Here is a 57,671-nt window from a genome sequence, read left to right as displayed (position 1 = left end):
CTCACCTGGCCGGATGTGATGAGTTCGCTGGCCTTGGACCGTGACTCGCCGGTCATCTTGGCGACGGCCACGTCGAAGCGGCGGCCGATGAGCGCATCCGGTGCGGGAACGATCGTGGACATCAGCGAACCTCCGTGGCGTGTGTCGTGGCGGGGGCCGAACCGTCTTCCTTCCTCCGTGGGTCACGCAGCGGAATCGACAGGAAGACGAGTGCCACCAGTCCGATTCCCGCGACCATCAGCCAGATGTCGGCGACGTTGCCCACCGACCAGCCGTAGTCGAGGAAATCCACGACGCTGCCGTTGAGCATGCCGGAGGCATAGATGATGCGGTCGATGAGGTTGCCGACCGCTCCGCCGAATGCCAGACCGAGGCATGTCGACCACCATGGCGAGTCGGTGATGAGCCCGGCCACAAGCATGGCCGCAGACATGACGACGGCCAGCAGGGATATCGCCCATGTGGTCGACGATCCCATGCCGAGCGACGCGCCGGGGTTGTGCAGCAGGCGCAGCGACAGCAGATGGGGCACCACGGTGACGGAGGAATCGGTGCCCAGATGCCCGAGCGCCATGACTTTGGTCAGACGGTCGAGGCCGAGCGCCACTGCGGCGACGCATGCGAAGACGGTCACGCAGAAACCACGTGACCGTCTTGCGGAGAATAGTTCAGTCATACCTGATGATCGGCCGTCAGTGCTTCAGGCCGCTGGTTTCCATGGACTGATAGTTGTTCGTGTCCGAGATCTGGTTGGTCAGCTGGCCGAGGAACTCGGTCAGGCGGCTGCGGTACTCGGCCTCGAACTGCTTGAGGCCCTCGATGTTGCCCTCGATGACCTTGGAGTCGGCGTAGAGCTTGTCCTTGACCTCTTGCGCGTAGTTGTCGGCGGCGTCGCGCGTGCGGCGATCGTACTGATCGGCCACGTCGCGGGTCTTCTTCGCGTTCTCCTCGGCGTTGCGACGGGTCTGGGAAGCGTAGCTGTCGGCGTCCGTGCGGGTCTGCTTGCTGTACTCCTCGGATTCCTCGTGGGTCTTCTTGGAGTACTGGTCGGCCTGGCTGCGGGTCTTCACCGAGTAGTTGTCGGCCTCGGTGCGGGTCTTCTTGCTGTAGGCGTCGGCCTCGGAGTGGACTCGCTGCGAGTAGTTGTCGGCGTCCTGATGGATGCGCTTGCTGTAGGCGTCGGCCTTCTGGATGACATCCTCGTGCTTGGCCTGACCGTCGGAGATGAGCTGGTCGCGCTGGGCCTTGCCCTTGTTCACGTACTGGTCGTGCAGCTGCATGGCGAGGGCGAGCATCGCGGTGGCGCGCTCGGGTTCGGTGCTGGCGCCGTCGCCCGCGCCGGCGATCTTACGCAGGCTGCCGGTTTCGGTGGGCGGCTCGACCTTGGAGAGCTGCTCGCGCAGCTGCTCCTCACGGGCCTTGGAGGCTTCGAGCTCGCGGGTCAGGTTGGCGATCTGCGTGTTCGCCTGGGCGGCCTGGCCGTTGGAGCTGTTCTGGGAGTGCTGCAGGTTGGCAATCTGCTGCTTGGCCGCGTTGAGCTGGTTGTTCAGCTCGGCGGAGCGTCGGCGCTCGGCATCGAGCTGGGCGGCGGCACCGTCGCTCTTGGCGCTCTGGGCGGTGAGCTGGTCGATCTGGGCGTTGAGCTGGTCCACCTGGGACTTGAGCTGGGCGTTCTGGTTCACCAGCGCCTGCACCTGCTCGGCGTCGGCGCCCTGAGCCGGCTCCTTGGTGCTGGACTTGGCCTGGGCGAGCTCGTTGCGCAGCGAGTTGTTCTCATTGGTCAGCTGCGAGATCTTGTCGTTCAGCGCGGCCACATCCGGACCGAGAGACTGGGTGGAACCCGACTGCGCTGCCTGGCTGCCAAGGGCCTCTACCGTCTCGGTGACCTCATCGAGGAAGTCATCGACCTCGTCGATGTCGTAGCCTTCCTTGAAACGAACCGTCTGGAAAATATGGTTACGAATATCATTCGGTGTCAACAGGGCCATTGCAGATCCCAACCTCACTCTCAGCTCAACAAACGAGCTTATGAAATTACGTACTCAAACTCATGCTAGCACGCAGCCTAAGACTGCACGGCATTTTCTACGCGCATTCTCGCGTTTTGGAACGGGTGTGCCCCCGTCGCATCAGATCAGTATCTGGAGTATCACCAATGCAAAATACAGCACGATGAAACTCACGTCAAGATAGACCGCACCGAGCGGGACGGGACGGATGTACCTCCGCAGCCAGCGCAGCGGCGGCTCCGTCAAACCGTATATGACGTCGATGACCGACAGCAGTACGCCGCGCGGACGCCATCGCGGGGCCAGCACATTGGCCCAGTCGAGGATCATACGCACGAACAGCACGAAGATATAGGCGTTGATGAGCCAGTCGAGAACGAGTCGCAACAGATAGATCAGAGTCATACCGCAACAGTATCAGCGTAGGGGACGCCGTTCGCCACGCGTGGAATCACGCGCCGAAGATATCGGCGTTCTTGTCGGCCGAGGTCTCCTCCACCTTGATGTTGACCTGCGCCGGGCTGAGCAGGAACACACGCGGGGTGACGCGTTCGATCGATCCGCGTACGCCGAACACGACCCCGGCGGAGAAATCGACGATGCGATAGGCGATGCTCTCCTCGACGCCGGTGAGATTCAGGACCACGGGCACGCCGTCGCGGATGGCGCGACCGACCAGCTGGGCCTCCTCATATGACTTCGGGTGAATCGTGGTGATCCGGTTCAGCTGTCCCTTGAACGGCGTGGCATGCGACCTGGGCGCGGAGGCGACCGGCGTGGAGGCCGGCGCCGCCGCAGGGGTGACGGTACGGTCGGAATCAAACGACGACGAATCCTCGGTGTACGGGTCGTCCTGCACGATGTCGTCATCCTCGTCGACGACATCGGCCATACCGAGATACGACATTGTCTTCTTCATGAAACCGGCCATAGCTGCCCTCCAGTACCAGTATTATCAGCGCAGGAAATCGGGGATGTCCAGATCGCCGGGATCGGAATCCGGCATCGTAGTGTGCGGCGCGACGACATGCTGCTCGCTCGTGTCGTCATAGGACGGACGGGCCGGGGCGGCCGGCTGTGCCGGAGCCACGGGGGCCGGGGCGGGAGCAGGGGCCGCCGGTTCCTCCTGAGCCGGGGCGGCCTGCTGCTTCGGCTGCTGCGACTTGGCGTTCATGGCATCGAGGCGCAGCTCGGGAATCTGCGGCACGCTCACGTCGGAGCGATCGGCCGGACGGTACGAGTTGACCGTGTTCTTCTTGGAATCGAAGCCGGCCGCGATGACGGTGACGCGCACCTCGTCGCCGTAGGAGTCGTCGAGCGCCAGACCCCAGATGATCTGCGCCTCGGGGTGGATGGCCTCGCGGACCAGTTCGGCGGCCTCGCTGGCCTCCTGCATCGTGAGGTCGGTCGGACCGGCGATGTTGAGCAGCGCGCCGTGGGCGCCCTCGATGCTCGATTCGAGCAGCGGGGAGCTGATGGCGATCTCGGCGGCCTGGCTGGCGCGGTCCTCCCCGCGGGCGGAGCCGATGCCGAACAGCGCCGTGCCCGCGTCCTTGAGGATGGCGGTGACGTCGGCGAAGTCCACGTGGATGTAGGAGTTCATCGTGATCAGGTCGGTGATGCCCTGAACGCCGGCCAGCAGGGCCGAATCGGCGGTCTTGAAGGCGTCTATGACGCTGACGGAGCGATCGGACAGATCGAGCAGCCTGTCGTTCGGAATGACGATGAGCGCGTCGACTTCCTTGCTCAGGTTCTCGATGCCGGAGTCCGCGGAGGCGGAGCGACGCGGACCCTCGAAGCTGAACGGACGGGTGACCACGGCGATGGTGAGTGCGCCGAGCTGGCGGGCGCAACGGGCGACCAGCGGGCTGGCGCCGGTTCCGGTGCCGCCGCCCTCGCCGCAGGTGACGAACACCATATCGGCGCCCTTGAGGGCCTCCTCGATGTCGGACTGGTGGTCCTGGGCCGCCTTGGCGCCCTTCTCCGGGTCGGCGCCGGCGCCCAGACCGCGGTTCGAGGCGTCGGAAAGGGAGATCTTGACATCGGCATCCGAGCGCAGCAAATCCTTGGCATCGGTGTTGACGGCAACGAATTCAACGTTCTGTAGTCCCTCGGCGATCATGCGGTTCACCGCGTTACCGCCGGCTCCGCCCACACCGACGACCTTGATGAGGGTCTTATCGCTGAAGTTCTCAGCCTGGGCAATGTCGCTCACTGTATGCTCCTGTCACTCACGGTTATGCCTAACTTTATCGCAGTATTACCGTTCAATCGTGAATATTCTATAGCGTGTATGGGTTTTTCAATCAGTACGAGGCATCAAGCGGGTCGGCGCTGATCACCGTGCGCCGCTGCTCCTCGGTCAGCTCCTGCGAATCCAGCCACCCGTAGGGCAGGTGGACCTTCCTCGCATAGCGCACACGACCTCTTGGCTTGTTCTCGACGGCCTTCGGATAGGGAATATCCGCATCCAGCATAGCAACCTGACGACGAATATCCGCCAAGTCTTCACATTCCATGAACGCCCGACGGGTGCCCCCGCCCACCGGGAAGCCCTTGAGGTACCACGCCACATGCTTGCGCAGGTCATGCGCGGCCATCATCTCGTCGCCGTCGTAGAACTCGGTGAGCAGCTCCGCGTGGCGCAGGATGATGCCGCCGACCTCGCCCAATGTGGGGTCGATGCGCTCGTCGGAACCGGCGAAGGCGTTCCTGATGTCGCCGAACAGCCACGGACGGCCCTGGCACCCGCGACCGATGGCCACGCCCGCGCAGCCGGTCTCGCGCACCATGGCCATGGCGTCCTCGGCGCTCCAGATGTCGCCGTTGCCGAACACGGGGATGTCGAGACTCTCGACGAGTTCGGCGATGCGGCTCCAGTCGGAATGCCCGCCATAGTATTCGGCGGTCGTCCGCGCGTGCAGCGTCACCGCCGCGCAGCCCTCCTCCTGGGCGATATGGCCGGCCTCGAGGAATGTCTCGTGCTCATGGTCGATGCCGACCCGGATCTTCGCGGTGACGGGTATCCCCGCAGGCTCGCACACGGCGACCACGCGTCGCAGGATCTCGCGGAACAGCCCCGTCTTCCACGGCAGGGCGGATCCGCCGCCGCGCCGCGTGACCTTGGGCACGGGACAGCCGAAGTTCAGGTCGACATGGTCGGCCATATGCTCATCCACGACGATCTTCGCCGCCAGCTCCGTGATGCCGGGGCTCACGCCATACAGCTGCAGGGACCTCGGCGATTCGGTGGGAGCGAACCGGCACAGGCGCAATGCCTTGGGATTGCGGGCGACCAGGGCGCGCGCCGTGATCATCTCGGCGACGTACAGCCCTTCGGGGCCGTATTCCTCGCACAGCACGCGGAACGGCCAGTTGGTCACGCCCGCCATCGGGGACAGCACGACCGGGGTCTTGACCCGGATCGGCCCGAGGTCGACCGGGGGAAGGGAGATGTTCTCGTCCATAATCCTTACATGAGGTAGATGCTTGGCGAATGTCTTGCGAGGCCCCGACCGTTCGGGACCGGGTGCCGATACAGCGCAATCGGGTCCCCCGTCGCATTTCCTGCGGCCGAGGGACCCGATCCGTCGATTGGTCTCAGACTCAGTACAGGCCGCCGGCCTCGTTGATCTTCACGGATTCCGGCCACGGGTCGCCGCCCATCGACACCGGCTTCTGCGGCACGCGCACGCGCTTCTCGCCGATGCGGTCGGCCACGTAGTCGGCCACCTTGTCGAGGGCCACTCGCTCCTGCTTCATGGTGTCGCGTTCGCGGATGGTCACGGCCTGGTCGTCGAGCGTATCGAAGTCGACGGTGATGCACAGCGGGGTGCCGATCTCGTCCTGGCGGCGGTAGCGGCGGCCGATGGCGCCGGACTCGTCGTAGTCGATCATCCACTCGTTCTGACGCAGGTCGGCGGCGAGGTTCTGCGCGACCTCCTGCAGCGCCGGCTTCTTGCTCAGCGGCAGCACCGCAGCCTTGACCGGGGCCAGACGCGGGTCGAGGCGCAGCACGGTGCGCTTGTCGACGCCGCCCTTGGTGTTCGGGGCCTCGTCCACATCGTAGGCGTCGACGAGGAAGCACATGAGGGAGCGGGTCAGGCCGGCGGCCGGCTCGATGACGTACGGCACGTACTTCTCGCCGGTGGCCTGGTTGAAGTAGCTCAGGTCCTCGCCCGAATGCTTGGCATGAGCGGACAGGTCGAAGTCGGTGCGGTTGGCCACGCCCTCGAGCTCTCCCCAGTCGGAGCCCTGGAAGCCGAACTTGTACTCGATGTCGACGGTGCGCTTGGAGTAGTGGGCGAGCTTCTCCTTCGGATGCTCGTAGTGGCGCAGGTTCTCCGGCTTGACGCCGAGGTCCAGATACCACTGGGTGCGGGCGTCGATCCAGTACTGGTGCCAGTCCTCGTCGGTGCCGGGCTCGACGAAGAACTCCATCTCCATCTGCTCGAACTCGCGGGTGCGGAAGATGAAGTTGCCGGGCGTGATCTCGTTGCGGAAGCTCTTGCCGATGTTCGCGATGCCGAACGGCGGCTTGGAGCGCGAGGAGGTCATCACGTTCTTGAAGTCGACGAAGATGCCCTGCGCGGTCTCGGGACGCAGGTAGTGCAGGCTGTTCTCGTCCTCGACCGGGCCGAGGTGGGTGCGCAGCATCATGTTGAAGTCTCGCGGCTCGGTCCACTTGCCGCGGGTGCCGCAGTTGGGGCAGACGATGTCGGCCATGCCGTTCTCCGGCAGCTTGTCGCCGTGCTTCTCCGCATAGCTCTCCTCGAGCTTGTCGGCGCGGTTGCGCTTGTGGCAGCTGAGGCACTCGACGAGCGGGTCGTTGAACACGGAGACGTGGCCTGAGGCGACCCACACCTCGGAGGGCAGGATGATGGAGGTGTCGACGCCCACGACGTCGCCTCGCGTGACGACCATGGAGCGCCACCACTCGCGCTTGATGTTGTCCTTCAGCGCGACGCCGAGCGGGCCGTAATCCCAAGCGGAACGCGTACCGCCATAGATCTCGCCCGCGGGGAACACGAATCCGCGACGCTTCGCCAGGGACACCACCGCATCAAGTTTCGATTCAGCCACAATCCACCTTCTATATATGGTCAACGATGTCGGAATAGTCGGCATTGACTCTACCGCCCAGCACTGACACAAGGCCGCGGCCGCCGAACGGCGGACGACGACCGCGCGGACGGGGTGTCCTCGGTGACGCATACGTTGTGAAACACATCATGTCGGGGGAACCTGCGCGGCCCCGTCCGCACCGCCGCGGCAAAGGCGGCGGACGGCCTCCGCCGCGCGGTTGAGAAGGCCTTGGCCTGACCCTTGGAACCTGTTGGCTAACACCATCGTAGGGAGGCATACCCATGAACACCGCATACGACGACGCCCACGGCACCGACAGCCGAAATCTCGACATCAACGACCCCCTTCGGGCCCGGATCGCCCGGGCGGTGGCGCAGGTGCGGGCCACCACGCCGCTCGCGCAGTCGCTCACCAACTTCGTCACCATCAATCTCGTCGCCAACGCCCAGCTCGCCGTCGGCGGAACCGCCGCCATGCACTACAGCGGCGAGGAGGCTGCAGCGCTGGACCACGGTGCATCCAAGGCCACCTACATCAACATGGGCACGCTGCTCGAACCATTCCGAACCGAATACCCGGCTGCGGCGCGGAACGCCGCCGAACACGGTCTGCCATGGGTGCTCGACCCGGTGGGCGCCGGTGCGGGAGAGCTTCGAGGCGACATCCTGCGCGCATTCGCGGCGACTCCCCCGACCATCATCCGCTGCAACGCCTCCGAGGCCATCGCGCTGGCCGGCATCTGGCACCTCGACGGCGCCGACGCCAGGGCGCGCGCCGGCGTGGAGGCCAGCGACGAGGTCGACGAGGCCATCGACGCGGCGCATGCACTGGCCCGATTCACCGGCGGGGTCGTGTCGGTCTCCGGCGCCGTCGACCTCGTGACCGACGGCGAACGCGACTTCCGCCTGCCCGGCGGCAGCGTATGGATGACGAAGATCACCGGCGCGGGCTGCTCGCTCGGCGGCGTGACCGCCACCTACGCATGCGTCGCAGACCCGCTGACCGCCGCCATGGCGGCCGCGCTGCATTACAACAGGGCCGCGGACAGCGCCGAGCGCGAGTCGAACGGCCCCGGCTCGTTCCAGGTGGCGTTCCTCGATGCACTGTGGAACACCACGGCCGACGAGATCGCCCAGTCTCCCATCTACGTTTCGTGAGACGGCCCCGCGCCGTCATGCCCCCATCCCATATATCTCCATATATCCATACGATTCATTTCCCGCAAGGAGCATCATGACCATCCGCTTCCCATACGCGTCGATGCGCGACGCCTTCGACCTGTCCGCCTATCTGGTGCTTGGTCCGGACGACACCAAGGGCCGTCCGGTGACCGACGTCGTCCGCCAGGCACTGGAGGGAGGCGTGACCATGGTGCAGCTGCGCGCCAAGCACGCCGATGCCGGCGAGATCATCGACATGGCACGGGACCTCGCCCGCACGATCGCCGAAGCCGGCAAGAGCGAGACGGTGCCGCTGCTCATCGACGACCGTCTCGACGCGGTGCTTGCCGCACGCGATCTCGGCATCAAGGTGGACGGCGTCCATGTGGGTCAGACCGACGTGCCGGCCACGTCCTGCCGCAAACTGCTCGGTCCCGACGCCATCGTCGGGCTTTCCGCCAACACCACGGAGCTGTTCGACATCATCGAACGGCTTGACGCGGGGGTCGTGGACTACATCGGCGCCGGAGCCGTGCATCCGACGTCCACCAAACCGGAGGCGACGCTGATCGAGAAGGCCGACACCGACGCCGATTCCATCGCCGCGATCGCGAAGCTGTGCGAGACCAGCGAATATCCCGTCGTGGCGGGCGGCGGCGTCAAGCTCGCCGACATCGCGCCCCTCGCCCGCACGAAGGCGGGCGGCTGGTTCGTGGTCTCGGCGATCGCCGGCGCCGACGACCCGTGCAAGGCGGCCAAAAGCCTGGTGGACGCATGGCGGGCCGTGCGCGGCGACGAACGCCATGGATACGCCGCCCGTCCGCAGGCGGTGCTCACCCGCGAGACGCTGAACGAGGCGAACCGCTATGTCAACACGCTCGCCCAGCTCACCATCTGGCCCACGGGCGTGGGCGAGGAGCTGAGCGAATACGTGGCCGAGGTGATCCGCGTCATCAGGGAGTCCGGTCTCGACAACTCCACGCACGCCATGAGCACCGATATCGAAGGTGACTATGATGATGTGCTGGATCTGGTGAAACGCGCGGCGTTCGTGCTGTACGACCACGGCTATCGCACGCAGGTGAGCCTGCAGCTGGACATGCGCCCCGGATTCAGCGGCCAGATGCGGCACAAGGTCGAACTGGTCGATGAGATTCTGAATGAACGATAGGCATCAGCATCATATAAAAGGAACAACATAATACCCATGACCACGATGAAGGAGATCGCGGAACGTACCGGGGTGTCGATATCGACGGTGTCCTTGGTATTGAACAAGCGTGACGCCGGCCGGGTGAAGCCCCAGGTCGCCGCCAAGGTACGCGAGACCGCAACGCAGCTCGGATATCGACCGAATCCGCTGGCGCGAAGCCTGCGGACGAGCAAGACCAGCATCCTCGGATTCGTCAGCGACGAGATCGCCACGACGCCGTACGCCGGACGGCTGATCCTCGGCGCGCAGGATGCGGCACGGGCTCTGGGCTATATGATCCTGACGGTGAACACGAACGGCGAGGCCGACCTCGAGGAGCATGAGATCAGCACGCTCAAGCAGTACGGCGTCGACGGGTTCATCTATGCGCGCATGTTCAACCAACGCACGACCGTGCCCGAAAGCCTGCTGTCGCTGCCCACGGTGCTGCTGGACGGCACCGACGACACCGGCCGCGTCCCCAGCATCATCCCCGACGAGGAGGCCATCGGCTACGAGGCCACCCGTCATCTGCTGGACGCCGGCTGCCGGAACATCGCCTACGTCGGCGCCTCGGACCGTGCATATGCGGCCGATTCCGGCCGACGCGCGGGATACCGCCGCGCCCTGCGCGAGGCCGGACTGGAGACGGATGCGGGCCTCGAGGTGGGCACGACGTTCAACCAGCCCGCGCTCGACGTCGTCGGGGACCTGTTCGACGCCCGTCATCCCGACGGATTCTTCTGCTTCAACGACGCTCGCGCATGGTACGTATACGAGTCGGCGGCGAGACGCGGCCTGACCGTCGGCCGCGACATCAGCGTCGTCGGCGTGGACAACCATCGCATCTTCGCCGAGACGCTCGCACCGCGGCTGACCACCATGGACCTGCCGCATTACGAGATGGGATACTGGGCCACGCTGAAGCTGGTCTCTCTGATCGAGCGGAGGACTCCCCGGATCGACCTGCCGCATACCACGTCGCCGCTGCCGTCGCTGGACGACCACGACGCGAGGATCCGCTGCACGCTCATCCGCAAGGAATCCGTCGTCTGAGCTCCCGACGGGTCCGGGGACGCGATGACGCGCCGCCGGACCCCTTTCCCCTATAATCGTTTGACGTAGGAAAAGGAAAGGCTTTCAATGACGAACAGCATCAACAACGAGTTCGTTTCCCACGCTTCGGCACTGGACAGGGCGCAGGCCGGCGTCGCCGATCTGGCGAGGTCGCGCAACGACCGCTGGTATCCGCGGTTCCACATCGCCTCCGACGGCGGATGGATCAACAGTCCGAACGGATTCTGCTTCTTCAGGGGACGCTGGCACGTGTTCTACCAGCTCAACCCCTTCGACACCCAATGGGGCACCATGCACTGCGGCCATGTCTCCAGCGAGGACCTGGTCACATGGCGTCGCGAGCCCATCGCGCTCGCCCCGAGCCTCGAGGCCGACAGGGACGGCATCTACTCCGGATCGGCGGTCGTCGGCGACGACGGGCGGCTGTGGCTGTTCTACACCGGCCACCGCTGGGCCAACGGCGTGGACCCCTCCGGCGGCAACTTCGAGGTGCAGTGCGCCGCGGTCTCCGACGACGGCGTCCATTTCGAGAAGATCGGCATGGTGATCGACAACGTGGACGGGTTCAACCACTTCCGCGACCCGAAGGTGTGGAAGCAGGACGGCCTGTGGTACATGGTCTTCGGCATGAGCACGAAGAACCGTCGAGGCCAGGTGCTGCTCTATGTTTCGGAGGATATGCTCATCTGGCATTTCCACAGCATCCTGTACCGCCACCCGAACCCCGGCGTGTTCATGCTCGAGTCGCTGGACTTCTTCCCGCTGAGCGACAAGGAGGGCAACGAGCACTGGGTCCTGAGCTTCTCCGCTCTGGGCGAGCGCCCGAACGGATTCGCCAACCGCAACCCCCACACCGCAAGCTACGTCATCGGCTCGTGGGCGCCCGGCGAGGAGTTCGCGCCGCGCACCGAGTTCCGCATGTGGGATTGGGGCCACAACTTCTACGCTCCGCAGACCGTCCGCGCCGACGACGGTCGCACGCTGCAATACGGTTGGATGAGCCCGTTCACTCCCGCGAGGCCGAATCAGGGGGACGGCTGGTGCGGCCAGCTTTCCATCCCCCGCGAGATCTCGCTGGACTCCTACGGATGCATCCGCATCAATCCGGCTCGGGAACTGACGAGGCTGCGTACGGACACCATCGACTTCGGCGCCGTGCATCTGGACGCGAACGAGACGACGACCGTCATGGCCGACTGCGATGCCGTCGAGATAGAGATGGAGATCGACATCAACGAGTCCACTGCGGAATTCGGCGGCCTCAAGGTGCATTCGACCAAGGACAACGCGCATTCCTCCGTCTTCTACGACGCGCAGACGCATCGCATCCTCATCGACCGGCATGCCAACGCCCGCGGCGACCGCGGCTACCGTGCGGCGCCGTTCACCAGCAACACGCTGAAACTGCGCGTGTTCGTCGACCGCGCCAGCATCGAGGTGTTCATCAACGACGGCGAACAGGCCATGAGCTCCTACAGCTTCCCCTCGGAGGGTCCGCGCGCCATCGAACTGAGTGCGGAGTCGGGAACGCTGGAGATTCCGACGCTGCGCGTGCATCACCTCTCCCCCATCGGATTGTAGGATTCGCATCGTCTATACTGGTAGACGATTCATCCCTGCAGACCCGTGTTCGCGCGACAGCGTCGCCGTGTGAACACGGGTCGGTCCCGAAGCGCCCGCTTCGACGAAAACACCCATGACCGACACCGCTTCCCGACAATCCTCCCTTCGACAAGATTCGTTGGAAAAAGTGACGTCAATCGTTTGACTTAAAACGATTGACGTATTAATATCATTAACAAGACCACGGCAACGAGGCGATTCGGTCGCCGCAGACACAATCTCGCACAACGCACTGGCCTCGATGTCGGGTCACGAGTGATCCACAACCGCAAAGCCGCGGCTTTCGGAAACACTGAGAGAAAAGGAAACGATTATGGCAAGCAAAAAGGTCTGGCAGAACCCCTCGTATCTGCAGAGCTCCTTCGGCATCTTTCTGTTCTTCTGCTCCTGGGGCATCTGGTGGTCGTTCTTCCAGCGCTGGCTCATCTCCGGCGTGGGGCTGACCAACGCCGAGGTCGGCACCATCTACTCCATCAACTCGCTGGCCACGCTGGTCATCATGTTCATCTACGGCACCATCCAGGACCAGCTCGGCATCAAGCGCAAGCTCGTGGTCTTCGTGGCCCTGGTCGCCGCGCTCGTCGGCCCGTTCGTGCAGTTCGTCTACGCGCCGATGATCCTCGCCGGCGGCACCACGCGCTACATCGGCGCGTTCATCGGCGCCGTCGTGCTCTCCGCCGGATTCATGTCGGGCTGCTCGCTGTTCGAGGCGGTCACCGAACGCTACTCGCGTAAGTTCGGCTTCGAATACGGCCAGTCCCGTGCCTGGGGCTCCTTCGGCTACGCCATCGTCGCCCTGTGCGCCGGCTTCCTGTTCAACATCAACCCGCTGCTCAACTTCTGGGTCGGCTCCGCGTTCGGCGTGTGCATGCTGCTCGTCTACGCCTTCTGGGTGCCGAGCGAGCAGAAGGCCGAGCTGAAGAAGGAATCCGATCCGAACGCCGAACCCACCAACCCCTCCTTCAAGGAGATGGTAGGTGTACTCAAGATGCCGACCCTGTGGGTGCTCATCGTCTTCATGCTGCTGACCAACACCTTCTACACCGTGTTCGACCAGCAGATGTTCCCGACCTACTACGCCAACCTGTTCCCCACCGAGGCCATCGGCAACGCCACCTACGGCACGCTCAACGGCTTCCAGGTGTTCCTCGAGTCCGCCATGATGGGCGTCGTGCCGATCATCATGAAGAAGGTCGGCGTGCGCAACGCCCTGCTGCTCGGCGCCACCGTGATGTTCCTGCGCATCGGCCTGTGCGGCGTGTTCCACGACCCGATCACCGTCTCCATCGTCAAGCTGTTCCACTCCATCGAGGTGCCGCTGTTCTGCCTGCCGGCGTTCCGCTACTTCACCCTGCATTTCGACACCAAGCTCTCCGCCACGCTGTACATGGTGGGCTTCCAGATCGCCTCGCAGGTCGGCCAGGTCATCTTCTCCACGCCGCTGGGCGCCTTCCACGACAAGATGGCCCAGATCCTGCCGAACAACGACATGGGCTCCCGCGTGACCTTCTGGGTCATCTCCGCCATCGTGCTGTGCGCGCTGATCTACGGCTTCTTCGTCATCAAGCGCGACGACCAGGAGGTCGGCGGCGACCCGTTCTACACCGACAGGCAGCTGCGCGAGATAGAGGCCGCCAAGGCTTCCGAGGCCAAGGCCTGATCCCGCAAGCCGTATCCTGCTCCCCTCGTCCCGGCGAGGGGAGCCTCGGCATAATCGTCATCCCAAATCCAACCCACAACCCAAGGAAAGGACCATTCAACGATGAGTGATTTCAAGCCCGTCTACTCCCCCATCAAGGACCATGCCGAGGAGCTCGCCAAGGCCGAGGCCGGCGTGGCCAGGATGGCCGACGAACGCAACGACCGCTGGTATCCGAAGTTCCACATCGCCTCCAACGGCGGATGGATCAACGACCCGAACGGACTGTGCTACTACAACGGCCGCTGGCACGTCTACTACCAGCTGCACCCCTACGGCACCCAGTGGGGCCCGATGCACTGGGGCCACGTCTCCTCCGACGACATGATCACATGGCGTCGTGAGCCCATCGCCTTCGCGCCGAGCCTCGAAGAGGAGAAGAACGGCGTGTTCTCCGGTTCCGCCGTGATCGGTGACGACGGCAAGCCGAGGTTCTACTACACCGGTCACCGCTGGGCCAACGGCATCGACGGCTCCGGCGGCGAATGGCAGGTGCAGATGCTCGCCGAACCGACCGACGACACGCTGAACTCCTTCGAAAAGAAGGACATGGTCGTCGACTGCCCGCGAGACAAGGTGCACTGGCACTTCCGCGACCCGAAGGTGTGGAAGACGAACGGCGTGTGGTACATGACGTTCGGCGTCTCCTCCGCCGAGCAGCGCGGCCAGATGTGGCTCTACACCTCCGACGACATGGTCGAGTGGACGTTCAAGACCGTGCTGTTCGAGCATCCCGATCCGGACGTGTTCATGCTCGAATGCCCCGACTTCTTCCCCGTCACCGACAAGGACGGCAACGAGAAGTGGGTCATCGGCTTCTCCGCCATGGGCTCGAAGCCGAGCGGTTTCATGAACCGCAACGTCAACAACGCCGGATACATGATCGGCACATGGGAGCCGGGAGGCGCGTTCATCCCCGAAACCGACTTCCGTCTGTGGGATTGCGGCCACAACTTCTACGCGCCGCAGTCGTTCAACACCACGCCCGGCGACACCGCGAGCAACACCGACGGCCGTCAGATCATGTACGGCTGGCTCAGCCCGTTCGTCGCCCCTGTTCCGATGCAGGAGGACGGCTGGTGCGGTCAGCTGACGCTGCCGCGCGAGGTGTTCCTCGGCGATGACGGTGACGTGCACACGGTTCCGGCCGCCGAGGTCGAGGGCCTGCGCGAGGACACCAAGGAGTTCGGCGCGGTCGAGGTCGCCTCCGGCACCGAGTTCACGGTGGCCGACGACGCCGAGGCGCTGGAGATCGAGCTGACCATCGACCTGAAGAACTCCACGGCCGAACGCACGGGAATCAAGGTTCATGCCACCGAGGACGGCTCCTACACGTACGTGGCCTACGACGACCAGATCGGCGGCGTGGTCGTGGACCGTCAGGCCAACAAGTACGGCGACCGCGGCTACCGCATGGCCCCGCTCGACCCGGCCGAGCTCGAGGCCGGCGAGCTGAAGCTGCGCGTGTTCGTCGACCGCGGATCCGTGGAGGTCTACGTGAACGACGGCCATCAGGCGATGAGCTCCTACAGCTACGCGGCCGAGGGACCGCGCGCCGTGAGGCTCGCCGCCGAATCCGGCGACCTCAAGGTCGCGTCGCTGACCACCCACCATCTCAAGTCCATCGGACTGGAGTAGGCAGGCGCGGGAGAGACCCCGCCCATAAACGAGGAATCGGCCTTCGGATACTGTTTTACGAAGGCCGATTCTATTTCCGCCGTCTATCGGTCGCCGGTCACATCTCCCTGCGTTCGTAAATGCGCACGGACGCGAGATACGAGACCGCAAGCGCGATGACGGCGACGACCACGCCGAGTGCGACCGTAAGCCCCATCGACGAGAACACGTGTCCACCCAGCCATTCGGCCACCGCGCGGACCTGGTCCTCGAACCGCATCGTCACCACGAATCCGAGGATCAGCAGTGCGGATCCGCCGAAGACCACGACGTACATGAGCGTCTGCCCTTTGAACCGGTAGGAGCATACGAGTACCAACGCGGAGCATAGCGCGTAGACGAGCCCTTGGATGGCAATCGTCCTCCATGGCATCGCGCCCATGGTGCCCAACGCTCCCGCGGCGGCGAAGCCGAGGGGATACATCACGGTGTTCTCCACGACGAGCATGATGCCGAACAGCAGCAGATACACGTAGCGTCCGATCACCTGGTTGCGACGTGAGACCGGCATCAGGCCGTTCATGTCGGCGTTGTTGCCGGTGTCCTGGTAGACGGCGGGGAAGGTGACGAAGCTGACGAACATCAGCAGGTTCATGCCGCTGATGTATTGGTACAGCCAGGCGATGGCGCCGGCCGAATCGTCGCCGCCGAACAGGATGCCGAACAGTGCCATCATCGCCGGGCTCATCAGCATGTAGCCGGCGATCATACCCCATCCTCCGCTGGTGATGCGCGCCCAGTCGACGCGCATGGATTTCACTACCGCGTTCATCGTGCGTTTCCTTTCCTCACGTTGGTCAGTCGGATGATGTCGTCGATGCCTGCCGGTTCGACGAGCAGCTGCGGCCGCCGGTCTCCGGCGAGCGCCTTCACGTCCTCCACGCGCAGGAGGGCGTCGAATCCGGTCTCGTACCGGTGGATGCCGACGGCCTTGGCCCGTAGCGTTTCGTCGAGGTCGGCGAGGCCTCCTTTGACCACGCGGAACGCGTCGAGGAACTCGTCCTTGGGGCCGGTGAAGTAGAGCCGGCCGTGGGTGATGTAGGTGATGAAGTCGGCGGCGCTTTCCAGGTCGGAGGTGATGTGCGTGCTGAACAGCACGGTATGTTCGCCGTCCTCGATGTATTCGTGGAGGATGTCCATGAGTTCGTCGCGCGAAAGCACGTCCAGGCCACTGGTGGGTTCGTCGAGGATGAGCAGACGCGCATCATGGCTCAAGGCCACGGCAAGCATGAGCTTCATAAGCATGCCACGCGAGAGTTCCTTGACCTTCTTTCGGCGGTCGAGGCCGAATCGTTTGCAATACTGTTCGAACCGGCGGTGGTTCCATGTGGCGTAGAGGCCGCGCATGGCCTGTTCGACCTTGTTGACGGTCCATACCTCGACGAAGTAGCCGGAGTCGAAGACGACGCCTAGCTGCTCCTTGACCCGCTCCTCGTCGGCGATGTTGTCGAGGCCGAGCACCTCGATGCCGCCGGCGTCGCGCCGGACCATGTTGAGGATGAGTTTGATGAGCGTGGATTTTCCCGCGCCGTTGGGTCCGATGAGTCCCATGATGTATCCGGCCGGCAGGTCGAAGGTGATGTCGTCGAGCCGGAATCCGGAATCGTATTGCTTGGATACGCCGTTCACGCTGAGCGCGAACGGCGTGCTGCCGGAGAGTGCGTCAAGCACCATGGCTTTCTCCTTTACGGTTCATGATGTGGATACGGGCCCGTCGGGGCTACGTACCCAAGGCCATGTGTCCATGTTTTTCGGGCCACCCCATCAGCGGCCGTCACGGTCGCCGGCGGCGTCCTGCGTGGCATAGGTCTCGTCGAGTATGGCGTGCAGTTCGGCGGGCGGGATCCCCGCCGCCTTCGCCGCCGCGACGACGTCGCCGAGACCTTTGCGCACCCGTCGGGCCAATTGCGCCTTCATCACGTCGTTGCCTTTCGGCATGACGAAGGTGCCCTTGCCCTGGATGTTCCTCACCACTCCCTCATCGGCCAGTTCGCTGTACGCCCTGGTGATGGTGAGCACGGAGACGCGTAGCTCCTTGGCGAGCTTGCGCAGCGAGGGCAACGCCTCGCCCGCCTCGAGTTCGCCGGAGAGCACCGCCGAGCGGATCTGCGTCTTGATCTGCTCGTAGATGGGTTCGCCGGACACGGAAGAGATGATCAGCCTCATTCCTTGCCCCTTTCCTTGTTCATGGCAGCACCAGTACTGTTGTGCTGTCATGTAGAACAGTATAACAGTTTTGCCAACTGTGCAACACAGCGACATAACAGTTGTCGGACACTTTCCGGCACGGGCGCTTCCGTACCCGATTCACATACCCTCTATAAGACCCCCTGAAAAGTTGATATGGGGGAACTCTTAATCGGCATAATTACGTAGTTTCCCCTACCTCTTACATCACCCCCATAGTCCCACTAGACTCGAAGGTGTTGTGGGGTTTTGTTTGGTGATGCTGTGACGAATGAGGCCGCATGACGCCCCTCCCCGACAATCACGGAGGGGCCGATTTAGAGACAAGGAAGTTCACCCATGACAATCATGGAGACGAAGAAACGCCGGCTCGGCCGTGCGGCCGCCGGCCTGCTCGCCGCGGCATTGACCATCGGCATGGCCGGATTCACCGGCACCGCCGCCGCATCCGCCGCCGAGAATACGACGACCTACGATTTCAATCTGTCGGGACTGCCGGCGCATAACGACCTCATGAAGACCAGCGCCCTCGGCATCGTCGCCGTCAACAGCGAGAAGGACGTCCCGACCGCCGTGCTGAACAACGGCACGACCACGAAGGACGACCACACCGTCGAAACCAAGTACGTCGGCGTCAAGCCCGGCGAATACAACGTGACATACACGGCCACCGGCGACCAGCAGAAGACCATACAGGTCGGCATGTACTCCGGTTCCGCGACCAGTGACGGCATCTTCCACTCCAGCGGCCAGTACAGTCACTTCTCCCTCTCCATCAAGGGATACAACGCCAACACCGCCGTCGAGTCCGAAAAGGTGGACCTCTCCCCCGCCGGCGCATACCTGACGATTCTCGGCGGCGACAAGGTCGGCACCATCCATCTGACCAGCACCACGCCCTCCCAGCCCGATCCGCAGCCGACCAAGTCGGCGAGCATCGTCGGCAAGGACGGCGAGGCGTTCGCTGACAACAAGACCACGCTGACCGTCGACGACGAGCTCGGACTGAGCGCCAAGCTCAAGAACTCGAACAAAGCCGACTTCGAATGGGGTCTCACGCAGGCCGACAAGTACATCGGATTCGTCGACATGGGCGCCAGCCCGGCCACCGACATCCGCATCAAGGCGCTGAAGGCCGGCACCGCCACAGTCAGCCTGACCGGCAAGAAGAGCACCGCGGCCGAAGGCGTCTCCGCCACGCTGACCATCACCGTCAACCCGAAGAAGGAAGACCCCAAGCCCGTCGATCCGCTGGCCGGGTTCAGCGCCAAGGAACGCGCCTACCTCGAGGCCTCGTACTGGTACTTCAACACCCAAGCCGACAGCAGCAAGGGCTTCGACGGATGGTCCCCGAAGACCACCATATACACGAAACTCGCCGACCTCAACGGCCTGAAGAACTCGGTGCCCGGCTACTCCGCGCAGGACGGCGACGCGCTGTTCCACTACACCGGAGCCAACGGCAAGGACCAGGGAGGCTACCATGCCACCACATACAAGAACGGCAAGAAGGTGACCTTCTCCGATGACTACGACACGAAGGTCGTGATCTACACCGGCCGCGATTCTGGCGCGACCATCAAATACGTGTTCACCACGCTTGACAAGGTCGTACTGCCGAACGGCAACAACAGCGGCACCACGCCGAACAGCGGCAAGGACAACCCCGCCGCGAAGCCGTCCGGCGACACCACCAAGAAGCCCGCAGCGACCACCAACGGCACGAACACCGCAACCAACGGCACCGCCAAGGCCAGCGGTCTCGCCAAGACGGGCGCCGACGTCACCGGCGGCATCGTCGCCATGCTCACCCTGCTGGGTGCGGGCGCCGCTCTGATGCTGCGCAAGCGCGCCTGAGCATTCGAACCGCTTTCGGCATAATTCACCGAAAAAGAGGACCGGTTCCGTAAATCGACGGAGCCGGTCCTCTTTTTCGTTCACATGCCAGCCAGACATCGACATGCACGACCCCCTGAAAGTCAGTGCAGACCAAGAGACTCGCAGGAGGCACGTAGGGCGTCGATGATGCGCGCGATGTCGGCATCGGCAAGCGGACGACGGAAGGTGAGTCGCAAGGCGGACTTGGCCACGGCGGGCTCTAACCCCATGGCCAGCAGCGTGGATGGAATCTCGTGGCGGCCGATGGCACAGGCCGAGCCGGAGGAGCATTCGATGCCACGGGCGTCGAGATCGACGAGCAGCGCCTCGCCGGTGACGCCGGGAAAGATGAACGACGCGTGGCCGGGAAGACGATGCTCCGGGTCGCCGGTCAGTCGCGCCTGAGGTATGGCTTCCAGTACGCCGCGGATGAGCCGATCGCGCGATGCGACGAGTTCGGCATGATGCTCGCGCATGAACGTGATGGATTCATCCAAGGCAATGGCGAGCCCGACCGCTCCGGCCACGTTCTGCGTGCCGGAACGCAGACCACGCTCCTGGCCTCCACCGCTGAGCAGCGGTTCTATGGGCACGCGGCCGCGCACCAGTAGCGCGCCGAGACCCTTGGGCGTGCCGAACTTGTGACCGGAGACGCTGAGCGCGTCCACATCCCAGTCGCGCATATGAATCGGAACCTGGCCGGCGGCCTGTACGGCGTCCACATGCACGGGCACATGATGTCGATGCGCGATGCGTACGACATCCTCGACCGGCTGGATGGCGCCGACCTCGTTGTTGGCGAGCATGACCGACACGAGCACGGGCCGCGAACCCGCACCATCACCGGCGACGAGTGCCCCCTCCAAGGCGTCGAGCCGTATGCGCCCCCGCCCGTCGACGGGAACCGTAAACACGTCGGCATCGAAGAACCGCGCCATCCACCGTGCGGATTCGGCGACGGCTGGGTGCTCCACCGCTGAGACGACGATGCACGGGCGCACGCCCTGCGGCAGTCGTCGCATGGCCGCCAACGCGATGCCCTTGATGGCGAGATTGTCGGATTCGGTGCCGCCGGAGGTGAAGATGACGTCGTCGGCATGGGCGCCGAGGTCGCCGGCGAACGAACGGCGGGCGGCGTCGAGCGCACGGGCGGCGGTCTTGCCGTCCTGATGCACGCTGGCGGGGTTCGCGTAGGCGTCGGTCATGAACGGCAGCATGGCGTCGATGACGTTGCCCGACACCGGTTCGGTGGCGGCGGCGTCGAGATAGAGCGTGGCGTCAGTCATAGTCGAGTCCGAGGTCGATGCTGCGGACGCTGTGGGTGAGCGCGCCGACGGAGATGATGTCCACGCCGGTGGCGGCGACCGCGGCCACGCGGTCGAGCGTCATGTTGCCGCTGGCTTCCACGAGCGCACGGCCGTCGATGAGTTCGACGCCCTGGCGCGTGTCGCCCAGGGTGAAATTGTCGAGCATGATGGTGTCGGCGCCGCCGTCGAGAGCGCCTGGAATCTGGTCGAGACGATCGACCTCCACTTCGATATGCGTGGTGTGGCCGACCTGTTCGCGCACGTGTCGGATGGCGTCGGCCAGGTCGAGGCCTCGGGCGGCGAGCGCGGCGAGGTGGTTGTCCTTGAGCATGACGGCGTCGGAGAGACCGAACCGGTGGTTGTGGCCGCCGCCGCAGGTGACGGCGTATTTTTCGAAGGCGCGCAGCAGCGGCGTGGTCTTGCGGGTGTCGACGATGCGCGTGCGTTCGAATCCGCGAGGGTGTGTGGCGTCGGGCAGTGAGTTGCCGCGCGCCGCCTCCCTGACGAAGTCGGCGGTCATGGTGGCGATGCCGCTCATGCGCTGGGTGAGGTTCAGGGCCACGCGTTCGGCGGTGAGGATGTCTCGGATGGGGCCGCCGACCGTGGCGAGTGTCTGCCTTGCGGAGAACCGTTGTCCGTCGTGGATGGACGGATTGACTTCGATGATGAGGTTTTGTGTGGTGAAGACGGCCTTGAAGACGTCGATGCCGCTTATGACGCCGGGTTCGCGGGCGACGAGCGAGACCTCGCCGGTCTCATCGGCCGGGATGGTGGCCGCACAGGTGATGTCGCCGTAGGGTGCGTCTTCGGCCAGAGCTGCCTCGACGACCGTATGGATGAGATGTTCGGTAAGCAATGCGGTTCCTTTTGGAGGAGGTGGATTCACTGCAGGGGCATGCGGTAGGCGACGGAGTGCGCCCATTCGTCGCGCGGTTCGGAACAGTCGGTCCTGGCGTGGGCGCCGCGGGATTCGGTTCGGGCGAGCGCCGCGTTGGCGGCCACGTAGCCGACGGTGAGCATGTTGCGGTTTTCGAGACGATGCGTCTGTTCGTCATACGACGAATCGACGCCGTGATCCGGGCCGGCGTCGGCATTGGCGAGGGCCAGCCCCTCGCCCAGCCGGCGCACCGCCGTCCGGAGGCCGTCGGCGTCGCGCAGCACGCCGACGCCATGCCACATCGCAGCCTCGATATGGCCGCGATCCCATGCGTCGGATGGATCGGTCCGGTCGTCGGTTGCGGGAACGGCAAGCGTCACCGGCTGTTCGCCGGATGGCTTGCCAGTGGCGGAGTTCGCGAACGGTACGGGATGCCATATGGAGTCCCGCCCGTCGGCGACGGCGGCAAGACCGGCGCGTCTGCCGAACACGAGGCCTTCGAGCAGTGAGTTGGAGGCCAGGCGGTTCGATCCCATGACGCCGGTGCGGGCGCACTCCCCCGCCGCATACAGGCCGGGAATGCTCGCGCGGCCGTTGAGGTCCGTTCGGATGCCGCCCATGTAGTAGTGGGCGGCCGGTGCGACGGGGATGGGTTCGCGGCTCCAGTCGAAGCCCAGGGACCTGGTGTAGGCGTCGATGGTCGGGAAACGGCGAGAGAGGAACGCGGCCAGGTCGGGGTGTTCGCGTGCCATCGGGGATACGTCGAGCATGACGGGACGGCCGTTCTGCCGCTGCATCACACGGAAGTTCTCGCGGGCGACCACGTCGCGCGGGGCGAGTTCGGCCCGTGGGTCGATGCGGGTCATGTACCGTTCGCCGTGTTCGTCGAGCAGGACCGCGCCTTCGCCGCGCACGGCTTCGGAGACGAGGAAGTGCTCGCCGACGGCCATCGCGGTGGGGTGGAACTGGTAGAACTCGAGGTCGGCGGTTTCGGCGCCGGCGCGCAGGGCGGCGGCGAGACCGTCGGCTGTGGCGACCTGCGGGTTGGTGGTGTACGGGTACATGCGGCCGGCGCCGCCGGTGGCGAGGATGACACGGTCGGCGGCAAGCACGTCGCTTCCCGACTTCGTCAGCAGCCGCACTCCGGCGATGACGCCGTCACGGAGAACGAGGTCTTCGAGGAAGGCGTGCTCGATGATATGGATGCGCGGGTTGGTGCGGACCATGGCGGCCACGTCGAGTTCGAGCACCCTGCCGGTGGCGTCTCCCCCGGCATGCACCACGCGGGCACGGCAGTGGGCGGCTTCGAGCCCCCGCAGCATATGGCCTTCGGCGTCCCGGTCGAAACGCACGCCGGCCGCGGCGAATTCACGTACGCGGTCCACACCCTCACGGGTGAGGATCTCCACGGCCTTCGGCTCGCACAGGCCATGGCCGGCGGCCATGGTGTCCTGCGCGTGGAGCTTCGGGTCGTCGTCGGCGAAGATGGCGGCGGCGATACCTCCTTGCGCATGGTAGGTGTTGGATTCCACGAGTTCGGCCTTGGTGACCAGTGTGACGTCATGGCCGGCGGATGCCACGGCGAGCGCCGCGGACAGTCCGGCGACGCCGGCGCCGATGACGACGATGTTGTGTTCAGGATTCACGGTTTTTCTCCCCTCAGTCCACTTACGCGGACGACTCCCCTCATTGGGGGAGCCGGAAACGGCTCACGGGTGAACGCGCAGCATGCGCTCGAGCGCCACCTTGGCCTCGCGGGCGGTGTCGTCGTCCACGGTGATGCGGTTGACGATGTCGCCTCGCTCGATGCTTTCCAGGGCCCATGCGAGATATGCCGGGTGGATGCGGTACATGGTGGAGCAGGGGCAGACGACCGGATCGAGGCAGAAGACGGTCTTGTCGGGGTACTGCGCGGCGAGCCTGTTGACGAGGTTGATCTCGGTGCCCACGGCGATGACGGAGCCGGCGGGCGCGTTGGCGATCTCCTTGACGATATAGGCGGTCGATCCGGTGCCGTCGGCGGCGTCGACGACCTGCATGGAGCATTCGGGGTGTACGATCACCTTCACGCCGGGATATGCGCGGCGGGCGCGTTCGATCTGGTCGACGGTGAAACGCTGGTGCACGGAGCAGAAGCCCTTCCACAGAATCATCTTCGCCTTGGCGTAGTCGGCGGGGTCGCTGGCGCCGCCCTGCGGTTTGTACGGGTCCCACAACGGCATTTGGCTCAGCGGGATGCCCATGGCACGGGCGGTGTTACGGCCGAGGTGCTGGTCGGGGAAGAACAGCACGCGCTTGCCTCGCGCGAACGCCCATTCGAGTACGGCGTGCGCGTTGGAAGACGTGCATACGATGCCGCCGTTGCGTCCGCAGAATGCCTTGAGCGAGGCGGAGGAGTTCATGTAGGTCACGGGGATGATCTGCTGCAGCCCGTCGGCGTCCGGTCTGGTGCCGCAGATCTCGCCGAGCTGCTGCCAGCAGTCCTCGACCTGGTCGATGTCGGCCATGTCGGCCATGGAGCATCCGGCGGAGAGGTTCGGCAGGGTAACGCTCTGTTCGGGAGTGGAGAGGATGTCGGCGGTTTCGGCCATGAAGTGCACGCCGCAGAACACGATGTGCTCGGCGTCGGGGCATTGCGTGGCGTTCTTGGCGAGCTGGAAGGAGTCGCCCACGTAGTCGGCGTGCACGATGATCTCGTCGCGCTGATAGAAGTGGCCGAGGATGAGCAGCTTGGAGCCGAGACGCGCCTTCGCGTCGCGGATGCGCTCCTGCAGCTCGTCGTCGGAGGCGTCGCGGTATTCGACCGGCAGAGACTGCTGGCGCGGGGCGTTCCTCGGAATCATGTCCAGCGCCGACGCGCCGGGGCCGTAGGTCGGCCGGGTGGCGTCGAACGCCCATGGATCCTTGGTCAGGCCCGCGTCGCAGGTGCCGGTGGCGCCGAGCCGTTCGATGATGTCGTTTACTGAAGCCACGCTCATGGCAGTGTCCTTCTCTGATGTCCGTATCCGTCGCACGACGGCGGGAGACATCGGTTCGTCGCCGAGGCTCCCGCCGTGAAATCAGTAAGAGCATACCACATATAGTCAAGTTGACTATAACTGATGCCGTCGTAAACGAACACACCTTCTTCACTGTTCGGTCAGACGTCTGCAATGCCATATGACTAGGCTGTGCCGTAACGATGAACGCAGCAGGCAAGGAGGAAGCCATGGGGATCTGGGACAGGCTGTTCGGCGGCAGGGGCTCAAAGGAAAACCGGGACATCGTCCGCAACACCCCGAATCCCGTGGCCGCCGACATCACCGGCATCCAACGGGACGAAGCCTATTCGGACACACAGCGCATCCCCCAGCTGACCGACTACGTGGCGCAGATGATCGTGTCGATGGTCCGTCACGAAACGCAACGCCCCGCCGTCAACCTCCTCCCCACGGATGATGCGCCGTCCATCACCGACACGAAGGTCGGAGGGGCGTTCTACGTGCCTCCCGCCATGGGCGTCCCCAAGAACCGGGAGACCGGAGAACCGCTGTTCCTCATAGCCCAGCTGAATTTCGCCCAGCTCCCCCATCTGCATGATTTTCCGCAGGACGGTCTGCTGCAGTTCTTCATCGCCGGCGACGACTCGATGTTCGGCAAGGATTTCGACCGGCTGGATTCGCAGCGTTCATGGCGCATACGATACATCCCCGAGCCCGACGACGTCACGCGGGGCCGTATCATCCGCCCCCATTGGAAGGACGACACCGACCTGCCGCTGCACGACCCCGATGTCGAGTTCCGTCTTGAACCGCAGCTGGCCACGCAGGCGATGTCGACGACGGACTTCCGGTTCGAGTCCACGTTGCAGCGCTACCTGGGCGCATTGAACGACCGCGACCGCGACTTCTTCGACACGCACGACGCCGATATCCGAGACACGTTGAACGACATGCTGGGCGGTGACGGCCTTCGTGTCGGCGGCTACCCGGTCTTCACGCAGGATGATCCCCGGGAGGACGACCCGGACCTCGGCCGGGCCACCACACTGCTGCTGCAGCTCGACTCGCTCGACGACAATCGGCTCATGTTCGGCGACACGGGTGTGATGAACTTCTTCATCGAGCCCGATCGCCTGCGTCGTCTGGACTTCTCCCGGGTCCTCTACACGTGGGATTGCTACTGACCGCGCCGAGCCGCACCATATCGACCTCGCCGCTCGATGCAATCGCGGCTCGACAGTCAAGCGCCGTCAGCGCTTGGCCTCCCGCAAGAACAGACGGCCTTGCGGCCGCGCCCTCCAGGCCTCGCCGCTCGAGAGATCGCGGCTCGGCAGTGAAACGCCTTTAGCGTTTCACTCCCCCAAACCGTCGGTCGCGGTGGATGTAGTGGTCGATGGAACGCCACAGGACCTCGCGGCCGCAGTCGGGGAACAGTTCCGGCACGAAGTCGAGTTCCGCGTAGGCCGCCTCCCACGGCAGGAAGTTGCTCGTACGCTGCTCTCCCGACGTGCGGATCACCAGGTCGCAGTCGGGGATGTCGGGATTGTAGAGGTGCTGGGCGATCATCTTCTCGGTCACGCGGTCGCCGGAGATGCGGCCGTCGCGCACCTCCTTCGCGATGGCGGCGCAGGCGTCGGCGATCTCGGCGCGGCCGCCGTAGTTGATGCAGAACACCACGTCGATGGTCCTGTTGTGCTTCGTGCGCTCCATGGCGGTCTCAAGCTCGTCGATGACCGATTTCCACAGCCGGGGGCGGCGTCCGGACCAGCGCACGCGCACGCCCCATTCGTCCATCTGCGCCACGCGGCGGTGGATGATCTCGCGGCTGAAGCCCATGAGGAACCGCACCTCGGATGGCGAGCGCTTCCAGTTTTCGGTGGAGAACGTGTACAGGCTCAGATAGCGCACACCGGCCTCGATGGCGCCGGCGATGGTGTCGAACACCACGGGTTCGGCCGCCTGATGGCCGTTCGTGCGCACGAGACCGCGCTGCTGCGCCCAGCGTCCGTTGCCGTCCATGATGACGCCGACGTGGCGGGGCACCTTGTCCTTGGGGAAGTCGGGAATGATCGAGGGGTCGGAGAAGGGGGCCGCGGGGATATCCAACGACGTATAGTCCACATGTTCAAAAGCCATGTCTACGAATCTAGCAAGTGCGCGGAACGAATCGGCCGTTCGAGGTAATACTCGGCCCAGTGTTCGACGATGTCATGCACCCTCGAAACCGAATCCCCGCCATCGGCGCCGCCTGCCGGCCGGACGTCAAGCGTCCCCCAGTCTCCGGCGAGCAGCGCCTTCAGCCGCATGACGTCGTCCCTCGTCACCCGAATCGCCTCGGGAGTGCGGTCCCTGGCGCACATCACGCCGCCTCCGGGTATCGAGAACGCGGCGAGATCGTCGGTCCCGCCGCATACCACGCAGGAGTCGAGACGCGGGGTCCATCCGGCTATGGACAACGCGCGCAGCACGTAGGAGTCGCCGATGTCCGTCGGCGCATGCAGCCGACGGGCCAGCGCGGAGACCGCGCCCACGGCCAGCATGTACTGGGACGGCGAGGGTTCGTCGAGGGCGGCGAACAGCCGGTCGGCGGTCTCCGCGACCACGCTGGCGTTCACGTAGCTGTCGTAGTCGCCGATGATGCGGTCGCCGTACATGCCTTTGGCCGAGGCCTGCGAGACCACGTCGAGCGAACGGCCGGTGGCGATGAGCAGGTCGGCGCGCATGAACGGTTCGAGCCGTGCGCCGAACCGCGACTTCAGCCGTCGAACGCCTTTCGCCACGGCACGAATCTTGCCGTGGTCACGGGTGAGGATGGTGATGATGCGGTCGGCCTCGCCGAGCTTCACCGTACGCAGCACCAGTCCCTCGTCGCTGTACAGCGCCATGGATGCGCTTCCTTTCCGCCGTGCGATGCACGTCAGTAGATGAACAGTCCCCAGAAGGCCAGCACCAGCAGCACGCCGAACATCGCGAGCGCCGTCACCACGAACAGCGCCACGCCGAGTCTGGTCGAGGCGACGACCGGTCCGGGATGCCAGTCGCGGATGCGCAGCACGGGTCTGCCGGTGAGCCGTTTCACACGGAAGTCGGCCTTCCATTCCTCCGGCGTGCGCAGCAGGCCCTTTACGGACGCGGTGTGCAGTATCTCGCACAGCACTCTCGACCACGCCCATACCACGATGGCGCAGGCCGCCTGGATCGCATACCAGCTCCAGTAGATCATGCCGGGCGGCTCCGGCGCGGCTCCCCAGATCAGCTGGACCATGCGCCATACGATCTGGCCGATGCCGGCAAAGAACAGCATCAGCGAGGCCATGGTGGTGACGGATATCATGACCAGCACCCGCCGGTACCCGCGCACCAGGCCGAGGGCCCTGCCACGGCGCCCGGCAAGGCACCGGATCTTGCGGATGACGGCCACGACGGCGAGTATCAGCGTGGCGACGAGCATGACCGCGGTGGATGCGTGCACGATGACGCCGTACATGGTCAGACTGGGGTGGGCGTGCAGGTTCGTCGGCACGGCGATGGACTGGTAGATGGTGGTGCCGGCGATGGATGCCGACGTCTCCTCGAGCCCTCGGGTCTTGCCGACGGCCCAGTCGACCATGTCGTCCTCGTATCCGTCGACCAGGGGCGTGCCTTCCTCGGCCTCGTCGCCGAGACGCATCACATGGTTGGCGACCGGATAGTTGCGCACGGTCACGTCCCAGTTGTCCTCCTGCCGGGCCATGCCCTCGATCTCGGTGATGCCGTCGACCTGTGCGGTCATGACGTCCTTCGAACCGTAGGCCACGAATGTGGGGATGGCGTAGCCCTGCGCGACGAGCGGGTCGAAGTCGAGGTTGTCGAGTCCGAACCGTGCGGTGTCGGCGCTGAACACGCGGCGGACGATGGACTGGTAGCCGGGATTGGCGCCGACGATGGCGAAGTCCTGCGCGACGAAGAACCCGAGCGCATGCCGCGGCGAATACACCATGGGCGACAGCAGTATCTGGAAGGCGATATGGCCGTCGTCACGCACGAGATAGGGCGATATCCATGTGCTTTCGGAGGTGGCGTACAGTCCCACCTTGTCGGGGTCCACGGTGTCGAGCAATCTGAGGTAGTCCACAACCTGGCCGTAGGCGTGTGCGGACGCCTTGTAGTCGCGGGTGATGTCGTTCGTCGACCAGACGGGCTTGTCGACGGTCGCCGTCACGAATCCCGCGGAGCTGAGGTCGTCGGCGACGTCGCCGAACGAATTGTCGGCCGTGCCGTATCCGGCGCCGTGCATGAACACGGCGGCCGGCAGACTGTGCTTCGCGGTGACGCCCTTGGGCGAGCGGACGAGCACGTGGGCCCGTTGTCGCTCGCCGGTCGACGGGCGGACGAGTTCCAGCCAGGCGTCGGCGGTGACGACGTCATAGGTGCCGCGTTCCGGCAGTTTTTCTCCGCCGGGGCTGTCGTAGGTCACGGAGGTGTCTGCGGCCAGTGTCTCCACGCTGCGGTCGGTCGGCTCGTTCTTCCATTCGACCGTCGTGATATGCGAGACCGAGGTCAGTATGCCCATCAGGATGATGAAGATGGGGATGCTGACCAGCATCTTCTTCGACCACTTCCATTCGACGTCGTCGTTTACGGCAGTCGTCGCGGTTTTCCGGCGTTTCAACACGGAAGGTATTCTATACGCCGAACCTTACCGGCGCGGGCCGGCCCGAAGCCGGCCACACGCCGCCGCCTTCCACGTCCGTCAGCGGACGACGGTCCCTGCCTTGGGATCCTGGATCGGCACGACGACGGGACCGGCGCCCTCGAGCGGGGTGCCGTTGGCCTCGGCCTCCTCCTTCATGCGTTCGGCGATCTCGTGCGCCTTGTCGAGCAGCGTGTCGACGATGCGGTCCTCGGGCACCGTCTCGATGACCTTGCCCTTGATGAAGATCTGCCCCTTGCCGTTGCCGGAGGCCACGCCGAGGTCGGCCTCGCGCGCCTCGCCGGGACCGTTGACGATGCAGCCCATGACGGCCACGCGGATGGGGGCGGTGATGCCCTTGAGACCGTCGGTCACGGCGTTGGCCAGCTGGATGACGTCCACCTGCGCACGGCCGCAGCTCGGGCACGAGATGATGTCGAACTTGCGTGCGCGCAGCCCCAGGTATTCGAGCAGCTTGCAGCCGACCTTGACCTCCTCGACCGGCGGGGCGGAGAGGGACACGCGGATGGTGTCGCCGATGCCTTCGGATAGGAGCGAGCCGAACGCCAGACAGGACTTGATGGTGCCCTGCCATGCGGGACCGGCCTCGGTGACGCCGAGATGCAGCGGCCAGTCGCCCTTGGACGCCAGCAGGCGGTAAGTCTGGACCATGGTGACGACGTCGTGGTGTTTGACGGAGATCTTGAAGTCATGGAAGCCGACGTCCTCGAACATGTGGGCCTCCTTGAGCGCGGATGCGACGAGCGCCTCGGGCGTCGGACCGCCGTATTTGGCGTAGAGCGCCTTGTCAAGAGAGCCGGCGTTGACGCCGATGCGCAGCGAGATGCCCGCGTCGGTGGCGGCCTTGCAGATGTCGGGACCGACCTGGTCGAACTTGCGGATGTTGCCGGGGTTCACACGCACGGCAGCGCATCCGGCATCGATGGCCTGGAACACGTACTTCGACTGGAAGTGGATGTCGGCGATGACCGGGATCGGGGACTTCGCCACGATGGACGGCAGGGCGTCGGCATCGTCCTGGCTGGGTACCGCGACACGGACGATGTCGCAGCCCGCCTGCGCCAGCTCGCCGATCTGGCGCAACGTGGCGTTCGCGTCGGCGGTGACGGTGTTCGTCATCGACTGCACGCTGACGGGCGCGCCGCCGCCGACCGGCACCGGGCCGACCATGATGCGGCGGGAGCGGCGGCGGGGATGCAGCGGCGACTCGCTGATCGCGGCGTCGCCGGTCTTACGGAATGCGGTATTCGAATCAGTCACGGTTGTTGTTTATCAGATCGTCGGCGAGCCGGCGGGCGAAAAGCTCCACTTGGCTCATTTCCTCCACGGACTCGAACAGCGGCGCGCCGCGCAGCTCGCCGTCCATCTCGTCGAGCACCTCACGGACCGTGTCGGCGATGGCCAGATACGGCAGACGGTGTTCGAGGAAGGCGTGCACGGCCTGCTCGTTGGCGGCGTTGAGCACCGCCGTGTGCTTCTCGGAGGCCTCGAGGCAGTGTCGCGCGAGGGCGACGGCGGGAAACACCTCGTCGTCCAGCGGTTCGAAGGTCCACTGCGCGGCACGGGTCCAATCGCACGGCCTGGCGATATTCGGCAGGCGGTCGGGGGCCGACAGCCCCAGTGCGATGGGCAGACGCATGTCGGGCGGCGAGGCCTGGCAGATGGTGGCGCCGTCGCGGAACTCGACCATGGAATGCACGATGGACTGCGGGTGCACGGTGACGCTGATGCGGCTCGGCGGGATGGAGAACAGCCGGCTGGCCTCGATGACCTCGAGGCCCTTGTTCATCAGCGTGGAGGAGTTGATGGTGACGACCGGCCCCATGTTCCAGGTGGGATGGTGCAGCGCCTGCTCGGGCGTCACGTCGGCGAGCTCGTCGCGCGTGCGGCCACGGAACGGACCGCCGGACGCGGTGACGACCAGCCGTTCGACCTCATGATGCATGCCGGAGCGCAACGACTGCCATATGGCCGAATGCTCGGAATCGACGGGATTGATCTGCGCCTCGCGCACCTGTGCATCGAACAGCAGATGGCCGCCGGCGACGACGGACTCCTTGTTGGCGAGCGCCAGCTGGGAGCCGGCCCGCAGCGCGGCGATGGAGGGTTCGAGGCCGATGGAGCCGGTGATGCCGTTCAATACGACGTCCGCGCCGGCACCGGCCAGGTCGATGACGGCCTGCGCGCCGGCCTCGACGGCGATGTCCTTCGCACCGAGCTCCGCAAGGGCGTCGCGCACGGCGGGCAGCGCCTCCTCATGGAACACGGCCACATGCCTCACATGGAAACGCGCCGCCTGCTCGGCGAGCAGACGGGGATGGGCTCCCCCGGCGGCCAGCCCCGTGACGTCGAAGCGTTCGGGATGCCGGCCGATGACATCAAGCCCCTGCGTGCCGATGGACCCCGTCGATCCGAGGATGATCACCGTGCGCCGCCACGACACCTCGTCGAGATGCACGTCGACGCCGGTCCGCGCAGACGTATCCGCATGTTCGCTCAACTGTTTTCTCCTGACTGTCCGATTACCGTCTAGTATTTGCCCGAACCGCTGTCGTCCTTGCCGTCCTTGTCGTCGGCGGAGGGGAACGTCAGGCTGGGGATGTGGAAGTCGACGGAAGGAATGGAGCTGGTGTCCAGCAGCGACGAGAAATAGTCGCCGGCCTCGTCCCCCGAGAACGGGCTGTCGGAGGCATGGCCGCCGTCGGAGTCGCCCGTGCCGGCCGGTACGACGTCGTCATTCGTCGCGGTCTCGAAGGCGGATGCATCGGCGGTCGTGCGGGACGACGCGGAGGACCAGATCGACGGTTCCGCCGAATGCCGCGGCGCGGGCCGTCCGGCGACGGAATTCGCGATGCCGGTTTCCTTGGATACCGATTCCTTGGGCGCCTGGGCGTCCACCTTGTCGTCCGCGCCGAAATCGAATGCGTGGGACGTCGGCTCGTATGACGGGAATGTGGAATCGACGAGCGGGAAGGACGGCTCCTGTGCGGGCAGTGCGTCCGGAAGCGGGGGGATGGCCGTGGTCGGCATGTCGTTGGACGACGAGACCGGGTCCGTCGGGGCGACGGCCGAGGTGCCGTTCACCAGGCCGGCGAGCGAGCCGCTGACGGCGGCGGCGGGCGTGTCGGCGGCCGGAGTGGAGTCCGTCGTGCTGTTCACCAATGCGCTTTCCGCCTGTCGCAGGTCGTAGAAGGACGCGTCCCTCTCGGAACGGGCGTCGTCCTTGGTCGGCTTCTCGGCGACGGACTGCGCCGCGGCCGGCGCGGATTCGGCGGCCGGAGCCGGCGGCACGGCGTATCCGTAGCCCTCCTGTCCTGCACGCACATCGGCCTTGGCCGACGGAACCGCGCCGAACAGCGCCTGCGTCGGCTGGGACTGAGATGCCTGCGAGGCCTGCGGTTCGGCGTCCAACGGCTCCATGTCGTCCAAGTGCAGCGAGCCTTCCAGACGGGCGAAGGATTCCAGGCGGGACAGCACCTGCACGGCGCGGTTGAGGTAGGCGTCCACCTGGCGTTCGCTGTAGCCGCGCTTGCCCTTGCGCTGGGTGAAGATCACGTTCGACACCTTGACGGAGGTCAGTTCGGCCTCCGCCCTGGCCGCGACGTCGGACTGGTGCTGGCGGGTCTCGCCGAGCTCGTGGCGAATCTTCTCCACGAGCTGGTCCACGAGACGATCCACCTGCTTGCGGTCGTAGGAGGGGCGCTTGTCGGCCCCGGGGGCGAACCGCTCCTTCGCGGGTCTCTTGGCACGCGGATACAGGCTGTGCGCCAGCTGCTCGGTGGTCGCACGCCACGCGACCCGGCCCGTGGTGTTGACGTCCCACTGGGTCTGCTTGTCGACCACGGCCTTCTCCAGGCGATTCAGCGCCGCGTCGACCTGGGAGATCACGTAGCCGTCCTTCTCCAACGCGAAGGAGACGTTCTGGATGTCCTCCTGGGTCATCTTGGGTTCGGCATCCTCATACAGGGTATGGGCGCGCTCCAGGAACGAATCCACCTGCCCCACGTCATAGCCCCACTTACGCTTGCCTGCTCGTGCGATCGAAGCACCGTTACGGTCTGCAGCGCGCTGCTGTGCCATAGAACCGACCTCCTTGGCCGCGTGGATAAACAATTTCGACTACAGCCACCTTACGTGATTGCGCGGTCAAATGCGCGGGATCCGGCGCACGGAATCACGCGATTGCCACGATACCCGCACACATCCGACGCCGGGCGCGTATGCGGCCGGAAACCGGAACAGGGGCCGGAAAATCGCGACACGCGGATGCGTCACCGGCAGCGGATACGTTATTCTATTGGTTTGCGGGCGATTAGCTCAGTTGGTTAGAGCGCCACCTTTACACGGTGGATGTCGGGGGTTCGAATCCCTCATCGCCCACGATTCAGGACCGTTGGAATCCCAACGGTCCTTTTTCATTTCTCGACCGATTCACCATCACCGTCGCCCACCAAAAAACGTCCTTCCCGAATCGGGAAGGACGTCATACGTTTCGTATTGCCGTGCATTGCCGACGGCATCCATGCCGGTCGCCGGACTCGGCATCGAAAGACCGCCGCCATCGGCGGGACCGGTCGGCCGTCAGCGGCCCTTGCCGAAGGCGCGCAGGCGCACGGCGTTCCAGTCGCGGTTCAGCGTCTGGGGCGTCGCCGCGTTCATGCCGGAGGTCTTTGCCGCGTTCTCGATGGTCGTGGCGGCCGGTGCGCCCTCACGACCGGGCTTCGGGGTCAGCACCCAGAACGGGCCTCCCTCGTCGAGCACATCGACGGCATCCATGATGGTGTCGGACAACGCATCCTCGTCGTCGCCGTCGCGCCACCACACGATGACGCCGTCGACGGCGGAATCGTAATCCTCGTCCACGAGATCCTCCCCCGTGACGGATTCGATGCCCTCGCGGATGGAGTCATCCACGTCGTCGTCCCATAGCCATTCCTGGATGATATCGCCGGAATGGAATCCAAAAACATCAGACTCTTGTCTAGTAGTTTCAGCCACGGAAATAGCATAACAACACTTGCGGAACAACGGCCGCACCGAAACCGCGTTTTTTCATCGCGGCGGCGCGGCGACCCCCATGCGCGCGGAGGTCAGGCGGCGCAGTGCGGCAGGGAATCACCCTTGCCCTGGCCGATGGCGACGAGCGCCTTGTACGCCTCGGCGAGCGTGCCGACCTTCACGTCGCGAAGACCTGCGGGAACATGGCCGGCCACTTCGGAGCAGTTGGCCGCGGGGGCCAGGAACCACGTGGCGCCGTCACGTTTGGCTCCCAGCATCTTGAGCCGTATGCCGCCGATGGCCCCCACCGTGCCGTCGGACTCCATGGTCCCCGTGCCGGCGATGGTCCGGCCGCCGGTCTCGTCGACCTTGGTGAGCTTGTCGATGACGCCCAGCGAGTACATCATGCCAGCGGACGGGCCGCCGATCTTGTCCACGTGCATGGAAACCTTCACATTCGAGGTGTCCACCCCTTGAGACGACAGGTAGCGCAACGCCTGGCGGGAGGCCGAGTCCTGCGCGCCGCTCATCTCCTTCTTCGTGGTCTTCTGATAGTCCTGCGAGCTCTGTCCGGGCGGAATGACGGCCTCCCTGGGCAATACGCCGGCATGGGGGTTCGCCCATGCGAACAGCACCTCGGCGTTCGTGGCCGGCCAATCTATGCCGTAGCTGTTCACCGTGGTCAGCAGCAGGCGGCCGGAGTCCCGATACGTCTTCGCGCCGCTTATCTCGATCATCGCCACATCGGCGCCATCGCCATCGGACCGCACCGTGCCGAGCACGTCCCTCGTGGGGCCGGGACCCTCGGTGACGAACCCGCTGGGCATGCACAGCAGGATCACACACAGCAGCGCGCCGAACAGGCCCAAGCAATGACGCAGCCCACGCGCACGGAAATACCGCGCGACGCGGGAGGGAATGGAGCTGAGCGCGAACTTGGCGCGTTTGTTGTGCATGATCGGCATACCTCCCATAGTATGGATGCAACAGACTTCATACAATGAGGTCGATACGGACGTTCATGCGCTAGCGATAGATGGTGAAGGTATGGAAGACAACGAACTGCATCAGTGGCTTATCGATTCCTTTGGCCCGGTTCAGGGGGAAATGGCATGGAGGCAATTCTCGTCCCTGCCTGACTCGATTCGCGACCAGATCATGAGCCAGGGCGTGGAGGGGCTTCCCAAGCCCTCCGAGGTCCGCTCCCTTGCGGAAGCGCTGACCGCAGGCGGGCTCAACACCGCCGGCGACGTGCACCGCACCATCGAGGAGGGCCCGATCAACGTCAAGCTCGCCCAGTCCATCGCGTTGAACAAGACGCGCGACGCGGGCGCGGCCTCCACCGTAAGCGCCGAGGACGGCGCCGCCGCCCGCGCATCGCTCAGCGAGGCGAACCTGTGGCTCGACACCGTGACCGAATTCGATCCCGTCAAGGGCCAGGCCGATGTGCTGACGCGCGCCGAATGGGTGGAGCGCACGCTGCCGTCGTGGGCGTCGTTCGCCGGACCGGTCGCCGAATCCATGAACGACGCGCTGGCGTCGGTGCTCTCCGAACGTCTCGGCGGCTCGCTGGGTGGCGAGGTCTCCGGCATGTTCGCCGGCCCCGTGCCGATTCCGATTCCCGACGACCTCAAGGACCCGGCCATGCTGATGAAGCTGCTGGGCAACACCTCGTTCGCCATGCAGCTGGGCAGCGCTGCCGGCGACCTCTCCAGCGAGGTCCACGGCAGCTTCGACCAGGGCATCGCATTGCTGAAGAACCCGGCGGGGGCACTCATCCCCGAAAACATCAACGCCTATGCCAAGGAGCTGGAGATCGACAAGGGCGAGGTGATGGGCTTCCTGGCGCTGCACGAGGTGGCGCACGCCCGTCTGTACGCCGGGGTGCCGTGGCTGATGCCGAGGTTCGAGGCGCTGATCGGCAAGTACGCGCGCGGCATCAACATCGACCTCGACGCCATGGAGGAGCAGCTTCGCGAGGCCGAGATGATGAACCCCGAGTCCATCGCCGGCGCGGTGAATCTCAACAAGGTCGGCATCAACGATTCGCCGGAGCAGCGTGAGGCGCTCAGCAGCCTCGAAACCCTGCTGGCCCTGGTGGAGGGCTGGGTCGACTGCGTGGTGTGGCGCGCCGGCATGGCGCACCTTCCGCATATCGAGCAGCTGCGTGAGATGATGCGCCGCGAGCGCGCGGTCGGCGGTCCGGCGGAACGGACCTTCGAGTCGCTGCTCGGACTGAAGCTGCGCCCGAAGCGTCTGCGCGAGGCCGCCGACCTGTGGGAGGCCATCACCGTGGCCGAAGGGCCGCAGGAGCGCGACGGCAAGTGGGGACACCCCGATCTGCTGCCGACGCTGGCCGACGGCGACAATGCCGGCGGCGAATCGCCGGACGAAGCCGGTCCTGCAGCCGCACAGGCCGAGTCCTCCACGACTTCGGTGGATTGGGACGCCGAGCTCAGCAAGCTGCTGGACGAGCACAACGAAGACGATAACGGCGACGACGGCAACGACGAAGCCGGCACGGACCCTGACCGGAAATAGCGGTAGTCCTAGGGCCTAGGATCTTCGTTCTCCCCTTCGAATTCCAATCCTCTGCACCGCCCGCCCCGATCGGGGCGGGCGAATGGCGTCAACGCAGGAATCTGCTGGGCGAACGCCGTTGCATGCTCATGGCGTCCTTTCTTGTGGCGAACGACAGGTCCACGGTGTCCTCGCCGCGGGTGACGCCCACATACAGCAGTCGTCGCTCCTCTTCAAGCACATCCCCCGGCGCCGGCGAGCCGAACGGAATGAGCCCCTCCGAGCATCCGATGAGGAACACATGCTTCCACTCCAGGCCCTTGGCGGCGTGAATCGTGGAGATGCTCACCGCGCCGGTCTGGCCTGCGGCGAGGTCGATGGCCGCGGCCTTCGCCGCCGCACCCGAGGAGTCGATGAGCGTGGCTTCGCTCTGCCCGTATTCCGTACGCACACGGGAGCGAATCCGCAACTGGTTCAGTGCGGCACGCACCATCGCACCCTGTGCGTTGATGCGCATCAACACCGCTATGTCGTTGGGGCTCACGCCGTCCGTCACCAGACGTGCGATGCGCCTGGCGACCCCTTGGGCCTCCTGTTCGTCGGTGGCGTACGACGTGCATTGGACGCGCCGGCCCGCATCCCTCCCCGAACGCAGCACCAGATAATCCGCGGCGTACGGCGAGGCGGCAAGAATCCTGTTCGCGTAATGCACCACCTGCGGCGTGGAACGGTAGTCGGTCTCCAACCGGATATCCGCGCGCATGGCGTGGAACTCCTCGGGAAAATGCAGCAGATAATGGCTCGTCGCGCCGGCGAACGAGTAGATGGTCTGCGCCGGGTCGCCCACCACGCATACGGAGTCCCGACCGCCCAGCCACAGCCGCATCAGCCGGTGCTGCAGCGGGGAGACGTCCTGATACTCGTCGACGGTGATCCACCGCACGCGCGACCGAATCGTCGCCGCGGCCTCCTCGAACCGTTCCATCACATGGCAGGCCATCAGCAGGATGTCGTTGAAGTCCATCCGGTTCCGGTTCGTCTTCTCCTGCTCGTAGGCGTCGATGACGTCCGCCATCTGGTCGGGAGTAAGGTCGGCGGGCGGCTGACGATGCGTCGCCGCGCACACACGCGCGTAATCCGCCGGAGCGATCAGCGACACCTTCGTCCAGTTGATCTCGGCCAGCAGCGCCCTGAGCGCGACACCGTCGACGTCACGTCCGACGACCCGTGCGAACGCCTTCTCGGCAAGCAGCCGCGGCTCCTCGACGATGGAGGGAAAGTACGCCTCGCTGAGCTCGGGCCATACCTGCCGCAGCTGATGCAGGGCAGCCGAATGGAACGTCGCGGCCTTCACCTGCGGCACCCCCAGTGCGGAAAGGCGCGCACGCATCTCCGCAGCCGCCTTCACCGAGAACGTCACGGCCAGCGTGGCGGACGGATTCCACGCCCCCGATTCGCAGGCATAGGCGATGCGATGCGTGATGGTGCGGGTCTTGCCGGCGCCCGCACCCGCCATGATGCGCACAGGGCCGTCCACCGCCTGCGCCGCCGCCGTCTGGCTGTCGTCCAGACCTTCGAGGATTTCCTGAGCTTTTGACTTCACACGCCCATTCTCTCAGGTGTTATGAACGGTTTGAAAGCGGAAGTGCATTAGAGTGGAATGCGTGAGTGAACGTTCAGTATTTACTTTGGCGGCCCTGGCATCCGCCGCCATGCCGAATCTTGCCGTGGCCAGTACTCGCGAGTCCGAACAGTACATGCTGTCGGGCGCCAACGGCATCGACGTGGCCGTGGTCACCGACACCACCGGCCGTGAATTCGACGTCAATGTCTCCGACACGCCGAAGGGCAAGAAGCAGCTGCTGGGCCGGGCGAATTCCTCGGCCGCGCTGCTGCGTGCCAAGGAGCCCGCAGGACTCGGCTTCGCATTGGAACGCACCGTCGCCTTCCAATCCGGCGAACATGCCAAGGCGCCCACCGGCACGACCGCCGTGCTCATCACCGTCCACAACGACGGTCTCGCCACGCCGCTCGACCAGCTCACGGAGAGCCAGTGCGTCTCCGTCGGCACGGCCATCGGCGCCATCCATCGTCTGCGCCCGGCGTTCCTGGAAAAGGAGGGATACCCTTCGTATACCGCCGCGCAGATCCGCCAGCAGCTTGTGGCCTGGATCGCCCGGCTGAAGGAGTCCGGCCATGTGCCCGACGAGATCACCGACAGCTGGGAGCACATCGTCGACACCGAGGGTCTGTGGTCGTTCCACACCTGCCCGGTGCACGGTGGATTCGAGGACGGCGACATGCTGTTCTCCAGCACAGGCCTCAACGCCATCTACCACTGGAACAACATGCAGGTCAACGACCCCGCCCGCGATCTGGCCTGGATCTTCGCCAAGCTGGACGCCAAGCGCCGCAACAGCGTGTTGTCCGCCTACGCTCGCCTCATCGGTTCGCGGCTCGATGATCTCATCATGCTGCGCGCCAGCCTGTGGCTGCAGATGGAGCAGGTCGGCGAGTTCATCCAGGCGCTCGACCGCGCGGACAACGACAAGATCATCGAATTCAAGGCGCATGTGGAACGGCTGGCCCATCAGCTGTCGGTCCGCACCGCCAAGGCGGCAGCCCCACGCTCCGAGGCGGCCGATGGCAAGCGCCCCTCCACCATCACCGTCGGCACGCTGCTGGAGAAGGACGACGACGGGGACTCCCGCAGGCCGGATGCCACGACCGCCCATGCCGCCGCGCCACGCAGGAATCCCGCACCCATGCGCGGCCATGCGACGCCGGATGCGATTCGCTCCACGACGGCGACGACCCGGCCCGCCGACTCCGTCGGCACCGGACCGGAATCCCGGACCGCCGTCGTGCAGACGCCGGATGCCAACAGCGACAACACCGCCACGGTGTCGCTGCCGGCACTGCGTCCCGAGGACTTCGACGACCCAAAGGCCGGGAGGCCGGATGACGGCAAGGCCGGGAATACCGACGAGACCAAAGACGCCGACCCGTCGTCCGACACCGCGGCCACCGGAGCCGTCACCATCGGCGGCAAACCCAGCGAATACATCTCGCTGGTCGATGAGAACAAGACCGACAAGGCCCATGCCCCGACCGACGCCACGGATCCCGAACCCGAATCCGAGTCCGACGCCAAGAGCGAAGAGCCGGCCGAAACGTCCGGTGACGACGACAAGACTCGCTAAAATCCAGTAATAGTGTTCGACCGACTCCCAAGGAGGAATCATGGATGTTGAAATCGGTATTCAGAATGTGGCACGTCCGGTGAGCTTCGTCACCGACAAGTCGGCCGACGAAATCAGCGGTGCCATCGCGACCGCGGTCGCCGACGGCACCGTCGTCGACGTGACCGACACCAAGGGCCGTCGCATCGTCGTCCCCGGCAAGGTCATCGGATACGCCATCGTCGGCTCCGATACCACGCATCCCGTTGGTTTCGGTGCTCTGAACTAGCACCTCCACCAACAGGATGCCGTGCGCGGCCTTGGCGGCCGCTCCCATCGCCTACGGAGATGAAAATACAGAGGCGGAGACCATATCGGTCTCCGCCTCTTTACTATGCGGTATCGCTACCGCAGAATGTCGATTGCGCCGCGCTCGGCGATCATCTCGACGGTGGCGTCGTCGGTGACGTTCTCCCCCATCACGTTCGGCTTGCCGTCGCCGTGCCAGTCGGAACCTCCCGTGGCCAGCAGATGCAGATCGGAGGCCAGATGCAGCAGCCGTTCGCGCTGCTCGGGGGAATTGTCGCGATGGAAGACCTCGAGGCCATCCAGACCGGCCTCGGCGAGACTCGCGATATGCTCGTCGGTGAGAATGCGCTTGTTTCGCGAAGTGGCGGCGGGATGGGCGATGATGGCCACGCCGCCCGCGTGCTTGACGGCCTTCACCACGGTTTCGGCGGACGGCGAGACTATCGGCACATAATACGGTCCGTTCTTGTTGATGGTGCCGGCGAACGCCGCCGAACGATTGGGGAAGAACCCCAGGGCGACCATGGCGTCGGCGATGTGCGGTCGGCCGATCGTCGTGCGCTCCCCCTCCTTCACCTGACTGACGACGTCGTCCCAGGTAATGGGGAAATCGGCGGAGAGGTTCTCCACCATCTTCTTCATGCGTCGGACGCGATTGACCCGCGTGGTCTCGAACAGTTCGCGCAATACGTCGTCGTCGGGCGAATACAGCAGACCGAGCATGTGCACGCAGATGCCGTCGACGTCGGCGGTGATCTCCGTGCCCCTGACCAGCGGCACGCCATATTCACGGCTCGCCTCCTCGGCTTCGGCCCATCCCTCCCACGTATCGTGGTCGGTAATGCCCACGCCGTGCAATCCACGCCTGCGCGCCTCGAGAATCAGGCCCTCCGGGGTCTCCGTGCCATCGGAATACGCGCTGTGGCAGTGCAGGTCCCATCCGGCAGTCAGTTCATTTCGTGCAGTCATATCACTATCGTAAGCTGATTTGCGCAATGAACCATGCCGATACCGGCAAATTATAATGAGCCATGTTTGGGGGGATGCAAAATGGACAACGCCGATTATCAGGGAACACCCCGTGGATGGCGCCATGGCGCCGCATGGACATACGCCATCATGCTGCTGACGTCTATCGTTGCGTTGGGAGTGTCGTTCGTGTTGTCGGCGGAGACGCTGCAGCTGGCACGCAATCCGGAAAGCAAGCTCGACTGCGATGTGAACGCCGTGGTCTCCTGCTCCACGGTGGCGCAGAGCTGGCAGGCGGAGATCATCCATTTCGGCGATCTGAGCTATCCGAACGCGTTCTTCGGCATCGCCGCCGAGGCGGTGTTCGTCACTGTGGCCGTCATCGGCCTGGCCCGGGTGGCCGTGCCGCGGTGGTTCGCCGCATGCACATGGCTGGGCGGTCTCGCCGCCCTGGCTTATGCCTACTGGCTGTTCACGCAGTCGGTGTTCGTCATCCATGCGCTGTGCCCGTGGTGCCTGGTGCTGATGTTCTCCACGACCGTGCAGTTCATGGCGTTGTCGCATGCGAGCATCCAGGTGCAGGACCTGCCGCGACTCGACGGACGGTTCGGTGGACTCCGTCGTGGATTGGATACGTACTACCGTCTGAACGCCGACCTGATGATCGACGTCGTGTGGATTCTCGTCCTCGTCACCATCATCATGCTCAACGAAGGGGCCTCGCTGCTCTGACGGACCGATGCCGACGCCTGCTTCGCCTTGAATACGATGGGGCCGTTCCCTTCCTCCGGGAACGACCCCATCCTCGTTTGCGATCGGGGAACCTTACAGCAGCTCCACCCTGCCGACGATGGCGGCGTCGCCGGTGAGTTCCACATGGACGTCGTCCACATGCACCATGAGCGTGCCGCCGCGCACGGTGATGGCCCAGTCGTCGACGCCGGTCAGCTTGCGCAGCGTGACGGCGGTGGCGCACAGGCCGGTGCCGCAGGAGAACGTCTCGCCGCAGCCCCGTTCGTTCACGCGCATGAACGCCACACCATGGTTCGTTTCGCGGTCGATGGCGTCCACGCGCACGAACTCGGCGTTCTGGTCGGACTCCAGCACGGGGGCGACGACCGGCTTGGTCACAAGGTCAAGGTCCGCGACGGCCGGCAGCGCGGCGTCGTCGGCCAGACCGTTGCCGCTGCGGTCCTCCACGACGGCGACCACATGCGGGTTGCCCATGTCGACGAACGTGCCGCGGGCCGAACCGTCGGTGCCGGGGATCGTCACCTCGAACGTCTTCGCCTCGTCGGACTTCCACGCGCCCATGTCGATACGGAACACGTTACGCCCCAGCCCTTCGACCTCGCCCAGCGAGGTGAGCGTCTTTACGCCGGCGCGCGTGCCCAGCCGGAACGGCTCGCCGCCCGGGCCGGCCGCATAGCCCATCATCTGTGCGAACAACGCGGTCACGCGCGTGCCGTTGCCGCACATCTCGGCCAGCGATCCGTCGGCGTTGCGGTAGTCCATGAACCATTCGACGTCCGCCTGCTCGAACGCGGCGACCTGGTCGGCGTCAAGGTCCGAGACGTGCCGCGGATGCGTCAGGCGCAGCAGGCCGTCGCCGCCGATGCCGAAGTGACGGTCGTCGAGGAACCGGATCTCGTCCCCGGTCGGCTCGTATTCGCCGTTCGGGTCGGCATACACCACGAAGTCGTTGCCGGTGCCATGCCCTTTGTAAACAGTCTGGGGAATGCTCATGAAACCCAAGACTATGGCAGCGAAACGACTAATCTTGTAGACGATTGTCTCGCTGACCGCAAAAACCAGCAAAGGAGAACGTTATGTCGTCGAACGCACCCATCGGAGTGTTTGATTCCGGTCTTGGCGGCCTGTCGGTGGCCAGGCAGCTGCGCCACGACATGCCGAACGAATCGGTGCTGTATTTCGGCGACAGCGCACATGCCCCGTATGGGCTGCGTCCCCCGGAGGAGATTCGCGGATTCTGCTTCGACATCTGCGACCGGTTCGTCGAACAGGGGGTCAAGGCCATCGTGGTGGCGTGCAACACCGCCACGTCGGCGGCGGTCAACGATCTTCGCGAGCGCTACGACATCCCGATCATCGGCATGGAACCGGCGCTGAAGGTGGCGTGCGACCGCGGCCGCGGCGTGCGTCAGCACGTCATCGTGGCCGCCACGCCGCTGACGTTGAAGGAACGCAAGTTCGCGAAGCTGCTGCATCGGTTCGATTCCGAGCACGACATCCGCAAGCAGCCCTGCCCGCAGCTGGTCCGCATCGTCGAGTCGGGGCGTCTGGGCGACCATGATCTCGTGATGGACACGTTGCACGGGTATTTCGACCAGTATGACCTCGAATCCATCGACAGTGTGGTGCTCGGCTGTACGCATTTCGTGTTCTACCGCGACTACTTCCGCGAGCTGCTGCCCGACCATACCGCCATCATCGACGGCAACGAGGGCACCATCAACCATCTCGGCGTGATTCTCGAATCGTTGGGCAAGCTGGCCGACGAGAACCATGCGGGTTCGGTGAGCATCGCCAATTCCGACACTTCCGAACGGATTGTCGAGCTTTCGCACTCCCTGCTCGGCGAATAGCGAAAACGTCTTCCGACGTCGCCGGATGCGAGAATAATCCTCATATCAGGCGTATACCGGCCTCGTATGACGAACCATCGCGAGGCCCGAACCACGGAATCGCCACGAACGGAGGATGGACGTTATGAAGACCGGAATCATCGATGTCGGGGGCGGATTCCGCGCGATCTACGGCGCCGGTGTGGTCGACCGCCTGCTCGAGGACGACGTGCGCATCGACTATGCGATCGGTGTCTCGGCGGGCAGCGCCAATCTGACCTGCCTGCTGTCGAGGCAGAAGAACCGCACGTACCGGTTCTACACGGGATACGCGTTTCGCCGCGAATACGCGAGCACCTACAATTTCGTGCACGACCGCAATTTCGTGGATCTCGACTATGTGTACGGCACGCTGTCGAATCACGACGGCGAGGATCCGCTCGACTACGAGACCGTGAAGAACAGTCCGACGGAATACTATGTGGTGGCGGCCGAGGCGGAAACCGGTCTGCCGCACTACTTCCCCAAGTCGCGTATGCATCAGGACGACTACGACATCTGCAAGGCGTCGAGTGCGGTGCCGCTGGCCTGCGAGCCGTACGTCGTCGACGGCGTGCCGTATTTCGACGGCGGCATCGCCGACCCGGTGCCCGTGCAGAAGGCGTTCGACGACGGCTGCGACAAGGTGGTGGTCGTGCTGACCCGGCCGAAGGACGTGCTACGCGAGCAGAAGCACGATAAGCGTCCTGCGGCGATTCTGCGGCACTCGTACCCCGCAGCGGCGCAGCGGCTGCTGGAGCGATACAGGACGTACAACGACGAGGTGGCACTGGCCAAACGGTACGAGGCCGAAGGCCGGGTGCTGATCCTCGCGCCCACCGACCTGTACGGGCTGTCCACGCTGCACAAGTCCTACGAGGGACTGAACCTCATGTACCGGCGCGGCTATGCGGATGCCAGGGCCGTGGCCGATTTCCTCGCCGATTAGGCCGTTTTCGCGAGTGCGGCGCCGGCGGGAAGACATTCCGCGCCGACACCGCCGCCTCCCCGCCCATCGCCCCTGTAATCGTTTTGTTATCTTTTGGCGAACGTGTTGCCGGGATTTGCCGCAGCAATCCCCTATAGTTGAGTTTTGGATATTCACACGACAAAACATGGGAGTTTTGCTATGACCACCGTAGCCATCGTCGGTTGCACCCACGCGGGAACGTTCGCCGCGCAGTCCATTCTTCAGGCTCATCCGGATTGGGATGTGCACGTCTATGAACGCAACGACACGCTGTCGTTCCTCTCCTGCGGCATCGCCCTGTGGGTCGGCGACCATGTCTCCGACCCGAAGAAGATGTTCTACTCCTCCCCCGAGGCACTGGCCTCGCTGGGTGCGAAGATGCATATGGAGCATGACGTGCTCAGCGTGGACGTCAAGGGCGGCTCGCTCGTGGCCAAGGACCTCAAGACCGGCGAGGAGAGCACGCTTGCGTTCGACAAGCTCGTGGTGACGACCGGCTCCAAGCCGGTGACGCCGCCGATTCCCGGACTGGCCGAGGGTCTTGATGACGGCCGTGTGAAGCTGTGCAAGAACTGGGGCCACGGCCTGGCCATCAAGGAGATGGCGAAGAGCGCGAAGAAGGTGGCCGTGATCGGCGCCGGCTACATCGGCGCGGAGCTGGCCGAGCAGTTCAGCGAGATCGGCGTGGATTCCGTGCTCATCGACGGCCTCGACCGCGCGCTGGCGAAGAACTTCGACAAGCCGATCTCCGACGTGGTCGAGCAGGCGTTCACCGACCATGGCGTGACGCTGGCGCTGGACCAGATGGTCACCGAGTTCCGTCTCAACGATTCCGGCACCGTGACCGTGGTGACGACCGAGGGCGAGTACGAGGTGGATTGCGCGATCATGGGCGCGGGCTTCCTGCCACGTACCGACCTGTTCGCCGGCCAGCTCGACATGCTGAAGAACGGCGCCATCACCACCGACGAGTACATGCGCGCCACGATCAGCGGCGAGAGCGAGCCGTCGCAGAACGTGTTCGCAGCAGGAGACTCGGCCACCGTGTTCTACAACCCGACCGGCACATACGACTACATCCCGCTGGCCACGAACGCGGTGCGCCAGGCACTGCTCGTGGGAGCGAACATCGTGGAGCCGACGCAGAAGTACATGGGCACGCAGGCCACCAGCGCCGTGCAGCTGTACGACCTGTCGCTGGCCGCCACCGGTCTGACGCAGGGCGGCGCCGAGGCACGCGGCGTGAACGTGAGGTCCACGACGCTGACGCAGGACTTCCGTCCGGCGTTCATGCTCACCACCACTCCGGTGACGGCCACGCTCACCTGGGATCCGGAGACCCGCAAGATCAAGGGCGCGCAGTTCCTGTCGAAGCAGCCGGATGTGGCACAGGCGGCGAATGCGGTGTCCATCGCCATCCAGGCCGGCTTCACCATCGACCAGCTGGCGAACGTGGACCTGCTGTTCCAGCCGAACTTCAGCCAGCCCGTCAACTACCTCGCCGCCGTGGCCATGCAGGCCGTGGCGTCGTGAGACAGTCCGGTGGACTGTCGAGCAGCCACGGGCGAAACGGTTCCGCCAAGGAACCGCGAAGCCAGCAAGGCGCGGACACAGCCCGTCAACAATTGCAGGCCGTATCCGAAGCGTGATACCTGAGTAACAATGAGCCCCCTCTGACGAGGGGGCTCATTGCATTGTGGGCTTCGTTACGCCCAAGCACCGTCACGCCTCATGGCGCGCCAGCTCCTTATCAGAGAGCGGTCTTCTCATTCACCGGAGCCTCGTAGCGCTGCGTCTCCTCCAGCTCACCGCCGAACGCCTGCTCGAAGGACTGCGAGTCCACGGCGATGCGGTTGCCGTCGTTATGACCGGAGAACGCGTTCCTTTCGGCGATGTCCAATGCCTGCTTCAGGTCCTCGAGCAGGTCGAACACGTCTTCGATGCCGACGGAGAGACGGATGAGCTCGTCGCTGATGCCGAGCTTGAGACGCTCCTCGCGCGGCACCTCGAAGTGGGTCATGCGCGCGGGGAATTCGGCGAGGCTTTCCACCGCACCGAGGCTCACGGCCAGTCGGAACACATGCAGGTTGTTGAGCACGTCGGCCGGGTTCACGCCTTTCTTCACCTCGAAGGAGAGCACGCCGCCGAAGCCGTTGAGCTCGCGCACCGCCAGATGGTAGTCGGGCGAGTCGGCCAGTCCCGGATAGTGCACGTCGGCGACGACCGGGCTGTTCTTGAGGAAGCGGGCGATGGTCAGCGCGTTCTCCTGTTGGCGGTCCATACGCAGGGCGAGCGTCTGGATGCCGCGACGCACGGCGTCGCATTCGGCGGGGGCGAGCACGCCGCCGAGACGGTTGAGCGTGAAGTAGAGCCGCTCGGCGATGTCCTTCTCGCGGGCGACGGCGAGGCCGGCGTTCACGTCGGAGTGGCCGGCGAGGTACTTGGTGGCGGAATGCAGCACGATGTCGACGCCGACGTCGAGCGGCCGCTGCAGATACGGGGTGAGGAACGTGTTGTCGACGATGGCGATGGCGTTGTGCTCGTGGGCGATGTCGGCGAGCGCGGCGGTGTCGTTGACCTTGAGCAGCGGGTTGGTGAGGGTTTCGAAGTAGATGGCCTCGACGTGCTCGCCCTCGTCCTCGACGGCCTTGAAGACCTTTTCGACGAGTTTGAGGTCGGTGGTGTCGATGGGGTGGAAGATGAGGCCCCAGCGGTTGAAGTGTTCGTTGATGAGCGAGTAGGTGCCGCCGTAGATGTTGTCGCTGACGATGATGTGGTCGCCGGGCTTGAAGATGGCGAGCGCGGCGTGGATGGCGGCGAGTCCGGAGGCGAAGGCGAAGCCCTGACAGCCGTGTTCGAGCTGGGCGATCTGCCGTTCGAGGAATTCGCGCGTGGGGTTGCCGGAGCGGGCGTAGTCCCAGCGCGGGGTGTCCTCCACGGATTTGAACGTGTAGGTGGAGGAGTTGTAGATGGGCGGGTTCACCGCGCCAGTATTGTTGTCGTTCACCGGTACGCCGTGTACGAGCTGCGTCTTCAACCGTGCCATCGTCTGCCCCTTCTGCCGTTCGTGTTCGTGTACGTGTACGAAAAGTACGTTGTTTCCAGCTAACCGCGTGGAATGACCGCTTTCAAGCGCGACAGCATAGGTAAAATCTATATGGCGTGCGACCGGCGACGTCGTTGCAACGATTGATAGCCGGTTATAGATTTTGCTGACGGGTGTTCGTTCCGTCGGGTTGGGAGGAATGGCAACGATGGATGATCGACAGGCAACGGATCGAATCATGACGACGGACGATGCGTCGTCCGACCATATGATGGTTCGCCATGCGACGTTGGATGACCTTGATGCGATCGCCGCCGTGGAGGCGGCGTGCTTCCCGCCGGCCGAGGCCGCATCGCGCAAGGATTTCCGTCGTCGCCTGAAGACGTATCCGAATCATTTCTGGCTGATGTTCGCCGACGACGACAACGGCAACGATGGCTCGTTGATCAGCTTCGTCAACGGCATGACGACGGACGAACGCGACCTTGCCGACGAAATGTATGAGGATGCGTCGATACATGACGAGAACGGTGCCTGGCAGATGATCTTCGGCGTGAACACGATGCCGGAGTATCGCCGGCACGGGTACGCCTCCGCAGTACTGCGCCAAGTGATTGCCGATGCGCGCGAGCAGGGTCGCGCCGGCGTGGTGCTGACGTGCAAGACGGAGAAGATTCCGTTCTACGCACGGCTCGGCTTCGTGGATGAGGGTGTATCCGATTCCACGCATGGCGGCGTGGTCTGGCATCAGATGCGCATCACGTTCTGAAAGTCAGATTATAAAGGTCACGTTCCCGGCATCACTTTTGGAAATCGCTTTTCGAAGACAAGGAAGGAATCATCATGGAAATCACGAAGGCGCTGACGAAGCTGAACGGCAATCCCCGCCGGCCGGTGTTCGTGCTGCTGCACGGCTGGGGTTCGAACGAGTACGATCTGCCGGACCTGCTGCGCTTCTGCGCGCCGGACGCGGACTATGCGTCGCTGCGCGCGCCGATCGACTACGGCATGGGCTACACGTGGTTCGGCACCTGGGACCATGAGGGCGTACCGGTCGGCGCATCGCTGGACGAGCAGGCGCTTGAGGCTGCCGAGGCGGTGGACCGCTGGGTTAAGGCGAACATTCCCGCCGACCGCGACGTGGTGACGATGGGCTTCTCGCAGGGAGGGCTGCTGGCCGGGCATCTGCTGCGTGTGAACCCTGAACGCTACCGGGCGGCGGTGTGCTTCTCGGGCTGGCTGGCGCCGGGCGCCGTGGCCGGCGACGAGAAGCTGAAGGAGACCACTCCCCCGGTGTTCTATGGCCATGGAGCCGCCGACACCATCTTCCCGAAGGAGGAGGTGGCGGCGATGGCCGCGTTCTGGAAGGAGCATGGCACGCTGACCGAGAAGGTGTATCCGGGCATGGCGCACAGCATCAACATGCCCGAGATGCGTGACGTGGCCGCGTTCCTGCAGGGCATCGGCGCCGCAGGCCCGATGTTCTAAGGCTGCGGGACATCAGCCCCGGAGCCCTGCCCCTCAGCCCAGCGTCCTGCAGCTCTACAGTTCGCGGGAGCGCCGGGCCGCGGCGGAGACGGCCTTCATCACGGTGCCGCGGAAGCCGGCCTCCTCGAGCACGGCGTATCCGGCGATGGTGGTGCCGGCCGGCGAGGTGACCATGTCCTTGGCTGCGGCGGGCGTCATGTTCTTGTCGAGGATGAGCTTGGCCTCGCCCAGGCATGTCTGTGCGGCCAGACGGTAGGCGGTGGCACGCGGCAACCCCTCCTTGAGTCCGCCGTCGGCGAGCGCCTCGATGAACATGGCCACGAAGGCGGGGGCGCTGCCGGAAAGGCCGGTGACGGCGTCGAGCAGATGCTCGGGCACGAATTCGACGATGCCGAGCGATTCGAACAGCGTCTTGGCGAAGGCCTTCTCGTCGTCGGTGAAGTCGCTGTCGGAGTCGAGCGCGAACGCACCGGCGCCGACGAGGGCCGGGGTGTTGGGCATGAGCCGCATGACGCGCGGGGTGCCGTCGACGGTCTCGCGCACGCGGTCGGCGGTCACGCCGGCCATGATGGACAGCACGGCCTTGCCGTCGAACGAGCCGGCCTTGGCGGCCATGGCGGCGAACATCTGCGGCTTGACGGCAAGCAGCACCATGTCGCTGGCGGCGACCACGTCCTTCTCGCTGGCGGCCGTGTTGAGTCCCAGCTCCTTCGCGTACGCGTTCTTGTCGGCGTTGGGGTCGTAGATGGTCACGTCCCCCGGCGCGACGACGCCGTGTTCGATGGCGCCGCCGATGATCGCGCCGCCCATGTTGCCAAATCCGATTACGCCGATGTGCTTTCCTGCCATCCTATGGTCCTTTCCTTGTACATCGGGCGGATGCGACGGCGATACCCGACCGTGTCATCCGACGGCGGCATCCATACGATGCCCGCCTTCCGATGTTCGTCATCATCCGCCCTGACTAGAACGCAGTCTAGTTTTGCAATATATCGTGCATGCAACGCCGATGAAAACCGACGTTACCGACGTGACATCGCCACATACACGCCATCATCATGCATACGTCGTCATTCCGTACGCAATGCGGTGGCTGGGTCCTGCCTCGCCGCCTTCTTCGACGGGATGAGACCGCCGATGAGCGTCAATACGACGCTGAGCACCACGAGGATGACGCCGCCGCCCACGGGCAGTACGGCGTTGACGTCGTTGTTGCCGATGAGATGATGCAGCAGCTGGTTGCCGGGGATGAGCAGCAGCAGGGTGACGCCGATGCCGATGAGTCCGGCCAGCAGGCCGATGATGCCGGTCTCGGCGTTGAACACCTGGGAGATGTTGCGTTTCGAGGCGCCCATGGCGCGTAGGATGCCGATCTCCTTGGTGCGTTCGAGCACGGAAATGTACGTGATGATGCCGATCATGATGGACGACACGATGAGCGAGACGCTGACGAACGCCATCAGCACGTAGGAGATGACGTTGATGATCGTGGTCACGGAGTTCATCATCAGGCCGACGTAGTCGTTGTAGACGATCTTGTCGGCCTTCTTGACGCCGTCGTTGTAGTGGCTGATGGCATCGCCGACGGCGTTCTTGTCGTCGAAGCTGTCGGTGTAGATGCTGATGGCGGTGGGCGCATCGCGACCGACGACGCCGAACGCGGCGAGGTTGTCGTCGTAGTCGCCGCTGGAGACGTACTGGTCGTAGATCTTCACGAGCGCGGAGGTGGGCGCGGTGGCGATGTACGCGTCGAACTGGTCGGCGAGCTGCTGTTCGCTCATCGTGCCCATGGCGGCGGACGCACCGGCGGCACCGGACGCGCCGGCAGTCCCGTATGCGGACGCGCCATTCGCGGAAGTCGCCGACCCGGCGGAGGCTCCGCTCGCCGAATCGCCGAGCATGGACCGTGCCATGACCGCCTTGTCGCTGACGCCGAGGCCGGCGACGTAGGTCTTCGCGTCGGCGGCCTTCGCGTTATCGTCGGCGGGCGAGAACGCGAGGTCGTTGAGCACGTTCCTCTTCGGCGAGGCCTTCTGCGCCTTGACGATGGCGCTGTTGTTCGCGTAGTCGATGAGGTAGTTCGTCAGGTCGCGCGTGTAGCCGATGCCGGCGGCCAGCGGCGTGGTCTTGGAGTCGGCGTGGGGTCGCACGACGCCCACGATCTTCAGTTTCATGGCCTTGTCGGCGAGTTTGGCGACCTCGTCCGCGTCGTCGCCGACGTAACGGTACGTGCCGTCGGCGTTCTTCACGTACTGGTCGGCGGCGGGCACGAGACGCAGCGTCTGGTCGAGTGCCTTGTCGTAGTCGATCCGGCCGGTGTCGGTCTTGACGTCCTTGCCGTCGTTGATCTTCGTCATCATGTCGTTGTAGTCGCTGGCCGGCAGCAGGCCGAGCTCGTAGAGCGTGGTGAGCGAGACCTTGTTGTTCTGGTCGAGCACGAGCACCACCTGGTCCCTGGCCTTGGGCCAGGAGCCTTTGACGACCTCGTAGTTGTCGGTGATGACCTTGCTGATGCGCTGGTTGTTTTTGGCGCCGGGCATGATCTCGTTGAACGAGTCGGGGGCGGTGTTCTCGTCGGTCTTGCCGGTGATCATCGACATCTGCGTGCGCTGGATGTCGGCCATGTTCTGCGACGACTGCGCGCCCAGCGACGCCATCTTCGACGACATGGCGGTGTCGCTGGACTTGCCGACGGTCACGCCGTCGGCGTTGACGAGCGTGCCCTTGGGGTCGCGGTCGTAGACGGAGAATTTGACGTCGTACGTGTATTGGATGCCGTTGGCGCCCACGTACTTGTGGATCTCGCTGTTCGGATCGTCGAGGTATTTCTTGAATTTGCTGAGGTTGTTCTTGGTGATGGAGCTGGTGAGGCTCGTCACCTGTTTGATGCCGGAGTCGTCCGGATAGATGCCGTCGGTCTTCGCGGACGCGCTGCGGCCCTCCTCGGTGTCGGACATCTGCGATTTCATGATGCTCGACATGTCGAACGACTGCGACTGTATCTCTATCGGGTATGACGTCATCGTGTCGCGCTGGATGTTCGTGATGTACGTGTTCACGCCCGTCGAGATGGACAGGATCAGTGCGATGCCGATGATGCCGATGGAGCCGGCGAACGAGGTGAGGATGGTTCGCGCCTTCTTGGTGCCGAGGTTGTTGAAGCTCAGGGCGAGCGACGTGGCGAACGACATGGACGCACGGCCCATGGTCCTGTGCACGGCGGGCTTGACGGCGGCATCGGATTCGGGCTCGGGCTCGAACGGGTCGGAGTCGCTGCGGATGGTGCCGTCGCGCAGCTCCACGATGCGGGTGGCGTATTGTTCGGCGAGTTCGGGATTGTGGGTGACCATGACGACGAGGCGGTCGCGGGCCACGTCGCGCAGCAGGTCCATGATCTGCACGGACGTGTCGGAGTCGAGCGCGCCGGTGGGTTCGTCGGCCAGGACGATGCTGGGGTTGTTCACGAGGGCTCGGGCGATGGCCACGCGCTGCATCTGGCCGCCGGAAAGCTGGTTGGGGCGCTTGTCCACGTGGTCGCCGAGGCCGACCTGTTCGAGCGCCTTGCGGGCTCGTTCGCGACGTTCGGACTTGGGGATGCCGGATATGGTGAGCGCCAGCTCCACGTTGGACAGGATGCTCTGGTGCGGGATGAGGTTGTAGCTTTGGAAGACGAAGCCGATGGTGTGGTTGCGGTAGGAGTCCCAGTCGCGGTCCTTGTACCGTTTGGTGGAGATGCCGTTGATGACGAGATCGCCGCTGTCGTAGCGGTCGAGGCCGCCGATGATGTTGAGCAGCGTGGTCTTGCCCGAGCCGGAGGGGCCGAGGATGGCCACGAATTCGCTGTCGCGAAGGTTCAGGCTCACGTCGTCGAGCGCCTTTTGGATGAAATCGCCGGTCTTGTATTGTTTGGAGATCGATGTGATCTGCAGCATGCCCCGTCTCCCTTGGTTGTCGATACGTGAGAACCGTATCATACTTCGATGTGACGGGGAGACGGTTTCGTTTTCCGGATGAACGGGTCGGCGGTGATGCTTCTACTCGGCGTGGGCTGCGGCGCTCGTGCCGCGCGAGGCGAGCCAGGAGCGCACGCCCTTGACGATCAATGGCAGCACGGAGATGAACACAATGATGATGCAGGTGGCGTCGATGTTGTTGGCGATGAGCGAGACGCGGCCGAGCTGGTGGCCGGCGACCGGAACGATGATGCCCCAGGCGAGCGCGCCGACGAGGTTCGCGGAGATGAACCTGCGGTGGCTGTAATGGGTCAGGCCCACGGCGAACGGGACGAACGTGCGCAGGATGGGCACGAAGCGGGCGAGGATGATGGCCTTGTATCCGTAGTGGTCGAAGAACGCGCGGGCTCGGGCGAGACGTTCGGCGTTCCTGCCGGTCGTCCATGAGCGGAGCAGCCGGCTGTTGCCGCCGAATTTGCCGAGCTCGTAGCCCACCTGGTCGCCGACGAACGCGCAGATGCCGACGACGAGGCAGATGACCCACAATGGGGTGGCGGCGAGTGGCGAACCGGGAAGCGCCATGGCCGCGGAGACCATGCCGAGCAGGAAGACCAGCGAGTCGCCGGGCAGGAAGAATCCGATGAGCAGGCCGGATTCGGCGAAGACGATGAGTGCGGAGACGGCCAGGGCCCATGGTCCGGCCGCACCGATGATGAATTCGGGGCTGAGAAACTGTGGCATGACGATCCTTACGAAGAGATGAGGTCGGTCGCCGCGTGCCGCGGCGCCCGTTGTCCTCACCATGCCATCCGGTCTCTCAGAGAGCGCTAAGGGAATTACTCCGTCTGCAGCGGCAGGTGCATGTGCGATTCGACGTCGTTCCATTTGACCGGGTATCCGGCGCCGTGCGCGCAGAACACCGAGTCGGGCGTGTTCTCCAGGTCGGATTCGGGGTCGTAGGCGGCCTCTTCGATGACCTCTTCGGCGTTGTGGCAGGGATGGTAGCCGCCGAACGTGCAGACGATGTGCCCCTGGCCGTGCGTGTAGGCATTGACGTCCATGGCGTAGTCGCGCATTTCGGAGACGGGCGCAGCGCCTTCGAGCACGGCGTGATCGCCGTCGGTCTGCGGCTGGTCGAAGCTGCCGCTCATGCGCTGGATGTCGGCCATGGCACGGCCGAGCATGTCCTGCGGCACTTCGAGGCGGAACCGGTACCAGGGTTCGAGCAGCCGGCAATCGCCGCGTTCCCTGGCGCACATGAGGCCCTGACGGATGGCGCGGTAGGTGGCCTGGCGGAAGTCGCCGCCTTCGGTGTGCTTGAGGTGGGCGCGGGCTGTCACGAGCGTGAGCCGCATGTCGGTGATGGGCGAGCCGGTGAGCACGCCGAGGTGCTCCTTCTCCTGAAGGTGGGTGAGGATGAGTCGCTGCCAGTTGCGGTCGAGCACGTCCTCGCTGCATGTGGTGGCGTAGCTCAGTCCGCTGCCCTCGCCCGTCGGTTCGAGCAGGATGTGCGCCTCGGCGTAGTGGCGTAGCGGTTCGAAGTGGCCGACGCCCTCGATGGGCGCGGCGAGGGTCTCCTTGTAGAGGATGGTGCCGGGACCGAATTGCACGTCGAGGCCGAACCTGTCGTGCATCATCTGCTGGATGATCTCCAACTGGACGGCGCCCATGAGCTGCAGGCGGATCTCCTGGAGTCGCTCGTCCCATACGACGTGCAGCAGCGGGTCCTCGTCGTCGAGCTCGCGCAGGGCGAGCAACGCCTTGTGGATGTCGTAGCCGCCGGGCAGCACGGTGTAGGTGAGCACCGGCTCGAGCACCGGCTCGCCGGCATCGGCTTCGAAGCCGAGTCCCTCGCCGGGGAATGTACGGGTCAGACCGGTCGCGGCGCAGATGGTGCCGGCGGGGGCCGAATCGGCGAGCGTGAACTTCGCGCCGGAGTATATGCGCAGCTGGTCGGCCTTCTCGTGCCATGTCCCTTCCGAGGACATGCCGTCGCGTTCGTTCGTCAGCAGCGTTTTGACCGGCAGTTCGCCGCCGGTCACCTTCAGCCAGGTCAGTCGGTTGCCCTGCCTGTCGTGTGCGATGTTGAACACGCGTGCGCCGAATTCGGCTGGGTATTCGGGCCGGCGTGTGTACTTGGCCAGTCCGTCGAGCATATCGTCCACGCCGTCGAGCTTCAATGCCGAACCGAAGTAGCAGGGGAAGAGATGTCGTTCGGCGATCATAGCGCGAAGCCGGTCTGCGGAAATCACGCCGGCCTCGAGATACTCGTCCATGGCGGCCTCGTCGAGCATGGCCACGTCCTCGCGCTCCCCCGGCGCGGGCGCGCCGCCGAAGTCGATGCAGCCGTCGCCGAACCGACGCTGCAATTGGTCGAGCAGTGCGTCATGGTCGGCGCCCACGGCGTCCATCTTGTTGACGAACACGAACGTCGGCACATGGTAGCGCTCGAGCAGCCTCCACAGGGTCTCGGTGTATCCCTGCACGCCGTCGCTGCCGCCGACCACGAGTATCGCGTAGTCGAGCACGCGCAGGGTTCGTTCCATCTCGGCGGAGAAGTCCACGTGGCCGGGGGTATCGAGCAGACTGATGCGCACATCATGGTATTCGATGACGGCCTGCTTGGAGAAGATGGTGATGCCGCGTCGCTTCTCCATGTCGTCGGTGTCGAGGAACGCGTCGCCGTGGTCCACGCGTCCCAGCGAGCGGATGCCGCCGGAACGGTAGAGCATCGCTTCGGAAAGCGTGGTCTTGCCGGCGTCCACATGCGCCAGAATACCCACAACGACCTGTTTCATACACACCTCGCCCACATGTTCGTATTGCTCACAACAGCATATACGCCTCTCCGCCCGTAAGCCGCACCGAACAATACCGCCGGAGAGGACGAAAACGTGAGTTGTGAGGCTTTGTTTTCCGAATCGGCCGATAATGCCGTCAGCGGTCGTTCCCAAATCGGCGGAATTCCGCCATTTCAAGAAAGCGCTTCTACCGCGTTGACCACCGATTCCTGGGGCGAAGCCTCACAACTCGCATTTGCACTTGTCACAGCCCCAGAATCCTGGCGGCGGTGTCGTGGAGCACCTTGCGTTCCTCCGTCTCGTCGAGGTGCCAGTCCCGGATGTTCCGCACGCCCTGGGCGATGGGGCCCAGCGGGAACGAGGAGCCGAACAGCACCTGGTCGGGGATCATGCGTTCGGCGGCCTGCCTCAGCTCCGGGGCCGCGTTGCCGCGCGTGCCCTCGAAGTCGGCGAGCAGGTAGAGGTTGGTGTTCATGAAGGCGATGGGCACCATTTCGGCCACCCATGGCCAGCCGGCATGCGAGGCGATGAACGTGAGGTTCGGGAATTCGCGCACCACGTGATGGATCTGCCGCGGGATGGTGTTGTCGATGAGGTCGCTGGCGAAGGCGCTGACCGTCGCCATGACGGGCAGGCCAAGCTGCTGCAATCGTTCGTAGATGGGTAGGATACGCTCGTCGTCGAAGCGCACGTCGTTGCCGCCCAGCGGTTCGATGGAGACGCCCTTGGCGCCTCGCTCCACGACATCCCGCTCGATGACGTCCAGCGCCTCGTCGGGCTTCGCCACGTCGAGGAACGGAAAGACGAGGAACCGGTCCGGGTCGTTGGCCGCGTAGTCGAACAGTTCGGCGTTGGTCGTGTCGTAGACCTTGCGGCCGGGAAGCACGGCCTTGACGATGTTCGCCTCATCGAGTTCGCGCCTCAGGGATTCGTAGCTGCGATCGGTCGCGGCGGCGGTGATGTCGTAGCCGAATCCGGAGAAGAAACGGCGGACCATCGCGTCGGAGAATCCACTGTCGTAATGCCTGCTGAACGGTCGCAGACGGAAATCGATAATGGGTTGCGCTTCGGTCATGACTCTCCCCTTCCATGAGTCCTGTATGGTCGGGGAAGATTCTAGACGCCGCATCGGCGACGACGCCGCATGCGGCCCGATTGCCGATATACGTATTACTGATGGCCCGTTAGCGGAGGCCGCCATATTGCGACTCCGACGCATGCGGACGTCGACGGGTCACTGCCATTCCGAGGCTGGTCGTCGGATGTTCCGCCGACTGTCGGATGGTTTGTTTTCGCCGAAACGCGAGGGAGGGGGGGGGGGGGGGGGGGGGGGGGGGGGGGGGGGGGGGGGGGGGGGGGGGGGGGG

At 64.7% G+C, this 57,671-nt stretch carries 48 protein-coding genes, 1 tRNA gene and 2 pseudogenes (1 of these 51 cut by a window edge); 19 read left to right on the top strand and 32 right to left on the bottom strand.

Annotated features, from left to right (window positions below; translation table 11 throughout):
- The 8 genes from GFD18_RS06760 to GFD18_RS06725 form a co-directional block, all read right to left on the bottom strand.
- Positions 1-122 carry the start of an RluA family pseudouridine synthase gene (locus GFD18_RS06760; protein ID WP_100509805.1) on the bottom strand. 811 nt of this gene lie to the left of the window's left edge, so the window shows 122 of its 933 coding nt (coding positions 1-122); it begins with the start codon at positions 120-122; its stop codon lies beyond the left edge, outside the window.
- Positions 122-634 (bottom strand): signal peptidase II, encoded by a 513-nt coding sequence (locus tag GFD18_RS06755; protein WP_243386537.1) that lies wholly within the window; start codon positions 632-634, stop codon positions 122-124. Before GFD18_RS06755 ends, GFD18_RS06760 begins: the two co-directional genes overlap by 1 nt.
- Positions 635-692: 58 nt before the next feature.
- Entirely contained in the window at positions 693-1,988 is a 1,296-nt protein-coding gene (locus GFD18_RS06750; protein ID WP_100509807.1) for a DivIVA domain-containing protein, read from the bottom strand.
- 141 nt (positions 1,989-2,129) lie between these two features.
- Positions 2,130-2,414 (bottom strand): YggT family protein, encoded by a 285-nt coding sequence (locus GFD18_RS06745; protein WP_100509808.1) that lies wholly within the window; start codon positions 2,412-2,414, stop codon positions 2,130-2,132.
- 46 nt (positions 2,415-2,460) lie between these two features.
- Positions 2,461-2,940, bottom strand: a complete 480-nt coding sequence (locus tag GFD18_RS06740) for a cell division protein SepF (RefSeq protein WP_100509809.1) — start codon at positions 2,938-2,940, stop codon at positions 2,461-2,463.
- A gap of 24 nt (positions 2,941-2,964) precedes the next feature.
- Positions 2,965-4,224 (bottom strand): cell division protein FtsZ, encoded by a 1,260-nt coding sequence (gene ftsZ / locus GFD18_RS06735; protein ID WP_100509810.1) that lies wholly within the window; start codon positions 4,222-4,224, stop codon positions 2,965-2,967.
- Between the two features lie 91 nt (positions 4,225-4,315).
- Positions 4,316-5,476, bottom strand: a complete 1,161-nt coding sequence (dusB, locus tag GFD18_RS06730; RefSeq protein WP_100509811.1) for a tRNA dihydrouridine synthase DusB — start codon at positions 5,474-5,476, stop codon at positions 4,316-4,318.
- A gap of 139 nt (positions 5,477-5,615) precedes the next feature.
- Positions 5,616-7,091 (bottom strand): glycine--tRNA ligase, encoded by a 1,476-nt coding sequence (locus GFD18_RS06725; protein WP_100509812.1) that lies wholly within the window; start codon positions 7,089-7,091, stop codon positions 5,616-5,618.
- A gap of 284 nt (positions 7,092-7,375) precedes the next feature.
- On the opposite strand from GFD18_RS06725, the gene thiM reads away from it, so the two are divergent.
- From thiM to GFD18_RS06695, 7 genes and pseudogenes are all read left to right on the top strand, one after another.
- Positions 7,376-8,251 (top strand): hydroxyethylthiazole kinase, encoded by an 876-nt coding sequence (gene thiM, locus GFD18_RS06720; protein ID WP_163199587.1) that lies wholly within the window; start codon positions 7,376-7,378, stop codon positions 8,249-8,251.
- Positions 8,193-9,008, top strand: a pseudogene (locus tag GFD18_RS11110) (thiamine phosphate synthase); the annotation flags it as partial. The gene thiM and the pseudogene GFD18_RS11110, both read left to right, overlap by 59 nt.
- Before the next feature lie 75 nt (positions 9,009-9,083).
- Positions 9,084-9,425, top strand: coding sequence for an MTH1187 family thiamine-binding protein (locus GFD18_RS11105; protein WP_318644451.1), 342 nt, complete (start codon positions 9,084-9,086; stop codon positions 9,423-9,425).
- A gap of 36 nt (positions 9,426-9,461) precedes the next feature.
- Positions 9,462-10,502 (top strand): LacI family DNA-binding transcriptional regulator, encoded by a 1,041-nt coding sequence (locus GFD18_RS06710; RefSeq protein WP_163199583.1) that lies wholly within the window; start codon positions 9,462-9,464, stop codon positions 10,500-10,502.
- A gap of 87 nt (positions 10,503-10,589) precedes the next feature.
- Positions 10,590-12,104: a glycoside hydrolase family 32 protein gene (locus tag GFD18_RS06705; RefSeq protein ID WP_163199581.1), complete on the top strand. Its 1,515-nt coding sequence runs from the start codon at positions 10,590-10,592 to the stop codon at positions 12,102-12,104.
- A gap of 355 nt (positions 12,105-12,459) precedes the next feature.
- Positions 12,460-13,806, top strand: a complete 1,347-nt coding sequence (locus tag GFD18_RS06700) for an MFS transporter (protein ID WP_163199579.1) — start codon at positions 12,460-12,462, stop codon at positions 13,804-13,806.
- 102 nt (positions 13,807-13,908) lie between these two features.
- Positions 13,909-15,483 carry a glycoside hydrolase family 32 protein gene (locus GFD18_RS06695; RefSeq protein WP_163199577.1) on the top strand — a complete coding sequence of 525 codons (1,575 nt, stop codon included), beginning with the start codon at positions 13,909-13,911 and terminating at the stop codon, positions 15,481-15,483.
- Positions 15,484-15,580: 97 nt separating this feature from the next.
- On the opposite strand, the gene GFD18_RS06690 is transcribed toward GFD18_RS06695, so the two are convergent.
- From GFD18_RS06690 to GFD18_RS06680, 3 genes are all read right to left on the bottom strand, one after another.
- The gene (locus GFD18_RS06690) at positions 15,581-16,294 is read right to left on the bottom strand and encodes an ABC-2 transporter permease (RefSeq protein WP_100509817.1); all 714 of its coding nucleotides are present in this window, start codon (positions 16,292-16,294) and stop codon (positions 15,581-15,583) included.
- Positions 16,291-17,196: an ABC transporter ATP-binding protein gene (locus GFD18_RS06685; RefSeq protein ID WP_100509818.1), complete on the bottom strand. Its 906-nt coding sequence runs from the start codon at positions 17,194-17,196 to the stop codon at positions 16,291-16,293. The genes GFD18_RS06690 and GFD18_RS06685 overlap by 4 nt, the downstream gene beginning before the upstream one ends.
- 90 nt (positions 17,197-17,286) lie before the next feature.
- Positions 17,287-17,688 carry a GntR family transcriptional regulator gene (locus GFD18_RS06680; RefSeq protein ID WP_100509819.1) on the bottom strand — a complete coding sequence of 134 codons (402 nt, stop codon included), beginning with the start codon at positions 17,686-17,688 and terminating at the stop codon, positions 17,287-17,289.
- Positions 17,689-18,048: 360 nt separating this feature from the next.
- Between GFD18_RS06680 and GFD18_RS06675 the strand changes: the two genes are divergently transcribed.
- Entirely contained in the window at positions 18,049-19,566 is a 1,518-nt protein-coding gene (locus GFD18_RS06675; RefSeq protein WP_100509820.1) for a hypothetical protein, read from the top strand.
- A 122-nt stretch (positions 19,567-19,688) separates the two neighbouring features.
- Here the strand turns inward: GFD18_RS06675 and GFD18_RS06670 are convergent, their stop codons facing one another.
- The 4 genes from GFD18_RS06670 to nadA form a co-directional block, all read right to left on the bottom strand.
- The gene (locus tag GFD18_RS06670) at positions 19,689-20,873 is read right to left on the bottom strand and encodes a cysteine desulfurase family protein (protein ID WP_163199575.1); all 1,185 of its coding nucleotides are present in this window, start codon (positions 20,871-20,873) and stop codon (positions 19,689-19,691) included.
- Entirely contained in the window at positions 20,866-21,750 is an 885-nt protein-coding gene (gene nadC / locus GFD18_RS06665; protein ID WP_163199573.1) for a carboxylating nicotinate-nucleotide diphosphorylase, read from the bottom strand. Before nadC ends, GFD18_RS06670 begins: the two co-directional genes overlap by 8 nt.
- Before the next feature lie 26 nt (positions 21,751-21,776).
- A complete protein-coding gene (gene nadB / locus GFD18_RS06660; protein ID WP_318644412.1) occupies positions 21,777-23,417 on the bottom strand; it encodes an L-aspartate oxidase in 1,641 nt (546 codons plus the stop codon).
- A 63-nt stretch (positions 23,418-23,480) separates the two neighbouring features.
- Positions 23,481-24,749 carry a quinolinate synthase NadA gene (nadA, locus tag GFD18_RS06655; protein ID WP_163199571.1) on the bottom strand — a complete coding sequence of 423 codons (1,269 nt, stop codon included), beginning with the start codon at positions 24,747-24,749 and terminating at the stop codon, positions 23,481-23,483.
- Positions 24,750-24,979: 230 nt separating this feature from the next.
- On the opposite strand from nadA, the gene GFD18_RS06650 reads away from it, so the two are divergent.
- Complete coding sequence (locus GFD18_RS06650) at positions 24,980-25,936, top strand: YwqG family protein (protein WP_163199569.1); 957 nt, start codon at positions 24,980-24,982, stop codon at positions 25,934-25,936.
- 160 nt (positions 25,937-26,096) lie between these two features.
- Here the strand turns inward: GFD18_RS06650 and GFD18_RS06645 are convergent, their stop codons facing one another.
- The 6 genes from GFD18_RS06645 to GFD18_RS11100 all read right to left on the bottom strand — a co-directional run bounded on the left by GFD18_RS06645 (position 26,097) and on the right by GFD18_RS11100 (position 33,525).
- Entirely contained in the window at positions 26,097-26,888 is a 792-nt protein-coding gene (locus GFD18_RS06645) for an isoprenyl transferase (RefSeq protein WP_100509825.1), read from the bottom strand.
- A 2-nt stretch (positions 26,889-26,890) separates the two neighbouring features.
- Positions 26,891-27,637 (bottom strand): DNA repair protein RecO, encoded by a 747-nt coding sequence (gene recO, locus GFD18_RS06640; RefSeq protein ID WP_163199567.1) that lies wholly within the window; start codon positions 27,635-27,637, stop codon positions 26,891-26,893.
- 32 nt (positions 27,638-27,669) lie between these two features.
- On the bottom strand, positions 27,670-29,337 hold the full coding sequence (locus GFD18_RS06635; RefSeq protein ID WP_225432948.1) for an alpha/beta hydrolase family protein: 1,668 nt from the start codon (positions 29,335-29,337) through the stop codon (positions 27,670-27,672).
- A 147-nt stretch (positions 29,338-29,484) separates the two neighbouring features.
- Positions 29,485-30,705 carry a flavodoxin-dependent (E)-4-hydroxy-3-methylbut-2-enyl-diphosphate synthase gene (gene ispG / locus GFD18_RS06630; protein ID WP_100509827.1) on the bottom strand — a complete coding sequence of 407 codons (1,221 nt, stop codon included), beginning with the start codon at positions 30,703-30,705 and terminating at the stop codon, positions 29,485-29,487.
- Positions 30,698-31,888, bottom strand: coding sequence for a 1-deoxy-D-xylulose-5-phosphate reductoisomerase (gene dxr, locus GFD18_RS06625; RefSeq protein ID WP_163199803.1), 1,191 nt, complete (start codon positions 31,886-31,888; stop codon positions 30,698-30,700). The genes ispG and dxr overlap by 8 nt, the downstream gene beginning before the upstream one ends.
- An 86-nt stretch (positions 31,889-31,974) precedes the next feature.
- Positions 31,975-33,525 carry a DivIVA domain-containing protein gene (locus GFD18_RS11100; protein WP_204313981.1) on the bottom strand — a complete coding sequence of 517 codons (1,551 nt, stop codon included), beginning with the start codon at positions 33,523-33,525 and terminating at the stop codon, positions 31,975-31,977.
- Between the two features lie 226 nt (positions 33,526-33,751).
- On the opposite strand from GFD18_RS11100, the gene GFD18_RS06615 reads away from it, so the two are divergent.
- A tRNA-Val gene (locus GFD18_RS06615) sits at positions 33,752-33,825 on the top strand.
- A gap of 201 nt (positions 33,826-34,026) precedes the next feature.
- Here GFD18_RS06615 and GFD18_RS06610 read toward each other — a convergent pair.
- Positions 34,027-34,443: a DUF3052 domain-containing protein gene (locus GFD18_RS06610; protein WP_100509830.1), complete on the bottom strand. Its 417-nt coding sequence runs from the start codon at positions 34,441-34,443 to the stop codon at positions 34,027-34,029.
- A 92-nt stretch (positions 34,444-34,535) separates the two neighbouring features.
- Positions 34,536-35,417 (bottom strand): YlbL family protein, encoded by an 882-nt coding sequence (locus GFD18_RS06605; protein ID WP_404801617.1) that lies wholly within the window; start codon positions 35,415-35,417, stop codon positions 34,536-34,538.
- Between the two features lie 73 nt (positions 35,418-35,490).
- On the opposite strand from GFD18_RS06605, the gene GFD18_RS06600 reads away from it, so the two are divergent.
- Positions 35,491-36,984, top strand: coding sequence for a zinc-dependent metalloprotease (locus GFD18_RS06600; RefSeq protein WP_163199563.1), 1,494 nt, complete (start codon positions 35,491-35,493; stop codon positions 36,982-36,984).
- Between the two features lie 88 nt (positions 36,985-37,072).
- On the opposite strand, the gene GFD18_RS06595 is transcribed toward GFD18_RS06600, so the two are convergent.
- Positions 37,073-38,566, bottom strand: coding sequence for an ATP-dependent helicase (locus GFD18_RS06595; protein WP_163199561.1), 1,494 nt, complete (start codon positions 38,564-38,566; stop codon positions 37,073-37,075).
- A 61-nt stretch (positions 38,567-38,627) separates the two neighbouring features.
- On the opposite strand from GFD18_RS06595, the gene GFD18_RS06590 reads away from it, so the two are divergent.
- Complete coding sequence (locus GFD18_RS06590; RefSeq protein WP_318644404.1) at positions 38,628-40,166, top strand: phosphotransferase; 1,539 nt, start codon at positions 38,628-38,630, stop codon at positions 40,164-40,166.
- Between the two features lie 40 nt (positions 40,167-40,206).
- A complete protein-coding gene (locus tag GFD18_RS06585; RefSeq protein ID WP_163199559.1) occupies positions 40,207-40,434 on the top strand; it encodes a DUF3107 domain-containing protein in 228 nt (75 codons plus the stop codon).
- A 116-nt stretch (positions 40,435-40,550) separates the two neighbouring features.
- On the opposite strand, the gene GFD18_RS06580 is transcribed toward GFD18_RS06585, so the two are convergent.
- A complete protein-coding gene (locus GFD18_RS06580) occupies positions 40,551-41,423 on the bottom strand; it encodes a PHP domain-containing protein (protein WP_163199557.1) in 873 nt (290 codons plus the stop codon).
- An 81-nt stretch (positions 41,424-41,504) separates the two neighbouring features.
- On the opposite strand from GFD18_RS06580, the gene GFD18_RS06575 reads away from it, so the two are divergent.
- Positions 41,505-42,155, top strand: coding sequence for a vitamin K epoxide reductase family protein (locus GFD18_RS06575; RefSeq protein WP_163199555.1), 651 nt, complete (start codon positions 41,505-41,507; stop codon positions 42,153-42,155).
- Positions 42,156-42,248: 93 nt separating this feature from the next.
- Here GFD18_RS06575 and dapF read toward each other — a convergent pair whose 3' ends face one another.
- On the bottom strand, positions 42,249-43,169 hold the full coding sequence (gene dapF / locus GFD18_RS06570) for a diaminopimelate epimerase (RefSeq protein ID WP_163199553.1): 921 nt from the start codon (positions 43,167-43,169) through the stop codon (positions 42,249-42,251).
- An 83-nt stretch (positions 43,170-43,252) separates the two neighbouring features.
- On the opposite strand from dapF, the gene murI reads away from it, so the two are divergent.
- From murI to GFD18_RS06555, 3 genes are all read left to right on the top strand, one after another.
- On the top strand, positions 43,253-44,029 hold the full coding sequence (murI, locus tag GFD18_RS06565; RefSeq protein WP_163199551.1) for a glutamate racemase: 777 nt from the start codon (positions 43,253-43,255) through the stop codon (positions 44,027-44,029).
- A 124-nt stretch (positions 44,030-44,153) separates the two neighbouring features.
- Entirely contained in the window at positions 44,154-44,996 is an 843-nt protein-coding gene (locus GFD18_RS06560) for a patatin-like phospholipase family protein (protein WP_225432946.1), read from the top strand.
- 180 nt (positions 44,997-45,176) lie between these two features.
- Positions 45,177-46,550, top strand: coding sequence for an FAD-dependent oxidoreductase (locus GFD18_RS06555; RefSeq protein ID WP_100509841.1), 1,374 nt, complete (start codon positions 45,177-45,179; stop codon positions 46,548-46,550).
- A gap of 325 nt (positions 46,551-46,875) precedes the next feature.
- On the opposite strand, the pseudogene GFD18_RS06550 reads toward GFD18_RS06555, so the two are convergent.
- Positions 46,876-48,063 (bottom strand): annotated as a pseudogene (locus GFD18_RS06550) (trans-sulfuration enzyme family protein); the annotation flags it as partial.
- Positions 48,064-48,301: 238 nt separating this feature from the next.
- Between GFD18_RS06550 and GFD18_RS06545 the strand changes: the two are divergent.
- The gene (locus GFD18_RS06545) at positions 48,302-48,832 is read left to right on the top strand and encodes a GNAT family N-acetyltransferase (protein ID WP_225432945.1); all 531 of its coding nucleotides are present in this window, start codon (positions 48,302-48,304) and stop codon (positions 48,830-48,832) included.
- A 74-nt stretch (positions 48,833-48,906) separates the two neighbouring features.
- A complete protein-coding gene (locus GFD18_RS06540) occupies positions 48,907-49,551 on the top strand; it encodes an alpha/beta hydrolase (RefSeq protein ID WP_163199547.1) in 645 nt (214 codons plus the stop codon).
- A 54-nt stretch (positions 49,552-49,605) separates the two neighbouring features.
- Here GFD18_RS06540 and proC read toward each other — a convergent pair whose 3' ends face one another.
- The 5 genes from proC to GFD18_RS06515 form a co-directional block, all read right to left on the bottom strand.
- Positions 49,606-50,400, bottom strand: coding sequence for a pyrroline-5-carboxylate reductase (proC, locus tag GFD18_RS06535; protein WP_100509844.1), 795 nt, complete (start codon positions 50,398-50,400; stop codon positions 49,606-49,608).
- A 221-nt stretch (positions 50,401-50,621) separates the two neighbouring features.
- Complete coding sequence (locus GFD18_RS06530) at positions 50,622-53,483, bottom strand: ABC transporter ATP-binding protein/permease (RefSeq protein ID WP_163199544.1); 2,862 nt, start codon at positions 53,481-53,483, stop codon at positions 50,622-50,624.
- A gap of 102 nt (positions 53,484-53,585) precedes the next feature.
- Positions 53,586-54,245 carry a DedA family protein gene (locus GFD18_RS06525; RefSeq protein WP_163199542.1) on the bottom strand — a complete coding sequence of 220 codons (660 nt, stop codon included), beginning with the start codon at positions 54,243-54,245 and terminating at the stop codon, positions 53,586-53,588.
- Between the two features lie 95 nt (positions 54,246-54,340).
- Positions 54,341-56,302 carry a GTP-binding protein gene (locus GFD18_RS06520; protein WP_163199540.1) on the bottom strand — a complete coding sequence of 654 codons (1,962 nt, stop codon included), beginning with the start codon at positions 56,300-56,302 and terminating at the stop codon, positions 54,341-54,343.
- A gap of 247 nt (positions 56,303-56,549) precedes the next feature.
- The gene (locus GFD18_RS06515) at positions 56,550-57,380 is read right to left on the bottom strand and encodes an amidohydrolase family protein (protein WP_163199538.1); all 831 of its coding nucleotides are present in this window, start codon (positions 57,378-57,380) and stop codon (positions 56,550-56,552) included.
- Between the last annotated feature and the right edge of the window lie 291 nt (positions 57,381-57,671).

The organism is Bifidobacterium saimiriisciurei (assembly GCF_010667655.1).
Taxonomy (GTDB): domain Bacteria; phylum Actinomycetota; class Actinomycetes; order Actinomycetales; family Bifidobacteriaceae; genus Galliscardovia; species Galliscardovia saimiriisciurei.
This window is presented reverse-complemented; position numbering and strand designations above follow the sequence as displayed.

Excerpts from the sequence above, each read along its gene's own strand:
- GFD18_RS06530 (WP_163199544.1), bottom strand. The coding sequence starts at position 53,483 with ATGCTGCAGATCACATCGATCTCCAAACAATACAAGACCGGCGATTTC.
- GFD18_RS06580 (WP_163199557.1), bottom strand. The coding sequence starts at position 41,423 with ATGACTGCACGAAATGAACTGACTGCCGGATGGGACCTGCACTGCCAC.
- GFD18_RS06525 (WP_163199542.1), bottom strand. The coding sequence starts at position 54,245 with ATGCCACAGTTTCTCAGCCCCGAATTCATCATCGGTGCGGCCGGACCA.
- GFD18_RS06585 (WP_163199559.1), top strand. The coding sequence starts at position 40,207 with ATGGATGTTGAAATCGGTATTCAGAATGTGGCACGTCCGGTGAGCTTC.
- recO (WP_163199567.1), bottom strand. The coding sequence starts at position 27,637 with ATGGCGCTGTACAGCGACGAGGGACTGGTGCTGCGTACGGTGAAGCTC.
- GFD18_RS06645 (WP_100509825.1), bottom strand. The coding sequence starts at position 26,888 with ATGGCTTTTGAACATGTGGACTATACGTCGTTGGATATCCCCGCGGCC.
- GFD18_RS06690 (WP_100509817.1), bottom strand. The coding sequence starts at position 16,294 with ATGAACGCGGTAGTGAAATCCATGCGCGTCGACTGGGCGCGCATCACC.
- GFD18_RS06685 (WP_100509818.1), bottom strand. The coding sequence starts at position 17,196 with ATGGTGCTTGACGCACTCTCCGGCAGCACGCCGTTCGCGCTCAGCGTG.
- murI (WP_163199551.1), top strand. The coding sequence starts at position 43,253 with ATGTCGTCGAACGCACCCATCGGAGTGTTTGATTCCGGTCTTGGCGGC.
- GFD18_RS06600 (WP_163199563.1), top strand. The coding sequence starts at position 35,491 with ATGGAAGACAACGAACTGCATCAGTGGCTTATCGATTCCTTTGGCCCG.
- GFD18_RS06520 (WP_163199540.1), bottom strand. The coding sequence starts at position 56,302 with ATGAAACAGGTCGTTGTGGGTATTCTGGCGCATGTGGACGCCGGCAAG.
- GFD18_RS06670 (WP_163199575.1), bottom strand. The coding sequence starts at position 20,873 with ATGACTGACGCCACGCTCTATCTCGACGCCGCCGCCACCGAACCGGTG.
- proC (WP_100509844.1), bottom strand. The coding sequence starts at position 50,400 with ATGGCAGGAAAGCACATCGGCGTAATCGGATTTGGCAACATGGGCGGC.
- GFD18_RS06710 (WP_163199583.1), top strand. The coding sequence starts at position 9,462 with ATGACCACGATGAAGGAGATCGCGGAACGTACCGGGGTGTCGATATCG.
- GFD18_RS06705 (WP_163199581.1), top strand. The coding sequence starts at position 10,590 with ATGACGAACAGCATCAACAACGAGTTCGTTTCCCACGCTTCGGCACTG.
- GFD18_RS06540 (WP_163199547.1), top strand. The coding sequence starts at position 48,907 with ATGGAAATCACGAAGGCGCTGACGAAGCTGAACGGCAATCCCCGCCGG.
- dapF (WP_163199553.1), bottom strand. The coding sequence starts at position 43,169 with ATGAGCATTCCCCAGACTGTTTACAAAGGGCATGGCACCGGCAACGAC.
- GFD18_RS11100 (WP_204313981.1), bottom strand. The coding sequence starts at position 33,525 with ATGGCACAGCAGCGCGCTGCAGACCGTAACGGTGCTTCGATCGCACGA.
- GFD18_RS06555 (WP_100509841.1), top strand. The coding sequence starts at position 45,177 with ATGACCACCGTAGCCATCGTCGGTTGCACCCACGCGGGAACGTTCGCC.
- GFD18_RS06635 (WP_225432948.1), bottom strand. The coding sequence starts at position 29,337 with ATGCTGGTCAGCATCCCCATCTTCATCATCCTGATGGGCATACTGACC.
- GFD18_RS06560 (WP_225432946.1), top strand. The coding sequence starts at position 44,154 with ATGAAGACCGGAATCATCGATGTCGGGGGCGGATTCCGCGCGATCTAC.
- GFD18_RS06680 (WP_100509819.1), bottom strand. The coding sequence starts at position 17,688 with ATGAGGCTGATCATCTCTTCCGTGTCCGGCGAACCCATCTACGAGCAG.
- GFD18_RS06650 (WP_163199569.1), top strand. The coding sequence starts at position 24,980 with ATGGGGATCTGGGACAGGCTGTTCGGCGGCAGGGGCTCAAAGGAAAAC.
- nadA (WP_163199571.1), bottom strand. The coding sequence starts at position 24,749 with ATGAGCGTGGCTTCAGTAAACGACATCATCGAACGGCTCGGCGCCACC.
- GFD18_RS06740 (WP_100509809.1), bottom strand. The coding sequence starts at position 2,940 with ATGGCCGGTTTCATGAAGAAGACAATGTCGTATCTCGGTATGGCCGAT.
- GFD18_RS06695 (WP_163199577.1), top strand. The coding sequence starts at position 13,909 with ATGAGTGATTTCAAGCCCGTCTACTCCCCCATCAAGGACCATGCCGAG.
- GFD18_RS06605 (WP_404801617.1), bottom strand. The coding sequence starts at position 35,417 with ATGGGAGGTATGCCGATCATGCACAACAAACGCGCCAAGTTCGCGCTC.
- GFD18_RS06745 (WP_100509808.1), bottom strand. The coding sequence starts at position 2,414 with ATGACTCTGATCTATCTGTTGCGACTCGTTCTCGACTGGCTCATCAAC.
- GFD18_RS06675 (WP_100509820.1), top strand. The coding sequence starts at position 18,049 with ATGACAATCATGGAGACGAAGAAACGCCGGCTCGGCCGTGCGGCCGCC.
- thiM (WP_163199587.1), top strand. The coding sequence starts at position 7,376 with ATGAACACCGCATACGACGACGCCCACGGCACCGACAGCCGAAATCTC.
- GFD18_RS06575 (WP_163199555.1), top strand. The coding sequence starts at position 41,505 with ATGGACAACGCCGATTATCAGGGAACACCCCGTGGATGGCGCCATGGC.
- GFD18_RS06545 (WP_225432945.1), top strand. The coding sequence starts at position 48,302 with ATGACGACGGACGATGCGTCGTCCGACCATATGATGGTTCGCCATGCG.
- dusB (WP_100509811.1), bottom strand. The coding sequence starts at position 5,476 with ATGGACGAGAACATCTCCCTTCCCCCGGTCGACCTCGGGCCGATCCGG.
- GFD18_RS06700 (WP_163199579.1), top strand. The coding sequence starts at position 12,460 with ATGGCAAGCAAAAAGGTCTGGCAGAACCCCTCGTATCTGCAGAGCTCC.
- GFD18_RS06515 (WP_163199538.1), bottom strand. The coding sequence starts at position 57,380 with ATGACCGAAGCGCAACCCATTATCGATTTCCGTCTGCGACCGTTCAGC.
- GFD18_RS06750 (WP_100509807.1), bottom strand. The coding sequence starts at position 1,988 with ATGGCCCTGTTGACACCGAATGATATTCGTAACCATATTTTCCAGACG.